The organism is Streptomyces sp. NPDC032472 (assembly GCF_040636955.1).
In the GTDB taxonomy this organism is placed as follows: domain Bacteria; phylum Actinomycetota; class Actinomycetes; order Streptomycetales; family Streptomycetaceae; genus Streptomyces.
This window is the reverse complement of sequence record NZ_JBEZVK010000001.1, coordinates 1-57,671: the sequence shown is the minus strand read 5'-3', so window position 1 is coordinate 57,671 and position 57,671 is coordinate 1. Positions and strand designations below refer to the sequence as shown.

The following is a 57,671-nucleotide window of genomic DNA, read 5'->3' as shown; positions in this document are numbered from 1 at the left end:
CATCAGCGTGAGCCGCTTGTACGAGGGCACGCGGCGGGCGAAGCCGATGGTGAGGACGTCCGGGTCGAGGACGTCGTCCACCCAGCCGAGTTCGGCTTCGGCGGCCCCGCGCTGGCGCCAGGAGGCCCGCAGCCGCTCCCGTACCTCCAGCACCAACTGCTCGCGCAGGCCCCGGCGCAGGTCCCAGATGTCCTGGTCGCCGATGTCCGCGACGGCGTCCCAGCGCTGGGAGCCGCCCACGGAGAGGGCGTCCTCGGTCCGGCCCGCGCCGATCTGGCGCGCCCCGAGCCGGACGACCTCGGGTGCCACCCAGGTCGGCGCGTGGACGCCGTTGGTGATGGAGGTGATGGGGACGTCGGCCGGGTCGAATCCCGGCCACAGCCCGGCGAACATGCCGCGGCTGACGGCGCCGTGCAGGGTGGAGACGCCGTTGGCGCGCTGGGCCAGGCGCAGTCCCATCACGGCCATGTTGAACACGCCCGGGTCGCCCCCGGGGTAGGTCTCGGCGCCCAGTTCGAGGATCCGGTCGACGGGTACGCCGGCCAGCTCGGCGCCGGTGCCGAAGTGGCGGGCGACCAGGGCCCGGTCGAAGCGGTCGATGCCGGCGGGGACGGGGGTGTGGGTGGTGAAGACGGTGCCGGCCCGGACGGCCTCGACGGCCGCGTCGAAGCCGAGGCCGTGCTCCCCGTCGAGTTCCCTTATGCGCTCGAGCCCGAGGAAGCCGGCGTGTCCCTCGTTGGTGTGGAACACCTCGGGGGCGGGGTGCCCCGTCAGGGTGCAGTACGTGCGCACCGCGCGCACACCTCCGATGCCGAGCAGCATCTCCTGGAGCAGGCGGTGGTCGCTGCCGCCGCCGTAGAGCCGGTCGGTCACCTCGCGGGCGGCGGCGTCGTTGTCCTCGACGTCCGAGTCGAGCAGGAGCAGCGGGACGCGGCCGACGCGGGCCTGCCAGACGTGGGCGTGCAGGGCCCGGCCGCCGGGCAGGCTCAGGGACACCCGGGCGGGTGTGCCCTCGGCGTCGCGCAGCAGGGACAGGGGGAGCTCGTTGGGGTCGAGGACGGGGTAGTGCTCCTGCTGCCAGCCGTCGCGGGACAGGGACTGGCGGAAGTAGCCGTGCCGGTACAGCAGTCCGACGCCGATGAGGGGGACGCCGAGGTCGCTGGCGGCCTTGAGGTGGTCGCCGGCCAGGATGCCGAGGCCGCCGGAGTACTGGGGCAGGGCGGCGGTGATCCCGAACTCGGGCGAGAAGTAGGCGATGGCGGCGGGCAGGCCGGCGGCGTCCTGGTGGGTCTGGTACCAGCGGGCGCCGTGGACGTAGTCGTCGAGGTCGGCGGCGGCGACGGCGAGGCGGCGCAGGAACCGCCGGTCGCCGGCCAGCTCGTCGAGCCGGGCGGCGGATGCGGAGCCGAGCAGCCGGACGGGGTCGCCGCCCGCTGCGTGCCAGCCCTCGGGGTCGACGGATTGGAAGAGTTCGCGGGTCTCCGTGTGCCACGACCAGCGCAGGTTGCGCGCGAGGTCGGCGAGCGGCAGCAGGGGTTCGGGGAGTACGGGGCGTACGGTGAATCGACGGATAGCCTTCACGCGTTCCACCTTCGCAGGCAATGGCGGACAGGAGCGGTCGCACCACGCTGTGCGCCCGCGCAACAACACCCCCGGAAGGCTAGCCGCGGCCCCCGTACTGCTGCCACGGCGCCTCGGGCCGCCCTTGACCGCCTTACGAGGCTCGCTCCTTCGTGTGGTTCCGGTGGCCCCTGTGACGGGGTGTGTTCCCCGGCGGATGCGGGGGCTTTCCCGGTGTACCTCCGGTAGTCCCGACGGACTTGACGGAGCCTGGGCGGAAGTCGGCCAGGGCCTTGGTGGAGGCCGCGCGACTACGTACGAGTAGTTAACCAAGTGCGCGGATTGGGCGCCGCGAGAGTGGGAAGGGCTCCCCGCGTACCTGCACGGCACACCCCGCCCAACCCTCTCCCGCCACCCGAGTGAACGCGGACAGGAGCGGCCATGCCCGCAGCCCAGCCGTCCTCCGAGCGGCTAGAAACAGAGCGAACAGAGCGTGCACTACCGGCCGGTGTCCCGGCCGGCCTGCTGACACCGAGCCCTGCGAACTGCCCCCAGGTGATCCCATCATGATCGGTCGCATTCCCGTCCTGGACGTCCGCCCCGCCGTCGACTGCGGTGCCAGACCCGCCAAGGCGGTGGTGGACGAGGTCTTCGAGATCTCCGCCACCGTGTTCCGCGAGGGCCACGACGCCGTCGCCGCCCACGTCGTGCTCCGGGACCCGAGCGGCAAGCTGCGGCCGCCGGTGCCGATGCGCGAGCTCGCGCCCGGCACCGACCGGTGGGGGGCCCGGGTCTCCGCCGACACCGAGGGGAGGTGGACGTACACCGTCGAGGCCTGGAGCGATCCGCTGGCCACCTGGCGGGCACACGCCGCGGTGAAGATCCCCGCCGGGATCGACCCGGGACTGACGCTGCTGGAGGGGGCCGAGCTGTACGAGCGGGCCGCCGCGAGGATCACCAAGCGGGACGGGCGGGCGCACGTGCGGGCCGCCGCCGAGGCGATGCGCGACGAGGACCGGCCGGTCTCCGAGCGGTACGCGGCCGCCCTCGACCCCCTGGCCGAGGAGGCGCTCGCCCGGCGCCCGTACCGGGAGCTGGTCACGGCCGCCAAGGGGCTGCCGCTGCTCGTGGAGCGCAAGCGGGCGCTGTTCGGCTCCTGGTACGAGATGTTCCCTCGGTCCGAGGGGGCCGTCGTCGAGCCCGGCGCCGCACCGGTGAGCGGAACGTTCGCCACCGCGGCCGAGCGCCTTCCGGCCATCGCCGCCATGGGCTTCGACGTGGTGTACCTGCCGCCGATCCACCCGATCGGGAGCACCTTCCGCAAGGGGCCGAACAACACGCTCTCGGCGGGCAGTTGGGACCCGGGGGTGCCGTGGGCCATCGGCTCCACGGAGGGCGGCCACGACGCCGTCCACCCGGAGCTGGGCACCCTGGAGGACTTCGACGCCTTCGTCGCCCGGGCCCGCGAGCTCCGGCTGGAAGTCGCGCTGGACTTCGCGCTCCAGTGCTCGCCCGACCACCCGTGGGTGGAGAAGCACCCGGAGTGGTTCCGCCACCGCGCCGACGGCACGATCGCGTACGCCGAGAACCCGCCGAAGAAGTACCAGGACATCTACCCGATCCACTTCGACACCGACATGGCCGGCATCGTCGAGGAGACGGTCCGCATCCTGCGGCACTGGATGAACCACGGCGTCCGCATCTTCCGGGTGGACAATCCGCACACCAAGCCGGTCGTCTTCTGGCAGAAGGTGATCGCGGACATCAACAAGTCGGACCCGGACGTGATCTTCCTGGCCGAGGCCTTCACCCGGCCCGCCATGATGCGCGCACTGGCCGCGATCGGCTTCCAGCAGTCCTACACGTACTTCACCTGGCGCAACACCAAGGCCGAGCTGACCGAGTACCTGACCGAGCTCTCCGACGACCGTTCGGCATCCGTCATGCGGCCGAACTTCTTCGTCAACACCCCGGACATCCTGCACGCCTACCTCCAGCACGGCGGTCGCCCGGCCTTCGAGGTCCGCGCCGTCCTCGCCGCCACCCTCTCCCCCACCTGGGGCGTCTACGCCGGCTACGAGCTGTGCGAGAACACGCCGGTCCGCGAGGGCAGCGAGGAGTACCTGCACTCCGAGAAGTACGAGCTGCGGCCGCGCGACTGGGCCGCCGCCGACCGCGACGGCACGACCATCGCCCCGCTGATCACCACGCTGAACCGGGTCCGCCGGCGCAACCCCGCCCTGCAGCAGCTGCGCGACATCCATTTCCACTCGACCGACAACGACCAGGTGATCGCCTATTCGAAGCGGGCGGGCGCCAATTCCGTACTGGTGGTCGTCAACCTCGATCCGCACCACACCCAGGAGGCGACCGTCTCGTTGGACATGCCGGCACTCGGCCTCGACTGGCACGGGTCCCTCGCGGTGCGCGACGAGCTCACCGGCGAGACCTATCACTGGGGCAGGGCGAACTACGTGCGCCTAGAGCCGGGCCGCACACCCGCGCACGTACTGGCCGCTCTGCGACCGTCCCCGCCCACCGGAGGGTCACCCACCACATGATGATCAACGATCCCGTCCACGACACCTTCGAGGACACCCCCGCCAAGGACCGCGACCCCGACTGGTTCAAGCGGGCCGTCTTCTACGAGGTCCTGGTCCGCTCCTTCCACGACAGCAACGGCGACGGCGTCGGGGACCTCAAGGGGCTCACGCAGAAGCTGGACTACCTGCAGTGGCTGGGCGTCGACTGCCTCTGGCTGCCGCCGTTCTTCGCCTCGCCCCTGCGGGACGGGGGCTACGACGTCTCCGACTACACCTCCGTACTCCCCGAGTTCGGCGACCTCGCCGACTTCGTGGAGTTCGTGGACGCCGCGCACCAGCGGGGCATGCGTGTGATCATCGACTTCGTCATGAACCACACGAGCGACCAGCACGAGTGGTTCCAGCAGTCCCGCAAGGACCCGGACGGCCCGTACGGCGACTACTACATGTGGGCGGACAACGACAAGCAGTACCAGGACGCCCGGATCATCTTCATCGACACCGAGACGTCGAACTGGACCTACGACCCGGTTCGCAAGCAGTACTACTGGCACCGGTTCTTCTCACACCAGCCCGACCTCAACTACGAGAACCCGGCCGTGCAGGAGGAGATCATCTCCGCCCTGCGCTTCTGGCTGGACCTCGGCATCGACGGCTTCCGGCTCGACGCCGTGCCGTACCTCTTCGCCGAGGAGGGCACCAACTGCGAGAACCTGCCCCGCACCCACGAGTTCCTCAAGAGAGTGCGCACCGAGATCGACGCGCACTACCCCGACACCGTCCTGCTCGCCGAGGCCAACCAGTGGCCGGAGGACGTCGTCGACTACTTCGGGAGCTACGCCGCCGGCGGGGACGAATGCCACATGGCGTTCCACTTCCCCGTCATGCCGCGCATCTTCATGGCCGTCCGAAGAGAGTCCCGCTACCCGGTCTCCGAGATCCTGGCCAAGACCCCGCAGATCCCGGACCGCTGCCAGTGGGGCATCTTCCTGCGCAACCACGACGAGCTCACGCTCGAGATGGTCACGGACGAAGAGCGCGACTACATGTACGCCGAGTACGCCAAGGACCCGCGCATGCGGGCCAACATCGGCATCCGGCGCCGGCTCGCCCCGCTCCTCGACAACGACCGGCACCAGATCGAGCTGTTCACCGCCCTGCTGCTGTCCCTGCCCGGCTCGCCGATCCTCTACTACGGCGACGAGATCGGCATGGGCGACAACATCTGGCTCGGCGACCGCGACGGGGTCCGCACCCCGATGCAGTGGACCCCCGACCGCAACGCGGGTTTCTCGTCCTGCGATCCGGGCAGGCTGAACCTGCCCATCATCATGGACCCGGTCTACGGGTACACGGTCACCAACGTAGAGGCGGCGATGTCCTCGCCGTCCTCGCTGCTGCACTGGACCCGCAGGCTCATCGAGGTCCGCAAGGCGAACCCGGCCTTCGGCCTCGGCTCGTACACCGAACTGCCGTCGTCCAACCCGGCGGTGCTGGCGTTCCTGCGCGAGTACGGCGACGACCTCGTGCTGTGCGTGCACAACTTCTCCCGCTTCGCCCAGCCCACCGAGCTGGACCTGCGGTCGTTCAACGGGCGGGTCCCGGTGGAGCTCACGGGCGACGTGCGCTTCCCGCCGATCGGCGAGTGGCCGTACCTGCTCACCCTCGCGGGGCACGGCTTCTACTGGTTCCGCCTGCGGGGCGAGTAGGCGCGGGCGCCGGCCGGGACGCGCACCCTCGCGGGAACGAACCGGCGCCGCACGCCCCAGGGGGCGGGCAACACGAACGGGTCAACGGCCCGCCCCTGTACGGATCATCCTGACCCGACACTCACCCACCACCGGACAGCAACCCTCGCCATCCGGGACACTCTGCGCATTCTGTGACGGCCCGGGGAAAGGACGCGACGCCATGTCGGAGGCTGCATCCGCCCGGAGCCGCCAGGGCAGCCTGGCCGCCGTCCCGCTCAAACCGCTGGAGGCCATGCTGCGGGCCTGGCTGCCCGGGCAGCGCTGGTTCGCCGGCAAGGGGCGCGCGATCACCCGCCTCCGCCTGGTCAGCGCCGTCGAGCTGCTGCCGCCCGGGACAACCCCCGGGCTGCTGCACCTGCTCGTCGGCGTGGACTGCGCCGACGGGGCCGCGGACTGCTACCAGCTGCTGCTCGGGGTGCGCCCCGCGCCGCTCCCGCCGGCCCTGGCGCCCGCCCTCATCGGCCATGCCGAGCAGGGCCCGTACGCCGGCCACGCCGTCTACGAGGGGCTCGGCGACCCGCGGCTCGCCACGCTGCTGCTGGAACGGTTGCGCACCCCCGGCAGCCACGGCCCGCTCCGCTTCGACCGGGACCCGGCCGCCCTGATCCCCGACGGGAGCACCCCGCGGCCGCTGTCCGGAGAGCAGACCAACTCCTCCCTGATCTACGGGGATTCGCACATCCTGAAGGTCTTCCGCCGGGTCGGGCCCGGCGTCAACCCGGACCTGGAGCTGCCCAGAGCGCTCGCCGCCGCCGGCTGCACCCGCGTCCCCGCGCCGGTCGCCTGGTACGAGGCCGAGTTGGCCGGCGCCGAGCCGCTGACCCTGGGCGTGCTCCAGCCCTACCTGCGCGGGTCCGACGACGGCTGGCAGCTGGCGCTGCGCCGGCTCGGCACGGGCGCCGACTTCACCGCCGAGGCGCACGCCCTGGGCCGGGCCACCGCCGAGGTGCACAGCGCGCTCGCCACCGCCCTGCCCACCCTCGCGCTGGACCCCGAGCAGACCGCCCGGCTCGCCGCCGGGATGACGGCCCGGCTCGCGGCCACCGTCCGCGAGGTGCCCGCGCTGCGGCCGTACGAGGACGGGCTGCGCGGCGCCTTCGACGCCCTGGCCGCCTCCCGCGGGAGCGGGGTGCCCGCCCAGCGGATCCACGGCGACCTGCACCTGGGCCAGACCCTGCGCACCGCCGACGGCAGCTGGGCCCTGATCGACTTCGAGGGCGAGCCGGCCCGGCCGCTCGCGGACCGCCGCCGGCCCGAACCCGCCGTGCGCGACATCGCCGGGATACTGCGCTCGTTCGACTACGCGGCCCGCTCCCACCGCCCCTTCGCCCCCGCCTGGGCGGACGCCTGCCGGGCCGCGTTCTGCGAGGGCTACGCCCGCACCACCGGCCGCGACCCGCGCGAGGACCCGGTCCTGCTGCGCGCGTACGAGACCGACAAGGCGGTCTACGAGGCCCGCTACGAGTCCCGGCACCGCCCCGACTGGCTGCACGTCCCGATGGCGGCCATCCGCCGCCTCGCCGAACGGGAGCGCCCGGCCCACCGCGTGCCGCCGTCCCCGCCGCCCGGCAGTCCCGCCCCCCACCCCCGCCCGAAGCCCCCGAGGAGGCCGCTCGCGTGAGCGCCGCACGACGACCGTCACCGACCGTCCGCGCCGAGGCCGCACCCGCGGCCGCGCCCCCGGCCGCAGCCGGGTCCGCCCCCGCGCCCGCGCGCAGCGCCCGTACGCCCAGGGCCCGCCGGTCCCCCGCGCCGCCGCACGGGGTGCGGCCGGCGCCCGCGCTCGGCGCCGAGGAACGGGCCCGGCTGCTGGAGGGCCGCCACCACGATCCGCACGCGGTGCTCGGGGCCCGGGCCCGGCGGGGCGGAGTGGCCATCCGGGTGCTGCGCCCGTACGCCAAGGCCGTCACCGTCATCGCCAAGGGCCTGCGGGCCGGGCTCCACGACGACGGCGACGGGCTGTTCTCGGGGCTGCTGCCGCTGGCCGAGGTGCCGGACTACCGGCTGCTCGTGGCGTACGACGGCGACGAGATCGAGGTGCACGACCCGTACCGCTTCCTGCCCGCGCTCGGCGAGCTGGACCTGCACCTGATCGGCGAGGGCCGGCACGAGGAGCTGTGGACGGCGCTCGGCGCCCGGCCGATGGAGCACCAGGGGGTGGCCGGCACCCGCTTCACGGTGTGGGCGCCGAACGCACAGGGCGTCCGGGTCACCGGGGATTTCTCCCACTGGGACCCGGTGGGCCAGCCGATGCGCTCGCTCGGCTCCTCGGGGGTGTGGGAGCTGTTCCTGCCGGGGGTGGGCGAGGGCACGCTGTACAAGTACGACATCACGCGCCCGGACGGCAGCCACACCGTGCGGGCCGACCCGATGGCGCAGCGCGCGGAGGTCCCGCCGGCCACCGCCTCGATCGTCACGGCCTCGCACCACCGCTGGCGCGACGAACGGTGGATGGCGACCCGCGGCGCCCGCCCGGTGCACCAGGCCCCGTTCTCGGTGTACGAGGTGCACCTGGGCTCCTGGCGGCCGGGGCTGTCCTACCGGGAGCTGGCCGAGCAGCTGCCCGCGTACGTCAAGGAGCTCGGCTTCACGCACGTGGAGCTGATGCCGGTCGCCGAGCACCCCTTCGGCGGCTCCTGGGGCTACCAGGTCACCGGCTACTACGCGCCGACCTCGCGGATGGGCAGCCCGGACGACTTCCGGGCGCTGGTGGACGCGCTGCACCTGGCGGGGATCGGGGTGATCGTCGACTGGGTGCCGGCGCACTTCCCGCGCGACGACTGGGCGCTGGCCGAGTTCGACGGGCGGCCGCTGTACGAGCACCAGGACCCGCGGCGGGCGGCGCACCCCGACTGGGGGACGCTGGAGTTCGACTACGGCCGCAAGGAGGTCCGCAACTTCCTCGTCGCCAACGCCGTGTACTGGTGCCAGGAGTTCCACGTGGACGGGCTGCGGGTGGACGCGGTGGCCTCCATGCTCTACCTGGACTACTCCCGGGGCGAGGGCGAGTGGGCGCCCAACGAGCACGGCGGGCGGGAGAACCTGGACGCCGTGGCGCTGCTGAAGGAGATGAACGCGGTCGTCTACCGGCGCTGCCCGGGCGTGGTGACCATCGCGGAGGAGTCCACGGCGTGGGAGGGCGTGACCCGCCCGACGGACGTGGGCGGGCTCGGCTTCGGGCTGAAGTGGAACATGGGCTGGATGCACGACACGCTGCGGTACGTGTCGAAGGACTCGGTGCACCGCAAGTACCACCACCACGACATGACCTTCGGGATGGTGTACGCGTACAGCGAGAACTACGTGCTGCCGATCTCCCACGACGAGGTGGTGCACGGCAAGGGCTCGCTGGTGTCGAGGATGCCCGGGGACTGGTGGCAGCAGCGGGCCTCGCACCGGGCGTACCTGGGCTTCATGTGGGCCCACCCGGGCAAGCAGCTGCTGTTCATGGGGCAGGAGTTCGCCCAGGGCAGCGAGTGGTCGGAGTCGAGCGGGCCGGACTGGTGGCTGCTGGACCCTGCCTATTCGGCGGCCGGGGACCACCAGGGCGTGCGGACCCTGGTGCGCGACCTGAACCGGACCTACGCGGCGGCGCCCGCCCTGTGGGAGCGGGACACCGTGCCGGAGGGCTTCGCGTGGGTCGACGCGGACGCGGCGGACGACAACGTCTTCGCCTTCCTGCGGTACGCGCACGACGGTTCGCAGCTGCTGTGCGTGTCGAACTTCTCGCCGGTGGTGCGGCACGGCTACCGGGTCGGCGTCCCGGAGGAGGTGCCGCTGTGGCGGGAGGTCCTCAACACGGACCTGGAGCTCTACGGCGGCAGCGGTGTGCGCCATGCGCAGCCGCTGCGGCCCGAGCCCGTGCCGGCGCAGGGCCGCCCGGCGAGCCTGCGCCTGACGCTCCCGCCGCTGGCCACGGTCTGGTTCAGGCCGTAGCCGCCACGGCCGGGCCCGGCGCCGCCGTCACCGCTTCGAGCTCCTGGAGCAGGCGGCGCTTGGGCCGGGCCCCGACCATCTGCTGCACGGGCTCGCCGTCGCGGAAGACGATCAGGGTCGGCATGGACAGCACCCCGTAGCGGGTGACGGTGGCGGGGTTGGTGTCCGCGTCGATCTGGACGACCTTGAGCCGGTCGGCCTGCTCGGCGGCGACGGCGGAGAGCACGGGGGCGAGCTGCCGGCAGGGCCCGCACCAGTCCGCGGTGAACTCGACGAGGACGGGCCGGCCGCGCTCGCCGAGCACCTCCGCCTCGAAGTCGGCGTCGGTCACTTCCGCAACACCAGCGGCGTGGATCATCTCTTCCCTCTTCCCTCGGGCATGTGGACGGTCATTTCGCAGCGCGGCACGGCGGCCTCCCCGACGGCCTGCTCGGCCTCCGCGAGCTGGTGCGCCACCTGCTCGCGCACATCGGCCAGCCGGCCGATCAGCGCGTCGAGCTCGGCGAGCTTGCGCCGGTAGACGGCCAGGGACGCCGGACAGGAGTCCCCGGCGGGGTGGCCGGCGCGCAGGCAGTCGACGAACGGACGGGTCTCCTCCAGGTCGAAGCCGAAGTCCTGGAGGATGCGGATCTGCCGCAGCAGGCGCAGGTCCTGCTCGTCGTAGCTGCGGTAGCCGTTCGCGGCCCGCCGCGCGGGCAGCAGGCCGCGCGACTCGTAGTACCGCAGGGTCCGGGTGCTGGTCCCGGCCCGCTCTGCCAGTTCGCCGATGCGCATGCAGCGACCGTAATCCTTGACGCGGACGTCAAGGCAAGGGAGAGGGGGGCGGGGGCGGGGCGGGGCCCTCGCCACCCCCGTATGCGAGGGCCCCGGTATGGATCACGTAGGGGATGGGCCATGGGTTCACGGGGAGTGTGCGCGGAATCCGTGAAGATCGCGTACAGGGGTATCGCAGCGGCTGGCCGGAACCGTACGCTCGGAAGTGGATCTAGGTAGGGCACCGATTACCGGACAGTCGCCAGAAAACCGGACGAATGCACGGAACTCCATAGGAGTTTCCTACGAGTTCTGGCCTTGTTTGAACGGTCTGTAGTCGCCACCCCTTGGCCACTTCTACGGTGTGGCGTGTGCAATCCAGCCCACCCTTCAATGCCCCCGCCGCCCGCCGACTGCGCGCGGCCCTGGGCATGGCACCCGGCCACGTCGCCTACGGCCTGCGTGCGCAGTACGGCCTGGTCGTCGATCCCGAGACCGTGATGGCCTGGGAGCGCGGCGAGGTATCGCCGAGTTCCGCAGAGCTGACCGCACTCGCCGGCGTGCTGTGGTGCGCGCCCGGGGAACTGCTCGCCGAGCCGGTGAGCCTGCGGGAGCACCGGATGGCCCGGGGGCTCGCCGCGGACGAACTGGCCCGGCGGATCGGGCTGGACACGGGCTCCTACCAGAAGATGGAGGACAGCGGACGCTGGAAGGGCAACGAGCGGCAGTCCGTCGCCCTGGCCCAGGCCCTCGGCCTGACGCTGGCGCAGTTCGTGGCGGCCACCGGCAAGCAGGACGAGCTCGCCGAGATCCTGCGCAGCGCGGCCACCACGCGCTGGCAGGCGTACGTCAAGCCGCTCGCCAAACTGCTGCCGGTGCCCAAGCAGCACCTGGAGCCGGTGCTGGAGCGGCTGCACGCCGAGTACCAGTCCACGATGGTGGCCACCCTCAGCTGGGGCGGGGCCGCCGGCGAGGCCGCCACGGGCGACGCGGGCCGCGAGTTCCTCGCGGACATCGTGCCCCGCTTCTGGTCCTTCGCCTCGGGCACGGAGTAGACCGCGCGCCTCCCGCCCCGTAGCCGCGCCCGCGCTTCCCGCGCCGTGCGCTAGCCCAGCGGCGCGTACACGACCGGCCCGGCACGCGTGCCGGCGAGGTCGCGCCCGAGCCGCTCGGCCGTCTTCCGGTCGCCGACCAGGATCCTCGGCGGGGCGGGGCACGCGGCGATCGCCTCCTTGAGACGGGCCAGCGAGGCCTGGTACTCCTTCTCGTCGACGGCCGGGCCGCCGATCTTCACGCCGTAGACCTCGTACAGCCCCACCATGACGCCCGCGCGGTGGGTGAGGAGCTGGGCGAGGAAGGTCGCCCTCAGGTTCAGGTACGGGTCGTTGCCGTAGAGGGCGATCACGGGCGTATCGGCGTCCACCAGGTCTCGTCCGGTCAGCGCCTCCGCCGCCGGGCCGATGTCGCTCCTGCCCTGACCCTTGGCCCACGCGAGCATCGGGGTTCCGTACCAGGCGGAGGGGTGGCCCCACCCCGACGGCACGCCCCACTGGACGTGGCCGAACAGGGCGAGGGCGGCGGCCGTGGCCACGCCGGAGCGCAGCAGCAGGCCGGCGTGCCGGCGCGGCCCGCGCGGCGCCTTCGCCACGACGGGCTGGAGCATCAGGCCGGTCAGGCCGAGGGAGATCACCCCGATGACCAGGCCCGCCGCGGCCAACTTCTCGAAGTAGTACGAGATGCGGCCGATGGTGTACTCCTGCCAGGCACCGAACCCGCCGACGACCGCGATGCCGCCCAGGGCCACGGCGAGCACCATCCGGCCGGTGCCGGTGCGGCGGTTCACCGGCAGCGAGGCAGCCACCAGGGCCAGCAGGCCGCAGCCGATGAGGACGGGCCGGTCGGGGATGGCCATCGGGCCCGCCAGGTTCGAGGTCTTGGCCACGTCCAGCTTCGACAGAACGGAGGCGACGGTGGGCAGCCCGGCGACGAAGCCGCCGGCCGCCAGCACGCCGAGGAGCAGGCGGCGGCACGGGGCGAACCGCTGCCGGTGCACGATCAGGACCGCGGCCAGGGCGATGCCGACGAGGACGCCGTACAGGTTGTAGACGTACGTGACGGTGACCAGGCCGGCGACGGCCGCCAGCGCGAACTCCGCCCGGCCCATCGCGGGCCGCACCAGCAGGGCAAGGGCGACGGCCAGGAACAGCAGACCGATGGTCTCGGAGTCGAAGCCGCGCCCGACGAGGTCGGCCATCGAGCCGGACATCGCCACGGCCGCGACGGTCGCGCACACCGCGGCGGAGCGCCAGCCGCGCAGCCGCGGGCCGCCGATCCAGCGGGCGGCCCACACCAGCGCGCCGCAGAACAGGGCGTAGGCGGCGAGGACGTAGAGCAGGTAGCGGTACGTCATGTCGAGGGCGGAGCCGCCGTCGGTGGAGGACTTCACCAGGACGTCGAGCCAGACGAGCAGGAAGTGGGAGCCCTGCGGGTAGACCGCCTCGGCCGGCGTCATCATGTACGCGCGGGCGGCTTCCTGATGGAGGAAGGCGTAGCCGCCGACGTGGTGGATGGCGTCGAAGTACGAGAAGTGGCCGAAGCGGTCCTCGGAGGTGGCGAAGTACGCCAGCCGGTCGACGGCCGGCCTGCCGGCCACGGGGCGGTGGAGGTAGTACCACACCACGGCGACGGTGCCGAGCACGAGGGAGTCGGAACCGCGCAGCCGCAGCGGCAGCCGCGGCCGGCGGCGGGCCAGCCAGCCGGACGCGGACACGGCGCTCAGGAGCAGCCCGGCGGTGGGCACCGGGGCCGGCCCCCACGGCCAGACGGAGAAGAGCAGGCCGAAGGCCATCACCGCGCCGCACAGCAGGAACGCGGCGACCACGAGCCGGTCGAGGAGGACCCCGCCCACCCGGACCAGGCTCGCGATCACGAGCACGAGGACGGGGATCAGCACCCAGTCGAGGGCGAGAAGGTGGAGCAGCAGCGGCAGGGCCCAGGACGCGGCGAGGGCGGCGCCGAGGACGGGCCACCGGCGCCCGGCGGGTGGCGGGGCGCCGGGACCGGGGACCGGGCGGCTCGTGGCCCCGTGGGGCGACAGAACGGCAGAACGGGTGGCCACGAAATCGGGCACCTTCCCCTCGGGGCACGGCTCTTGCTGATGACGGGGACCCGGCATCACGGCACGGTCCCTCAACACCCGACTCGCCCCCCGGCCGACCCCCGGAGCGGATCATAACGGTCGGTGTACGAGGCACACGGAAGCCCCCCGGAGAAGGGGGCTCTCCGGGGGCTCTGCAGGGGCTCTGCAGGGGCTCTGTGGGGGCTCTGCAGGGCAGTGCGACAGGGCCCGGCGGTGCGTCAGAAGACCGATTCGGCCTCGTACATGCGGTTCTCCGGGACCCGCTTCAGCTCGGTGACGGCCGCGGCCAGCGGGGCCATGACGATGTCGGTGCCGCGCAGGGCCGTCATGTTGCCGAAGTCGCCGCGGTGGACGGCCTCCACGGCGTGCCAGCCGAAGCGGGTGGCGAGGACGCGGTCGTACGCGGTGGGGACGCCGCCGCGCTGGACGTGGCCGAGGATGACCGGGCGGGCCTCCTTGCCGAGGCGGTGCTCCAGCTCGACGGCGAGCCGGTTGCCGATGCCGGCGAAGCGCTCGTGTCCGTACGCGTCGATCTCGCCCTTCTCGTACGGCATGGAGCCCTCGGCCGGGTGCGCGCCCTCGGCGACGCAGACGACCGCGAACTTCTTGCCGCGGGCGAAGCGTTCCTCCACCATCTTCACCAGCGAGTCCACCTCGAAGGGGCGCTCCGGCAGGCAGATCCCGTGGGCGCCGCCGGCCATGCCGGACTCCAGGGCGATCCAGCCCGCGTGCCGGCCCATGACCTCGACGACCATCACGCGCTGGTGCGACTCGGCGGTGGTCTTCAGACGGTCTATGGCCTCGGTGGCCACGGTGACGGCGGTGTCGAAGCCGAAGGTGCGGTCGGTGGCGGAGATGTCGTTGTCGATGGTCTTCGGGACGCCGACCACCGGCATCCCGGCGTCGGACAGCATCCGGGAGGCGGTCAGGGTGCCCTCGCCGCCGATCGGGATGAGGGCGTCCAGGCCGTACCGCGTGGCCAGCTCCTGTGCGTTCTCGGCGGCTTCGTGCAGGCGGGCGCGCTCCATGCGGGCCGAGCCGAGGATGGTGCCGCCGCGGGCCAGGATCCCGCTGACCGCGTTGATGTCGAGGGGGCGGTAGTGGCCGTCCAGGAGGCCCTTGAAGCCGTCCTCGAAGCCGATGACCTCGTCGCCGTGCCCGACCAGGGCACGGTGCACGACCGACCGGATGACAGCGTTCAGGCCGGGGCAGTCGCCGCCTGCTGTGAGAACTCCGATGCGCATCGTCCTGTGTCTCCTGCTCCTGGTTGGTGAAGCGTGTCTGATTCTTCCACTTGTTTCCACTTGTCCACTTGTCCACGTGCCCCGCGGCGCCACGCGCCCCCGTACCGGGCCTTTCGTCCCGCCCTGAAAGGCCCTTTCCCGGGGGGCGCCCTATCCATCGGCGGAGGTATTGTCAAGAGGGAAAGACCACCCTATCGGGGAAAATCGACGAGGACGACGGACGGAGAGCCCGCGTGACGCGCAGCGTGTACGTGACCGGTATCGAGCGGGGGGACGGCCGGCAGGTCGTCGAGCTGGGGATCATGGAGCTGCTGACCCGCCAGACGGCGCGCGTCGGCGTCTACCGGCCGCTGCTGCACGACGCACCCGACCGGCTCTTCGAGCTGCTGCGGTCCCGCTACCGCCTCGAACAGGACGCCTCGACGGCCTACGGCATGGAGTACCAGGAGGCCTCGGCCATCCTGGCCGAGAAGGGCACGGACGAGCTCGTCTCCCGGCTCGTCGACCGCTACCACCGCGCGGCCCGCGACTACGAGGTCATGCTCGTCCTCGGCACCGACTACGCCGACACCAACCTCCCCGACGAGCTGGCGCTCAACGCCCGCCTCGCCAACGAGCTGGGGGCCGTCGTCGTGCCCGTCGTCGGCGGCGCCAAGGCGCCGGCAGAGGCGGTGGGCGCCGAGGCCCGCAGCGCCTACCGGGCCTTCGAGAGCCTGGGCTGCCACGTCGTGGCGATGGTGGTCAACCGGGTGGCCGCCGAGGACCGGGACCCCATAGCCGAGCGGCTTGCCGCCCGGCTGCCCGTGCCCTGCTACGTGCTGCCGGAGGACAAGTCGCTCTCCGCCCCGACCGTCGCCCAGATCACCCGGGCGCTCGGCGGCGAGGTGCTCCTCGGCGACGACGCCGGACTGGCGCGCGACGCCCTCGACTTCGTCTTCGGCGGGGCCATGCTGCCGAACTTCCTGGGCGCCCTGACCCCGGGCTGTCTGGTCGTCACCCCCGGCGACCGCTCCGACCTGGTCGTCGGCGCGCTCGCCGCGCACACCTCGGGCACGCCGCCGATCGCGGGCGTGCTGCTGACCCTGAACGAGCGGCCGAGCCCGGACATCCTGACCCTGGCCTCGAAGCTGGCGCCGGGCACGCCCGTGGTGTCGGTGGCCGGCAACAGCTTCCCGACCGCCGCCGAGCTCTTCTCGCTGCAGAGCCGGCTGAACACCGCCACCCCGCGCAAGCTCGAGACCGCGCTCGGCCTGTTCGAGCGGCACGTGGACACCGCCGAGCTGCGCCGGGTGCTGTCGGTGGCCCGCTCCGAGCGGGTGACCCCGATGATGTTCGAGCACGAGCTGCTGGAGCGGGCCCGCTCCGACCGGCGCCGCGTCGTGCTGCCCGAGGGCACCGAGGAGCGCGTGCTGCGTGCCGCGGACGTGGTGCTGCGCCGCGGGGTGTGCGAGCTGACCCTGCTGGGCGAGGAGCAGGCGATCCTGAAGAAGGCCGCGGACCTGGGCGTCGACATCTCTGGGGCGCAGCTGATCGACCCGGCGACCTCGCCGCTGCGCGAGCGGTTCGCCGAGTTCTACACCCGGGCCCGCGCCCACAAGGGCATGACGGTCGACCTGGCGGCCGACGTGGTCACCGACGTCAACTACTTCGGCACCCTGATGGTCCAGGAGGGGCTGGCCGACGGCATGGTCTCCGGCTCGGTGCACTCCACCGCGGCCACGATCCGGCCCGCCTTCGAGATCATCAAGACCAAGCCGGAGGCCTCGATCGTCTCCTCCGTCTTCTTCATGTGCCTGGCCGACCAGGTGCTCGTGTACGGCGACTGCGCGGTCAACCCGGACCCCAACGCCGAGCAACTCGCCGACATCGCCGTGCAGTCGGCGGCGACCGCGGCCGCCTTCGGCGTCGAGCCGCGGATCGCGATGCTCTCGTACTCCACCGGCACCTCGGGCAGCGGCGCGGACGTGGACAAGGTCCGCAAGGCCACCGAGATCGTCCGCGCACAGCGGCCCGACCTGCTGATCGAGGGCCCGATCCAGTACGACGCCGCCGTCGAGCCGTCGGTCGCCGCGACCAAGCTCCCCGGGTCCGACGTGGCCGGCCGGGCGACCGTGCTGATCTTCCCCGACCTCAACACGGGCAACAACACCTACAAGGCCGTGCAGCGCTCGGCGGGCGCCGTAGCGGTCGGCCCGGTGCTCCAGGGCCTGCGCAAGCCGGTCAACGACCTCTCGCGCGGCGCTCTGGTGCAGGACATCGTCACCACCGTGGCGATCACCGCGATCCAGGCGCAGGGCGGGGGCGCCCCGGCGCCGGCCGCGTCCCCCACCGCCTGACCGCACCCCGTCCCGCAGCCCCGCCCCTCCCCTCACGTCACCCCACCCGAAGGAAAGACCTCCCACCGTGACCACCGCATCGCGCGTCCTCGTCCTCAACTCCGGCTCCTCGTCGGTGAAGTACCAGCTGCTCGACATGACGGACTCCTCCCGTCTGGCCGTCGGCCTGGTGGAGCGGATCGGCGAGGCGGCCTCGCGGCTGGTGCACGAACCGCTGGCCGGGCCGGGCGCCGCGGGCGGCCGGCGGGAGCGGGTGGGCGCGATCGCCGACCACGGGGCCGCGCTGCAGGCGGTCGCCGAGGAGCTCGCCGCCGACGGGATGGGCCTGGACTCCCCCGAGCTGGCCGCCGTCGGGCACCGCGTCGTGCACGGCGGGACCCGGTTCACCGCCCCGACGGTCATCGACGACGAGGTGCTGGCGGAGATCCGCAGCCTGATCCCGCTGGCCCCGCTGCACAACCCGGCGAACGTCACCGGCATCGAGGTGGCCCGCTCGCTGCGCCCCGACGTCCCGCAGGTGGCGGTCTTCGACACGGCCTTCCACTCGACGATGCCCGAGCACGTGGCCCGGTACGCGATCGACGCCGCGACCGCGGAGAAGTACGCGATCCGGCGCTACGGCTTCCACGGCACCTCGCACGCCTACGTCTCGCGGGCCACGGCCGCGCTGCTGGGCAGGCCGGTCGAAGAGGTGAACGTGATCGTGCTGCACCTGGGCAACGGGGCCTCGGCCTCGGCCGTGCGGGGCGGGGTGTGCGTGGAGACCTCGATGGGCCTGACCCCGCTGGAGGGCCTGGTCATGGGCACCCGTTCGGGCGACCTGGACCCGGCGGTCGTCTTCCACCTGGCGCGGGTGGGCGGCTTCTCGGTGGATGAGATCGATTCGCTCCTGAACAAGAAGAGCGGTCTGCTGGGGCTGTGCGGCGACAACGACATGCGCGAGGTGCTGCGGCGCGCGGGCGAGGGCGACGAGGCGGCGCGGCTCGCCTTCGCGGCGTACGTCCACCGTCTGAAGAAGTACATCGGCGCGTACGCGGCGGTGCTGGGCCGGGTGGACGCGGTGGCCTTCACGGCCGGGGTCGGCGAGAACGCCCACCCGGTGCGCGAGGCCGCGATCGACGGCCTGGCGGAGCTGGGCCTCGTGCTGGACCCCGAGGCCAATGCCGTGCGCTCGCCGCAGGCCCGGCTGGTCTCCGCGGAACACTCGCGGGTGGCCGTGGCCGTGGTCCCGACCGATGAGGAGCTGGAGATCGCTGCTCAGGCGTACGCGCTGGTTACCCAGTAGTCACTTGTGGTTTCCACCAGACGGAATATTCCGCTTCGAAACAAACCCGATAGGATCCGCTCCATGCGCCGTTCCAAAATCGTCTGCACGCTGGGCCCCGCCGTCGACTCGTATGAGCAGCTGAAAGCACTCATCGAGGCAGGTATGAACGTGGCCCGTTTCAACTTCAGCCACGGATCCCAGGCAGAACACCAGGAGCGGTACGACCGCGTCCGGAAGGTCTCCGCGGACACCGGGCGCGCGGTCGGCGTCCTCGCCGACCTCCAGGGTCCGAAGATCCGTCTGGAGACCTTCGCCGAGGGCCCGGTCGAGCTGGTGCGCGGTGACGAGTTCACCATCACCACCGAGGACGTCCCGGGCGACAAGTCCGTCTGCGGCACCACCTACAAGGGGCTGCCGGGCGACGTCGCCAAGGGCGACCAGATCCTGATCAACGACGGCAACGTCGAGCTGCGGGTGACCGAGGTCGAAGGCCCGCGGGTCAAGACCATCGTCATCGAGGGCGGGGTCATCTCCGACCACAAGGGCATCAACCTGCCCGGTGCCGCCGTGAACGTCCCCGCCCTGTCGGAGAAGGACGTCGACGACCTCCGCTTCGCCCTGCGGATGGGCTGCGACATGGTCGCGCTGTCCTTCGTCCGCGACGCCAACGACGTCAAGGACGTCCACCGCGTCATGGACGAGGAGGGCCGCCGGGTCCCGGTCATCGCCAAGGTCGAGAAGCCCCAGGCCGTGGAGAACATGGAGGCCGTGGTCGCGGCCTTCGACGCGGTCATGGTGGCCCGCGGCGACCTGGCCGTCGAGTACCCGCTCGAGAAGGTCCCGATGGTGCAGAAGCGCCTCATCGAGATGTGCCGCCGCAACGCCAAGCCGGTCATCGTCGCCACCCAGATGATGGAGTCGATGATCACCAACTCCCGCCCGACCCGCGCGGAGGCCTCCGACGTCGCCAACGCCATCCTCGACGGCGCGGACGCGGTCATGCTGTCGGCCGAGTCCTCGGTCGGCGCCTATCCGATCGAGGCCGTCAAGACGATGTCGAAGATCGTCGCCGCGGCCGAGGAGGAGCTGCTCTCCAAGGGCCTGCAGCCGCTGGTCCCGGGCAAGAAGCCCCGCACCCAGGGCGGCTCCGTAGCCCGTGCGGCCTGCGAGATCGCCGACTTCCTCGACGGCAAGGCGCTGGTCGCCTTCACCCAGTCCGGCGACACGGCCCGCCGGCTCTCGCGCTACCGCGCGGCGCAGCCGATCGTGGCGTACACCACCGACGTCAACACCCGCAACCAGCTCACCCTGAGCTGGGGCGTCGAGTCGTACGTCGTCCCGCACGTGGACAACACCGACGCGATGGTCGAGCTGGTGGACTCCGAGATGGTGAAGCTGAACGCCTACAACGCCGGCGACACCCTGGTCATCACGGCCGGCTCGCCCCCCGGCGTCCCCGGCACGACCAACATGGTCCGGGTGCACCACCTGGGCGGGACCGCGGGTTCCTGACCCGACTCTGCCGCACAGAGACCGAGGGCGGCACCCCGGATCCGCGAAGGATCAGGGGTGCCGCCCTCGGTGTTCTCCGGCTGCTCAGCCGAGATCGGGCCGGACGTTGAAATCGCCGTCCCCGACGACCGCCCCCTCCAGACCCAGCGGCTCCGCCAGCGCGTGGTACGCCGCCACGCGCGTGGGGCCGACCGGCACGAAGTAGGACTTGAGCACGCGCAGCAACAGCCGGAACCCGAGATCCGGATCTACGTCGACGACGACCCGTCGCAGCGCCGGAACCACACCGGGCACCGCGGCGTAGGAGTGCCCGGCCGTGGCCGACTCCAGATCCTGGGCCACTGAGGCGATCTCGCCCAGCACCGCTTCTGCCAGCCCGCGAGCGGGCGGCGGATCCAGCGGGACGGGTGCCTCACCGATGTTCCAGGTGATGCGGTACTCGGCGACCTCCTCGATCCAGGTGAGCCACTGGCGTCCCTCGATCCCGCAGGCTTCGAGATCGAAGTCCCGGAACGTCCCCGCCTGCCACAGCGCGGACAGCTCCGGGCCGGACAGGTCCGAAGCCAGTAGCCGCTTGGTGTCATCCAGCAGCTGATGGGCGAACGCGCCGTCCTCGCGCTCCGCGAACCACCCCACGTGGGCCAGAGCGATGGACATCCTGTTCGTCCGTGGGTAGTGGAACGTTTTCATCAAGCCGCTGAGCCCGATGTCCGAACCGAGTCGGCGAGGAACCTGCTTCACCAGTGCGTCCTTTACTTCGGGTAGGTCGTGTACACGACGTACCCGTCCTGATGTTTGCCGTCGACCTTCTTCTTCACCTGTTTGATCTGGATGATCACCGTGTTCCCTACCGGCGTCGAAACGATGGTGGGATTGCCTTGGGCATCCGGCGGGCCGGACCGCCACACCTTGCCCAGGGAGCCTTGGCCACGCAACTCCCATTGGATCTGGAAGAGGTCGGTGCGCGGATCGAAGCTCGTCTTCTTCTGCTGCGCCTTCAGCCACGCGAGCAGTTTGTCCTGGTTGCCAGGGACCTGGCTCCACTCATCGAAGGCCTGTCGCACGGAGGAAACCGCGGTGGCCTCATCAGTCCACTCAGTGACGTCCGCGCTCTTCTTCAGCTTCTCCAGAATCTTCGCCCGGTCTAGACCGACATGGTCCGACATGGTGTGGGCACCCGAAACACCCTCGTCACCGACGATGTCCAGGCAGTTGTGGACGAGCACGTCCACCGGCGCTGCGCCGCCGGCCTGAACGAAGAAGGTGTGCAGGCCGTCGACGGTGAGGTCGAACACGTCCACGGGAGTGATGTTCCCGCGATCACCCAGAGTTGCGATCACCTGCTCCCGGCCGGCCGGATCCCGCAGCCGGTCATTCACCACCAGGTCCGAGGCATAGGTCCAGCCGCGGCCCGCGACGAAAAGCCGATGGCCCGCCGTGGTGCTCAGGCGGCTGCCGTCAGCCAGGGTGATGTCGATCAGCCGGCTCGTGTCGTGCCGGAAGGCGGCAGTCACCTGTTCCGGCCTGGCCGTACCCGAAGCGGTATCGCCTGCCATCACCACGTCGCCGACCCGCACCGACCCGATCGGCTTGTGCGAACCGTCCGCCATGAGTACGGGTACCGACGCGGGGAAGCTGTTCCGCTTGCAGGAGCCGAACAGCCGCTGGGACAGATCGACCTCGCGCTCGATAGCGGCGACCGTGCTGGGGTCCATCTCGGCCTTCTTGGCCAGCGCCCTGGCCTCCTCCAGGCTGGCGCCGGTCTTCATCACGACGCGGTATGCCTGCATTGCCTCCATGAGGAGTTCCATCCGCTTGCTTGCGGTGCCCATGGCCAGGTCGATGCCCGCCGACACGCACGCCTTGAGATCACCCTTGGCGCAATTGAAGAAGTCGTCCGTGAGCATCTGCCAGAGGGTCTTCAGGAACACCTTGTCGAAGATCAGGGCGATCTCCAGCCGGCTGAAGTACACATCCTTGAAGTACGTCTGTACACCCATGTTCTGGGCATCGATCCAGGTCACGTACTCGGCCGGGCAGTTCGCCTCGGTCACGTGCTCCGAGGCTGCCGGGTCCGTGCACTGGTAGAAGTCGATGGTGAGGTTGTAGGTCAGTTTGAACTTCACCGTGCAACCGTCGAACCCGATGTCCAGGACGCACTTGTTCTGGTCGACCGGGTCTCCAATCGGTTCGATCTTGGGGCGGATGAACACACCCTTGAAGCCGGTCACACCACCCGTGGTGATGGCATCGCGGCTCTTCTGGTTCTCCGCGCGGGTCGCCGCGTCCTGTGCCTCCTTCGCTGCTTCCTGGGCCCGGGTCGCCGCCGCCTCCGCCGTGGTGGCGTCGTTCTCGGCCTTGGTCGCGACCGTGTTAGCGGTCGCCGCGTCGGTCTCCGCCGCCGTGGCCGCCTTGCGGGCGGAAGCGGCGTCGCGCTCCGCGTCCGTGGCCGCGGCGTCCGCGGCGGAGGCATAGGTACCTGCCGTGGTGGCCGCGGTCTTGGCCGCAGCGGCGTCCGCCGTGGCCTGCCGGTTGTACTCGACGGTCCTGGTCTCGGCCGCCTTTGCTGCCTTCGCCGCCGTCGCCGCCTCGTTGGCCGAGGCCTGCGTGGCCTGCGCCGACTTGGCTGCCTTGGCAGCCCAGTCGGCCGCCTGCAGCGCAGCCTCCGCCGCCGCCTTGGCGTCGGAGTCCGCCTGCTCGGCGAGCTTCTTCGCTTCGGCCGCAGCCTTGCCGGCCTGGTCCGCCTTGGCCTGGGCCAGGGCCGCCTGCTGCTCCGCCGCCGTCTTCGAGGCCTGGCCTGTCAGCACGGCCAGACCCGCCGAGGAATCGGTCTCCTTGTACGGAGAGCCCAGCTCGATGGCGTCGTTGGCCGGCTTGACCACCTGCATCGCCGACTCACTGGCGGCCACGGCCGCCTGCGCGGTGGCGAAGGCGAATCCGGCCGTACGGATGGATTCGGCTCCGGCCGCCACCGCTTCGCTGCGGGCCACCGTGGCGTCCGTCTTGGCCTTCTCCGCCTTCTGATGGGCCGTCTCTGCCTGCGACTTCGCGGTGATCGCGTTCCACTTGGCCGCGTCCGACGCATCGATGGCGTCGGCCGCCGCCGCATGCGCCTTCTGGACGGCGGCCTCAGTCACCGCGACGTCCCTCTTGGCCGCGTCGGCCGCCGCCTGGGCGCGCTTTGCCGCCCCCTGGGCACGGGTAGCCGCCGCTCTCGCGTTGGTCGCGGCCTCGGTCGCGGTGTTTGCCTCGGCCCGTGCGGCCGTCGCTGCCGTGGCCGCGTTGTCGGCAGCGGTGCGTGCGGCGGTGGCCGCGGTACGGGACGCTTCGGCCGCGTCCGTGCCCTCGTCCGCGGCGGCCTTCGACTCCTTGGCGTAGGCCTTGGCCTCCAGGGCGTCACGCTGCTGTTCCGCGTCGACCGCTTTGTTCCGGGCCGTTACGGCCTTCTTCTCGGCGTCGACCGCTTCCTTCATCTTGTTCTCGGCCGTGGTTCCCGCGGTCTGCGCCGCGGCCAGTTTGTTCCCCGCCTCGGTCCGCTGGGTCTGGGCCCTGGCCTCCGCCGTCGCGGCTTTCGCCCGCTCCGCTTCGGCAAGCTCCTTCTGCGACTTGGCGTAGTCCCGCTCCGCCTCGGCCTTCTCCCGTTTGGCCTTCGCGTCCGCCGCCGCGGTCTTGGCCTCCTTTTCGGCGTTCTCCGCCTTGACCTGCGCTGCCTTGGCCTTCGTAGCGTTCTCCGCGGCCTTCACCGCCTGCGCCGCGGCGCCCTCCGCCGAGGCCTTCGCCTGGGCTGCAGCCTCCTCGGCGGCCTTACGGCGGAACTCCGCCTTCGAGGCATGCGCCTGCGTCATCGCCAGCGAGTTCAGGGTCTTGCTGTCGGCAGCCGAGGCCCGCGTCGCGTTCAGCGCGGTCTCGGTGGCCTTGGCCGCCGCCTGGGCGGCAGCCGCCGATGCCTTGGTGACCTGCGCCGCCTGCTGGCCGTAGAGGAGACCGCGGCCGCGGGGCAGGCCTGCCTTGTCGGCTATCGCGTACGCCGCGTTCTGCGCGGTGGTCACCTTGGCAGCCTGTGTTTCGGCATCCTGGGCCGCGCGCGAGGCCACGTACAGCCGCCCGGTCGCGCGGGCCTGAGCCTGCTCGATCCCGGTCCGGGCCTTGGTGAACTCGCTCGCCAGCGGCCGTCCGCTGCCTTCCGGAACCTTGAGGAAGTGTGCCTCCCAGTCGATCAGCCGGCTCGCGATCATGGACTGGCCGAGTGCCTCGGCCATGGCCTGGGCGGCGATCTGGAGGTCCTTCGAAGCGGCCTGCTCGGCCCCGAGGATCGAGTCCCGCTGACTGCGCTGCCCGGCTACTTCGGACTGCCACTCCTGGGACGCGACCGCCAATTCGTTGTTCAGGACCTTGTGCGGGTCTGGCGGGTTACTGGTCGCGCAGGACGCGAAGCGCGCTTTGAGCTGCTCCACATCAATGCGGAATTCCATCGAGTCCGGGGCGGGAGCACTGGTGGGGAAGCCGCCGTTCTGCAGGAAGATACGGGCGTCGTCGGCATACATGGGGGTAGATCCCACCATGTGCCATTCCCACTCCTTGCGGTCCTCGTAGTTTTCGCCGGTCGCCGGGTAGTACAGTGATTGCGCGATCTTCTTGGCCGCGTCAACGGACTCCTTGCTCGCCAACGGGTGCGGATCTGCATAGAAGTCGCTTTCATCCTGCCAATGCCGTCCGGCAATCCATTCGGCATAGCCAGTGGCCATGAAGATGGTGGGATCCTTCGGCGGCCATTGGAATCCGGCTTGCGAGTAGCCGGGCGGAATGTCGTACATGTACAGGGAGGCTTGCCAAGCCTTGCTCCTGGCGTCCAGCTCGTCGAACTTGGCGTTTGCAGCGGCATGGTCTGCTTTGTACGCAGTCGAGAGAGGCGTGGTCTCCCAGTAGTTGCGCGCCGCGGCGGCGAGCAGTTCGGAATCTGTGCCGTTCAACCCTGTACGGGCGACGGCTTTCATTTCTGACCCACCCTTGCGTAGCACGTTGCCGAGCAGGCATTGAGCCTCGCGGACTTTCTGTGCCGCAGCAGGGTCGAAAGGCGTGGCCTCGTCGGCCAGAGCCGCGGCGTGCATCGCACCTGCCGATGGCTGGAGGCCACTTCCAGTGAAAGTGACCGCCGCGGCCGTGGCCATGGCGGTGGTGGTCAACAGGCGGGTCCAGGAGCCGAAACGACGACTTCTGGGCAGCTGAGCGTTCTGAGCATTCTTGCGCATACGCGTATCAGCCTTTCTACTCAGAAGAGGAGGTCGAAGTCGGCCCAGCCCGAAGCGCCGATCTGCACCCGCGGAGCGAAGGGAGCGGCAGGATTTCCTGTTCCCTTGAAGAGCCAGAGGGCGCCGGTCGGATCGCTGGCGATCAGATCGGCCTTGCCGTCTCCGTCGTTGTCACCAGTAGACACAAGCGCCTTGTAGCCGCCCCAGCCCGTGCCCACTGTGATCCGGGCGCCTACCACGCTGTCCACGGTGGCGTTGCCTGTGCCGACGTATATGAGGAGCGTGCCATCGGGGGTCCGTGCCAGGAGATCCGCTTTGCCGTCGCCCGTGTAGTCACCGCGTCCTGCGAGCGCGTTCAGACCATTCCAGCCCGTGCCGATCCGGATGCGGCCGCTCAGAGTGCCATCAGGCTCGCCTCGATAGAGCCAGAGGTCGCCGGCCGCGTCCCGGCCGATCAGGTCCACATCTGCAGAACCGCCCAGGTTCCCCACCGAGACGAGCAGGTTGTAAACGTCCCAACCGCCGCCGATTACCTTGGTGTCGTTGCCGTGCTCCGCCGTGTAGTAGAGCACCCCATTCATCCGGTGGTAGATATCGTTACCTCTACCGGCCTCAGAGACGTTGGCCTGAACGATCGCAGTCGCATCGCCGAAGCCTCCGCCCAATTCACGGGCGGCCTCGAATCCTCCGGTTCCCTTCGGCTCATTGGAGCGGAGCTTGCCGCTCGGATGACGCGCATACAAGGGGAACATGGTCGGCGGCGCCGACGGGGCCGCCGCACTGGCGGTCCGGCCCGTAAAAATGCGGGCCGCCACATCGGACACCCCCAGGGATATCGCAACAAAAGCCAAGCCGACGCAGCAGATCACCGTCCGACGCAGCGCACGCTTCATTAAGGTCGACATCGAGAAAAGCCCCCACAGGAAGTCACGAGCGCAGGCATGCCAAGGCCATGCCGAAGACGACTCGGAATCCCCCCATGAGACAGCCGGCGCACCGGGCACACTACCGCGGTCCCATTACCCTAGCGACAAGTACACCCGCACCAAAAGATCAAATCAGCCAAGCATGTTGCCGGAAAACACCGTGGCCCGCTCCCCGGAGGGAACGGGCCACAGTTGATGAATGTTATTCCGGCGGGCCGATGTAGTTCTTCAGGCCGGGGACGGTGAGCGTGCCTCCGAACTGGCCGGCCTGGACGACCTTGACGTTCGTGAAGAACGCGAACGGGACGTTCAGGGGCGGCGGGCTGTTCGGGGAGAACTCGATCGGGATGATCCCGAACAGGTTGCCCTTGAGGCTCTCGGTGTACATCGTCACCTCGCCGCCGCGGATCTTCGAGGTGGAGCCCGGGCGGGACTTCAGGTGGGCGACGTTCCCGCTCTTGCCGACCGTCTGGTACAGGTCCTTGATGTCCAGCGAGTCCGCGGTGAACTTCAGGACCTTCTTGGTCTTCCCGCCCGCCGTCTTCACCTCGACTATGCCCTTGTAGTCCAGGCCGTAGAGGGTCAGCAGCGAGCTGTCGAGGTACCAGGGCTCGTCCGGCAGGAGCGGGATGCCCGGCTCCAGCTGGGCGTCGGCCAGCGCCTTGGCGTCGTACGTCGGGCACGGGAAGGGCTGCTTGCCGCTGGGGTCCTTGGACTCCTCGGGCTTCGCCCCGTCCTCGGCCTTGTCGTCGCCGGGCTTCTTGCCGGTCTCGTCCTTGGGCGTGACCGCCGTGTCCTTGACGTCCTGGGGCAGCTCGGAGACGTCGACGCCGGCCTTCTTGGCGGCCTCGCGGATCGCATCGGCCTTGGGGTCCGGGGCAGGCGTGGACGGGGCCTTGGTCGGCGCCGTGGCCGTGGCCGAGGGCGTCGGGGTGGCCGACGGGGTGCCCTGCAGCGGCCTGCCGAGCGAGTCGAGGAGCCCCTTGACCGTGTCGCCGACGCCCAGCGGGTCCAGCGGGTTCGGGGCCTTGGACACGGTGGGGGCGGGGGTGGCCGGGGCCGCGGACGTCGCCTTGTTCGGCTGCTTGGCGGTGGCCGAGCTGCTCGCCGACGGCTTCGGGGCCGAGGCGGTGGCCCCGGGCTTCGGCGTCGCGGAGGCGCCGGGCGAGGGGCTCGCGCCGGTCGAGGCGCCGGGCGAGGGCGAGGCCGAGGGGGACGTCGAGGGGCTCGGGGAGGCCGACTCCGCGGGTGCGTCGGACCGTGTCACGCACGGGCCGGGCGCGAAGGGGATCTCCTGGTCGTCGGCCATGGCCAGCTTGGGGGCCATGCCCATCCCGACGAACACCGCGGTCGGCATGGCCGCCAGCGCCATCGTCTTGCCGACGGGTATCTGGATCTTGTTCAGCAGCGACTTCCGGGGGGCGGCGTGCCGCGGACCCCTTCTTTCACGGGACTCTGCGCTCGGGGCCGCGCCCCGCTGCGTCTCGTCACCCCGCACTGTTCCTCCCGCCGTCGGCGTGGGCAGTCTTCTCGCTCGCGTAGGCCGCCTCCGTGTCGCGGGGGGCCGGGATGCCCGGGGCGCCGCCCGCCATCGCCTCGGCCCTGCCCGCTCCGCCGGCCGCCGCGGCCGTCTCGTCCACCGGGGCGCCGGGAGCCCACGCCAGGGCGAGGGCGCCGCCGACCATGGCGAGGATGAAGCCCATGAAGAAGCCGCCGAGGTTGGACACCGGCAGGGACACCAGGGCCAGCAGGATCGCGGCGACGCCGGCGAAGGTGCGGATGGCCTGCTGGAACCACATGGCCCCGCCCAGCGTGATGAGCAGGACACCGATGATCAGCGAGCCGGATCCGGCGGTCGTGGCCATGGCGAGGGTGATGTTGCCGACGCGCAGGTCCGCGTACGGGAAGTACGCGATCGGGACACCACCGAGGAGCGTGAACAGCCCGGCCCAGAACGGACGGCGACCGCTCCAGGCGTGGAAGCGGTAGTACAGCACGGTGAGCCAAGCGTCGTCTGCGGCGCGTTCGTAAACCGGGGCCTGGGGGTTCATGATCAACAGCTCCCTGGAAACGGTGGTACGGAGAACTCTGTGGAGCCCGGACGGGCGGGCGGCGACATCTTTCGTCACCCGCCCGGCCGGTCACGCATCAGGACTGTCAGTCCTTGATGTCCTGGTAGCACGGCTGGTCGCCGCCCATGAGGCGCAGCTTGAGGTCGGGGAGCTTGAAGGTGCCCGCCGTCGTCGCCCACGCCTTCTGGCGCACGTTCGTCAGCACGGCCTTGTCGGCGCGCTGCGAGAACGCGTACGGGCTCGCGACCGTGCCGGCCTGCGGCTTGGTCTTGTGGCTCGCGTCGCCCACGGCGACACCGATGTCCAGGTTGGTGAACGTGGCGTCGGTGTCGAGCTCCGCGACATCCAGGTAGATGTTGTCGGCGACGGCCGGCTTGCCCTTGTGGCCCGTGCGCAGCTGGAGCGTGATGTTGCCCAGCGGGGTCGGGGTGACCAGCGACTGGCACATGTTGGTGATCTCGGCGTGGCTGAACCCGGAGATGGTGACCGGGTGGTGCGCCGCGTTGCCCTTGAGGTCGTGACCCTCGGCGATGCCGCCGTACTGGATGAGGTTGTCACCGTCGAGCTTGTCGGCCGTGACCTTGAAGTCCTGACCCGAGACGCTGAAGGACGCCGCGAGGGCACCCTGCGCCAGACCCACACCGACCGCGGCGGTGGCCGCGATGCTCGGCACCATGACGAGCGCGAAGCGCTTCCATCTGGTCCCGCCACGAACCTGAGAACTCATTTCGTTCCTCCTTCTCGGACGTACATCTCCGGTCCGGGCAGAGCCCGTCCTGGGATGGGAGAAGTGCTACGTCCTCGGGAAGGAGAGCGCAGGCGGCCGTGGCGCGGCCGGGCCGCGTCCGATACACCGGCGTTCACCCCCGAGCGACAACCACTGGGTCACGCGTTCGCGCAACCAGGAGGACAGGCTCCGCCGGTGTGGCGAAGACCCCCCTGTCCCACAGCCGGTGCCACGGGCACCGGCCGGCCCGGTGGGGACCCTCCACCGCGGCTCCGGACGAGCGGCTCTGCGGGAAGGACCGAGCGTCGCCGATCGTGGTCCATTCCCGGCCGGGGCACAAGGGGGTTCGTTACTGGCGGGTAACGGCAAGATAACCGCAGCTCGACCCGCCGCCGTCGGGCAGCAACACAGGGTGTCACCCAGGGCCACGACAGAGCGGGGTAAATACAGACACCCCGGACAGATCACGAGGTTCCACTTACTGCGAGTAACAGCGGCCGCAATTGCCAAGTTTTGGCAAAGTGCGGCCGCTGTTTATCGCCGTGTCAACAAATCGCCGGTGTCCGGAGCGATCGCTAGAACAGCACCCGGGCGAGGGCCGTGCGTGCCGCCGCCACCCGCGGGTCCTCGGGCCCGATGACCTCGAACAGCTCCAGCAGCCGAAGCCGTACGGCGTCCCGGTCGGCGCCCGCCGTCACCCGGACGGTGTCCACCAGGCGCCCGAAGGCGTCCTCCACGTGGCCGCCGACCAGGTCCAGGTCCGCGGCCGCGATCTGGGCCTGCGGGTCCTTGGGGTTCTCGGCCGCGGCGGTGCGCACCGCCTGCGGGTTCATGTCCTGCACCCGGGCGAGGAGCTGGGCCTGGGCCAGGCCCAGTTTCGCCTCCGTGTTCGCCGGGTCGTCCGCGAGGACGTTCTTGTATGCCTGCACCGCGCCGGCCAGGTCACCGGCGTCGAGCGCGGACACGGCCGCCTCCAGCAGCGCGTCGTGCGGGCCGGCCGGAGGCTCGGCGGCGGCCGCACCGGCGGCGCCGGCCTCGGCGCTCGGGTCGACCTGGATGCCGATGATCCCGAAGCGCTCCTCGGCGACCTGGACCAGCTGGGCCAGGGTGGCGCGGATCTCCTGCTCGGGGGCCACGCCCTGGAACAGCGGGAGCACCTGGCCGGCGACCACCGCGAAGACGGCCGGGATGCCCTGGATGCCGAACTGCTGCATCAGCATCTGGTTGGCGTCGACGTCGACCTTGGCCATGACGAGGCGGCCGTTCGCCTCCGTGACCAGGCGCTCCAGCAGCGGGCTCAGCTGCTTGCACGGCTGGCACCACTCGGCCCAGAAGTCCAGGACGACCGGGACCTCGGAGGAGAGCTGGAGGACGTCGCGCTCGAAGCCGGCCTCGTCGACGTCGATGACGAGCGCCGACGGCGGCACCGCACCGGCGGGGGCGGGTGCCCCACCGCCCCGGGCTGCCTGCCGGGCCGCCTCGGCACGTGCCTGCTCGGCCTTCGCCTTGGCCTCGGCGGCCGCCTTCACCGCGGCGAGGTCGACGACGCCGCTCATGGACATGTTTCTGGGCTGCATGCGTACATCCTCCCCCGTGTGCGCGCGCCGACGAAAAAGATCGGCCGAATTGCGTTCTTGCCCGCAGGCCGGTCCGGTCCCTGGTGCTGTGCGGTTGTGGTGCTGTGGTGCCCTGGTGCGTGTTGGGTGGCGCCGGGTCCCCACCTGGCGCCGGTAGCTCTTCGCGTGGTTGCCGCTCTTACGCTACGAGCCGTAGCGTAACTCCCCGCGGCGCCCTGCGCCCCCTCGCCTCGCGTGATCTGAAGCACACGCTCAGGGGGCCAGACGGTTCCACTACTGGCGGGTATGGTCTGCGCCATGCACAACCCCAGCCCCCCGGCCGGCCGCACGGGCCGCCCCCGCAATGCCGCCGCGGACGCCGCGATCCTCGCCGCGACGCGGGACGCGCTGGTGGATCTGGGCTGGTCGAAGCTGACGATGGGCGACGTCTCGGCCCGGGCCGGCGTCGCGAAGACCACCCTCTACCGCCGCTGGGCGGGCAAGAACGAGCTGGTCGTGGATGCGGTCGCCGAGCTCTTCGACTGCCTCGAACTGCCCGACCGCGGCTCCCTCGAAGCCGACATCGAGGACGTGGTGCTCCAGTTCGCGGCGCTGCTGCGGCGACCGGAGGCCCGTACCGCCCTGATGGCGGTCGTCGCCGAGTCCACCCGGGACGAGGCCCTGCGCGACCGGATCCGCTCGGCGATCGTGGACCGGCAGAAACGTCTCGTCGTTCTGGGGCGCGAGCGGGCCCAGGCCCGCGGGGAGCTGCCGTACGAGGAGGACGCGTGCCTCGCCGCCCGGACCACGGACCTGATCTTCGACGTGATCGCGGGCACCGTGGTGCACCGGGCCCTGGTCAGCTCGGAGCCGGTGGACGAGCTCTGGGTGGCCACGTTCACGGCCCTGCTGATGCACGGCCTGCGCGGCACCGAAGCGGCCTGAGCCGAGCCCGCACGGCACGGCACGTACGGAACGGGGCCGGCCGCACCCGCCGCGTGGCGGTGCGACCGGCCCGCGAGGAACCGCTCCGTCCGTCCGGTCGCCCGGACGGACGCACAGACCCTAGAAGCCCGGCGGCTCGGTGTACGTGCCCCACTCGTCGCGCAGGGCGTTGCAGATCTCCCCGAGCGTGGCCTCGGCGCGCACCGCGTCCAGCATCGCCGGGATCATGTTCGACCCGTCGCGGGCGGCGTCCAGCATGGCCTTGAGCGCGGCCGACACCTTCGCGTCGTCCCGGCGCTCCTTGCGGGCGGCGAGCACCCGCACCTGCTCGCGCTCCACCTCGTGGCTGACGCGGAGGATCTCCAGGTCGCCGGTGACGGAGCCGTGGTGGACGTTGACGCCGACGACCCGCTTGTCGCCCTTCTCCAGCGCACGCTGGTAGACGAAGGCCGACTCGGCGATCTCCCCGGTGAACCAGCCGTCCTCGATGCCGCGCAGGATGCCGGAGGTGATCGGACCGATCGGGTGCTGCCCGTCCGGGTGGGCGCGCAGGCCGCGCTCCTTGATCTGCTCGAAGATCTTCTCGGCGTCGGCCTCGATGCGGTCGGTGAGCTGCTCCACGTACCAGGAACCGCCCAGCGGGTCGGCCACGTTGGCCACGCCCGTCTCCTCCATCAGCACCTGCTGGGTGCGCAGGGCGATCTCGGCCGCCTGCTCGCTCGGCAGGGCGAGGGTCTCGTCGAGGGCGTTGGTGTGGAGGGAGTTGGTGCCGCCGAGGACGGCCGCGAGGGCCTCGACGGCGGTGCGCACGACGTTGTTGTACGGCTGCTGCGCCGTCAGAGAGACGCCGGCGGTCTGCGTGTGGAAGCGCAGCCACATCGACTTCTCGTTCTTCGCGCCGTACACCTCCTTCATCCAGCGCGCCCAGATCCGGCGGGCGGCGCGGAACTTGGCGATCTCCTCGAAGAAGTCGAGGTGGGCGTCGAAGAAGAAGGACAGGCCGGGCGCGAAGGTGTCGACGTCCATGCCGCGCGAGAGGCCGAGCTCCACGTAGCCGAAGCCGTCGGCGAGGGTGTACGCGAGCTCCTGCGCGGCCGTCGCCCCGGCCTCGCGGATGTGGTAGCCGGAGACGGACAGCGGCTTGTAGGCGGGGATGCCCTTGGCGCAGTACTCCATGAGGTCGCCGATGAGGCGCAGGTGCGGCTCGGGTTCGAAGAGCCACTCCTTCTGGGCGATGTACTCCTTGAAGATGTCCGTCTGCAGGGTGCCGTTGAGGACGCCCGGGTCGACGCCCTGGCGCTCGGCGGCGACCAGGTACATGCAGAAGGCGGGCACGGCCGGGCCCGAGATCGTCATGGAGGTGGTCACGTCGCCGAGCGGGATGTCCTTGAAGAGGACCTCCATGTCGGCGGCGGAGTCTATGGCGACGCCGCAGTGTCCGACCTCGCCGAGGGAGCGGGGGTCGTCGGAGTCGCGGCCCATGAGGGTGGGCATGTCGAAGGCGACCGAGAGCCCGCCGCCGCCGGCGGCCAGGATCATCTTGTAGCGCTCGTTGGTCTGCTCGGCGTTGCCGAAGCCGGCGAACTGGCGGATGGTCCAGGTCCGCCCGCGGTAGCCGGTGGCGTGCAGGCCGCGCGTGTACGGGTACTCGCCCGGCCAGCCGATGCGCTCGAATCCCTCGTACGAGTCGCCGGGCCGCGGGCCGTAGACCGGATCGACGGCATCGCCGGAGAGCGTGGTGAAGTCGGCCTCGCGCTTGCGGGCCTTGTCGTAACGGGCCTGCCAGCGGCGGCGGCCCTCCTCGATGGCGTCAGCGTCCATGCTTCGAATTTACTAGGACGTCCTAGTAAATGTCGATGGGAAACCCCGGGGAGATCCCCGGGGTTCCACCCGCGCTCCAGGGGCGGCGGGCCTTCGGGCTCAGGCCTCGGCGGTGGCCAGACCGTCCACGACCAGCGGCTCGACCTCGGCGCGGACCTGGCGCTCGACGAAGAAGGCGGCCAGCGGGATCGTTCCGGAGAGCATCACCCACAGCATCCGGCCGAAGGACCACTTGGCCTTGGAGCTCAGGTCGAAGGCGAAGACCAGGTAGACCATGAAGAGCACGCCGTGGACCTGGGAGACCACGAGGGTCAGGTCGGCGCCGGTGTCGAACCCGTACTTGGCCACCATGCAGGTGCACAGGACCAGCAGCATCACGGCAGTCGCAAAGGCCATCACCCGGTAGCGGGTCAGCACGCTTCTCTTCATGGCACCGAGCCTAGCCGTCCGTTTTGCTCGATCTTGACGGGGGCGGGTGCGCACGGGTGTGAGCCCCGCTACTGCGGGGCCGCCGAGGGGGTCCTACTCCTCGAAGTCGGCGGCGGCCACCCGCAGCGGGCGCAGCAGCGCGAAGATCTCCTGGCACTCCTCGGCGTCGTACGCGCCCAGGCCGAAGTCGATCGCCATCAGGTCCTTCGTCGCCGCCTCGACGACCTCGCGGCCCTTGTCGGTGATGGAGGCGAGCGTGCCGCGGCCGTCGTTCGGGTTGGGGCGCTTGGCCACCAGCCCGGACCTCACCAGACGGTCCACCGTGTTCGTCACCGAGGTGGGGTGGACCATCAGCCGCTCGCCGATCTTCGACATCGGCAGCTCGCCGGCCTTGGAGAAGGTCAGCAGCACCAGCGCCTCGTACCGGGCGAAGGTGAGCCCGTACGGCTTGACCACGGCGTCGACCTCGCCGAGCAGGATCTGGTGCGCCCGCATGATCGAGGTGATGGCGGCCATCGAGGGCACCGGCCCCCAGCGCCGCTGCCAGAGCTCGTCGGCGCGGGCGATGGGGTCGAAGGGAAGGCTGAGCGGCTTGGACACGCCTCCGACCCTACCGGGCGGTCATTTCCGTATGTGCCCCGTCTCACTCCTCGGTCCCCGGGCGCAGCACGGGAAACGGGGAAGGGCGGGACGGGGAAAACGGGGAAGGGCGGGGCGGGGAAGGCTCCGCTCAGCGGCCGTACCCGCCGACGGTGACCGCCGTGGAGCGGAGCTGCGCGAGGAGGAGCAGGGTGACCGCCGTGCCGAGGAGGGCGGCGGCCGTGACGACCTCGTGGGCCGGGAGGAACTCGGCGACGAGGCCGGCCAGGGCCATCCCGACGCCCTGGGAGGTCATCAGCCCGGTGCCCAGCAGGGTCATGGCCCGGCCGCGCAGCTCTTCCGGAACCGCGTCCACGAACCACTGGTCGAGGCCGAGGGTGTACGCGTGCGCCAGCCCGGCGGCCAGCAGCGCGGCGAGCGCGGCCGGCACGCCCGGCCGGAGCGCGAACACCAGCAGCGGCAGCAGCCCGCCCGCGCACAGCGGGACGACCAGCCGCGCACGGGCGTCGGGGCCGAGGCGGGAGCCGGCCCACAGCTCACCCGCGATCGTGCCGACGGGCAGCGCGCACATCATCGCCCCGAGGGCGGCGGTGCCGGCGCCGATCCCGTCCGCGTACGGCGCGAGCAGCGCCTCGGGGACGATGCCGAACACCGGCGGCACCCAGAACAGCAGGACCAGGGCCCGCAGCCGGCGGTCGCCGAGGACGGCGCGCAGCCCGGCGAGCGGAGAGGTGCGGGCGGCGCCGCCGCGGGCCGGCCGGGCCCGCGTCCCGAAGCGCAGCAGCAGGGCGGAGCCCAGGAACCCGGCGGCGGTCAGCGCGATCGCGGCGCGCGGCGCGAGCACGGTCAGCAGGAGCCCGCCGAGGCCGAAGCCGATCAGCTGGGCGCTCTGGGCCACCATCCGCATCAGGGACCGGCCCAGGACGAAGGCGTCGCCGGACCCGAGCACATCGGCGAGGGAGGCGTTGCGGGTGCCCTGGAACAGCGGCGCGGTGAAGGCCATGGCGCTTCGCAGGACGAGCAGCCCGGCGACGGGCGTGCCCGGCCAGACCATGGCGGCCGCGCAGCCGGCGCAGAGCAGGTCGCAGGCGACGAGGACCCGGCGGGCGGGGTGGCGGTCGGCGAGCGGGGCGAGCAGCGTGCCGCCGAGGGCGTACGGGAGGAAGCCGAGGGCGAAGGTGAGCGCGCTCAGCAGGGGCGAGCCGGTGGCGCGGAAGACGAGGACGGTGAGGGCGATCTCGGCGACGACGAGGCCGAGGACGGACATCAGGTGGGCGGCGAACACGAACCGGAACTCCCGGACCCGGAAAACGGGCCGGTAGCCGGCCGGAGCCTGCTGAAGGGTGGACACCCACCCACCCTGCGGGCCCGGCCGAAGCCGGAGCAGTGATTCGCCCTGAACCGAATCACTCATGTCCGCCGCGGACCCGCGGCGCGTAACGTCGACCCGGACAGCGCAACATGAGCGGGAGGGGGGAGCGTGGCGTTTCACTTCCGGTTCGGGCCGGAGGACCTCCTGCGGTGCCGGTTCTCGCTCTCGCCGCGCTGGGAGACCCAGGAGGCCGTACGCACGCTGATGCGGCCGCACCGGCAGGCGTACCACCTGCCCTGGCTCCGGCAGATCCGGGCGGCCGCCGACGGGCTGGACCTGCGGCCGCTGTGGCTGCTGATGCCGCGCCGCGGCCACAACCCGGACTTCCTCAGCCCGCCCCCGCTCGGCCCGTCGGTCACCTTCGACGAGGAGCTGGCCCAGGTGCGGGCCGCCGCCGAGGCCGATCCGCAGGCACTGCACGAGGACCTGCGGCGGGCCCTGGTGTGCACCCCGGGCGCGGCCGAGGGAGACCTCGGCCGGCGGATGCTCGCGGACCCGGCGCGCGCCGTACGGGGGTTGGCCGATCTGTACGAGCAGGCCTGGGCAGCGCTGGTCGCCCCGCACTGGCCGCGGCTGCGGGCCCTGCTGGAGGCGGACATCCTCTTCCACTCCCGCCGGCTGGCGGCGGGCGGGCTCCGGGCGCTGTTCGACGGCCTCCACCCCGACCTCGTGTGGTCCGGGGACACCCTGTCCATCCGCCGTCCCGCCCATCACGACCGCCGCCTGGACGGGCAGGGCCTGCTGCTGATGCCGAGCGCGTTCGTCTGGCCGGAGGTGGTCGGCGGCTACGACCCGCCCTGGCAGCCGACGCTGGTCTACCCGGCCCGCGGCATCGGCGCCCTGTGGACGGCGCCGGCGGGCCCGGCCCCGCAGGCGCTGGCCCGGCTGCTGGGCCGCGGCCGGGCGGAGGTGCTGTGCGCGCTGCACGAACCGGCCTCCACCGGCGACCTGGCGGTCCGGCTGGGCCTGGCGCCCGCCACCGTCTCCGCACACCTGAAGGCGCTGTACGGAGCGGGGCTGCTGCTCTCGGCCCGGCACGGCCACCGGGTCCTGTACGAGCGCACGCCGCTGGCCATAGCCCTGACCACCGCGGCGGACTCCTCGCCGCACTGACCCGGGGAACCCGCCAGTGTTGCAGGCCTGCCCTGAATGCCCGTCATGCAACGTTGGGCCCGGGACGGCAACGGCGACGGACGGGGACCCCCGGCCCGGCGATCCGGAGAGCCCGCTACAGCAAAGCCTGGGCTCTTTCGCCAGATGACCGGTCCGTGCCGGTTACAAACCGTGCCCCTCAGAGCAGGTCTTGCCCCCTGGATGCCGGCCGTCCACCCAAAACAGCAGCCACTGGCCACAAACGAGGGCGACCTACGCTTCGCCGAGCACCTCAGCGTGATATCCGAGCAGCATCCGCTCGAAGGCTCCCGGGAGCTGTCCGTAAGTGACGGCGATGCCACTGGTCCGATGCTTCCTTGCACATCGTCCAAGCGTATGGCGCCATCCCCTGCCCGCATACGGACGTGGGTTGGCTTTGCTTTGGCCGTACCCCGGGGCTGGGGTGGGTCGGTCGGGTGGGTGGGGTGTGGACACTGCGGTGGTGAGTCGAGGATGAGCGGTCACCGCCGGGGGCGTACCGGATGCGGCCAGGATCCGCGAGCCGAGACGAACCTCCGGAGTGGCCGCGCCCCACCCGCCCCACCAACCGACCCCGCCCCAGGGCACCACCCCCAGCCCCGCCGGCGCTTGAGGCGCCGCGGAGCCCCGGGCGGCAGCCCAACCCCGGGCCAGGGGGCCACCGTCAGCCCCGCCGGCGATTGAGGCGAACCGGAGCCGCGGGCGGCAGGCCCGAACCCCGGGCCAGGGGGCGCCGTCAGCCGCGCCGGCGGTTGAGGCGGGTTCGACCCCCGGTCAGGACAGGTGGCGTTCCACCGTCGCCACCTTCGACGTCAGCCCGTCCACAACCCCCGGCCGGATGTCCGCCTTCAGGACCAGCGAGACCCGTGGCGCCCGCTCCTCCACCGCGGCCACGGCCCGCCGGACGACGTCCATCACCTCGTTCCACTCGCCCTCGATCGAGGTGAACATCGCGTCGGTGCGGTTCGGCAGCCCCGACTCCCGCACCACCCGCACCGCGTCGGCGACGTACTCGCCGACCTCTTCACCGACCCCGAGCGGGGTCACCGAGAACGCGACGATCATGCCCCGGCCGCCTCACGGGCCTCACGCGCCTCGCGCGCCTCGCGGGCCGCCCGCGCCGCGACCACGCTGTCGGCCTCCTCGGCCTTGAGCAGCCGGTCGCCGTACAGCCCGCCGAAGGGGATCAGGGCCAGGACGAAGAACTTCGCGGCCTTCTTCCAGTGCCACTTCGCCGTGTTCCACACGTCCAGCAGGAACACCACGTAGATGAGGAACAGGATCCCGTGCAGGCCGCCCAGCGGCATCATCAGGTAGTCGACGTCCGAGATCCGGCTCAGCAGCGAGCCGAAGATCAGCAGGGCCGGGAACGACAGCGCCTCGGGTACGGAGACGAGGCGCAGCCGGTGCAGGGCGGAGGCGGTCTTGATGTCCATCAGCAACCTTCAGCAACCGTCGGGGGGAGGCCCGGGAAGGGGCCCGGGTGGGTCCGTCCCAGTGTCTCAGCCGCTTTGCCGGATCTTGACCGGGGGTCGGCGGCCCCGTCGGCGGCCCCGTCGGCGGCCCCGTCGCCAACCCACCCGCCGCCCACCGCCGCCCCACCCGCGCGCCCGCCCCACCGCACACCCCAGAGCGGAACAACCGCCCCAACCCCGCCCCACCCCACCGAGCCGTACATATCGGCCAAGGGCCCCTGTTCGCCTCCGCCCGCTGCCGATAACGTCTCCCCGTGGCTCAGTTCCGACTCCAAGGCAGCAAGGTGCTCGCCGTCGACCTGACCGGGGATGCCGTGAAAGCGAAGAACGGCTCCATGGTTGCGTACGACGGCCAGATGGCCTTCAAGAAGATGACCGGCGGCGGCGAAGGCCTGCGCGGCATGGTGACGCGCCGTCTGACCGGCGAACAGATGACCGTGATGGAGGTCCAGGGGCACGGCACCTGCTTCTTCGCCGACCGCGCGAGCGAGATCAACCTCGTCAACCTGCGCGGCGAGAAGCTGTACGTCGAGTCCAGCAACCTCCTGTGCACCGACGCCGGCCTGCGCACCGGCACCACGTTCACGGGCCTGCGCGGCGGGGCGACGGGCAACGGCCTGTTCACCACGACCGTGGAGGGGACCGGCCAGGCGGCGATCATGTCCGACGGCCCGGCCGTGGTCCTGCGCGTCAGCGCCCAGTACCCGCTCTCCGTCGACCCGGGGGCGTACATCGCGCACACCGGCGAGCTGCGCCAGTCCTTCCAGTCGGGGATCACCTTCCGCACCCTGATCGGCGAGGGCTCCGGCGAGGCGTTCCAGATCCGTTTCGAGGGCGAGGGCCTGGTGTACGTGCAGCCGAGCGAGCGCAACACCATCGGGGGCGACATCTGATGCCGTTCCGGGAGATCAACTCCAAAATGGTCGAGGCCCAGGTCGTCCCCGGGCAGACCCTGTACAGCCAGCGCGGCGCGATGCTCGCGTACCGCGGCGACGTGTCGTTCACGCCGAGTCTGGCCGGCGGCCAGGGCGGGGTCCTGGGCATGATCGGGCGCCGCGTGGCGAACGAGCAGACCCCGCTGATGACGGTCGAGGGCAGCGGCACCGTGATGTTCGGCCACGGCGGCCACCACGTGCAGGTGATCAACCTGACGGGCGAGACGCTGTACGTGGAGGCGGACCGGCTGCTGGCCTTCGACGGGACCCTGCAGCAGGGCACGATGTTCATGGGCTCGCAGGGCGGTGTCATGGGCATGGTGCGCGGCCAGGTGACGGGCCAGGGCCTGTTCACCACCACCCTCAAGGGGCACGGCTCGGTGGCCGTGATGGCCCACGGCGGGGTCATCCAGCTCCCCATCACCCCGAACCGTCCGGTCCACGTCGACCCGCAGGCGTACGTGGCCCACTTCGGGGACGTCAGGAACAAGCTCTCCACCGCGCTCGGCTGGCGCGACATGGTGGGGCGCGGCTCGGGCGAGGCCTTCCAGCTGGAGCTGTCGGGCCAGGGCGCCGTATTTGTGCAGGCCTCGGAGGAGAAACTGTGAACTTTGGTCCCGTGACCGGCGGACCCGGCGCCCCGACGGTCTTCGACCCTCACACCCTGCCCTCCGACGACAATGTGAACGCGTACACCTTCTGCGTGGAGCTCAAGGGGAGCCAGTGGTTCCTGCAGAAGGGCAAGATGGTCGCCTACTACGGGCGGATCGAGTTCAACGGCATCGGCCACGGCCGCTTCGACCGGCTGCTGCGCACGAGCTTCCACTCGCCGCTGCACGCGAGCGACTGGGTGGTGGCGGAGGGCCAGGGCAAGATGCTGCTGGCCGACCGCGCCTTCGACGTGAACTCCTACGACCTGGACGACGGCAACCTGACCATCCGGTCGGGCAACCTGCTGGCGTACCAGCCCTCCCTCGCGCTGAAGCAGTCGATCGTGCCGGGTTTCCTCACGCTGATCGGAACCGGGAAGTTCGTCGCGGCGTCCAACGGTCCGGTGGTCTTCATGGAGCCGCCGCTGCGCGTGGACCCGCAGGCGCTCGTCGGCTGGGCGGACTGCCCGTCACCCTGCCACCATTACGACCACGGGTACATGTCCGGCGTGATCGGCGGCCTGCGCTCGCTGACCGGCATCGGCGGCACCTCGGGCGAGGAGCACCAGTTCGAGTTCGTGGGGGCCGGGACGGTGCTGATGCAGTCCTCGGAGGCGCTGATGGCCGAGCAGTCGGTCGGGGTGGTCGGCACCGAGCCGGGCATCCCGGGGGCCATGCCGGGGCACGGCGGCGGGCACGGGCAGCAGGGACCGCTGGGGCAGCTGGGCGTCCGGATGCCGGGGCAGCTGGGTGACATCCAGCGGCGCCTCGGATTGTGATCTTCGGCTTTCCCTACTTTGTACGTCATTCAACTTCTTAGGTAGAGTTCACTCATGGAGACCATGGAGACCGAGACGGCCGTACGCTGGCTCACCGATGCCGAGCAGTGCACCTGGCGGATCCACCTGGACGTCAGCAGACTCCTGATGCACCAGCTGGAAAAGGATCTCCAGCCCTTCGGGCTCACCAACAACGACTACGAGATCCTCGTGAACCTCTCGGAGTCGGCGGACCACCGGATGCGGATGAGCGACCTCGCGACGTCGACGTTGCAGTCCAAGAGCCGGCTGTCCCACCAGATCACCCGGATGGAAACGGCCGGCCTGGTCGTCCGCGTGAACTGCGAGTCCGACCGACGGGGGCTGTACGCCGTCCTGACCGACGAGGGCATGGAGCTCATGCGGAAGGTCGCCCCGCACCACGTGGCGTCCGTCCGCCGGCACTTCATCGACCTGCTGCCGCCGGAGGCCCTGGCGGCGCTGCGGACCTCGCTGGAGCCGGTCGCGGACCACCTGCGCGGCCAGCGCGGCAAGGGCTGACTCACCGGCGCCTCCCCACCCCTTCCCCAAGGGTCGCAAGGGCCGCTTCCGGCCCTCGCGCATCGCGCGTAGACCCGCCGCCCAAGGCACGAACGCGACGGAGCCCCGCCCCCGGCAGGGGGTGGGGCTCCGTCGCGTTCGGCTCGGCCCGCGGTCAGGCGTTGGGGCGCTTTCCGTGGTTGGCCTTCTTCTTCTTGCGTGCTCGCTTCTTGTTGCCGCGCTTCGCCATGACGCCACTCCCTTTACCGGGGCTCGAATAGGGGCATTCCGGGCGTTCGCCAGTCTACGGTCGGCCCGCCCGGCCCGCATCGGCCCCGGCCCGGGTCTCAGCCCTCCGTCAGCGTCGCCAGCAGCGCGTCCGCGGCGGCGTACGGGTCCAGCTCACCCTGGGCCACCCGGGTGGCGAGGGCCCCCAGGTGGGCGTCCCCGTGCACGTCCGCCATCCGCGTCCGCAGCGAGGTCACCGCGATGGTCTCCACCTCGCGCGCGGCCCGGGCCGTACGGCGCTCGGCCAGCACCCCGCGCTCGTCCATCCAGGCGCGGTGCTTCTCCAGGGCCTCGACCAGCTCGTCGATGCCCTGGCCGCGGGCCGCGACCGTCTTGACGATCGGCGGCCGCCAGTCCCCGGCGCCCCGCGCCTCCCCCAGGCCCAGCATGTGGTTGAGCTCCCGGGCGGTGGCGTCGGCGCCGTCCCGGTCGGCCTTGTTGACCACGTACACGTCGCCGATCTCCAGGATGCCCGCCTTCGCGGCCTGGATGCCGTCGCCCATGCCCGGGGCCAGCAGCACCACCGAGGTGTCGGCCTGCGAGGCGATCTCCACCTCCGACTGCCCGACGCCGACCGTCTCGACGAGGATCACGTCGCAGCCGGCCGCGTCCAGCACCCGGATGGCCTGCGGGGCGGCCCAGGCGAGGCCGCCCAGGTGCCCGCGGGTGGCCATGGAGCGGATGTAGACGCCCGGGTCGGAGGCGTGCTCCGACATCCGCACCCGGTCGCCGAGCAGCGCACCGCCGGAGAACGGCGAGGACGGGTCGACGGCGAGCACGCCGACCCGCTTGCCGGCCTTGCGGTACGCGCTGACCAGCGCCGAGGTCGAGGTGGACTTGCCGACGCCCGGGGAGCCGGTCAGGCCCACCACGTACGCCCCGCCCGTCAGCGGGGCCAGGGCCGCCATCACCTCGCGCAGCTGCGGGGACGCCCCCTCGACCAGCGAGATCAGCCGGGCCACCGCTCTCGGCCGGCCTTCACGCGCCTGGGCCACCAGCTGGGGGACGTCCACCGTCATGAGTGCTGCGCTCCTGGGTTCTCGCTGTGGGTGCGGATGCGGGGTGCCGGCGGCTCAGGCCTTGGGGACCCGGACGATCAGGGCGTCGCCCTGGCCGCCGCCGCCGCACAGGGCGGCCGCGCCGACGCCGCCGCCGCGGCGCTTGAGCTCCAGCGCCAGGTGCAGGACCACGCGGGCGCCGGACATGCCGATCGGGTGGCCCAGGGCAATGGCGCCACCGTTGACGTTCACCCTTTCCGGGGTCACGCCGAGGTCCTTCATTGACTGGACGGCGACCGCGGCGAAGGCCTCGTTGATCTCGATGAGGTCCAGGTCGGAGACCTCCAGGCCCTCCTTCTTCAAGGCGTGCAGGATCGCGTTCGACGGCTGGGACTGCAGGGAGTTGTCCGGGCCGGCCACGTTGCCGTGGGCGCCGATCTCGGCGATCCACTCCAGGCCCAGCTCCTCGGCCTTGGCCTTGCTCATCACGACGACGGCGGCGGCGCCGTCGGAGATCTGCGAGGAGGTGCCCGCGGTGATCGTGCCGTCCTTGGCGAAGGCGGGGCGCAGCTTGCCCAGGGACTCGACCGTGGTCTCGGGGCGGACGCCCTCGTCGACGGAGAAGACGACCGGCTCGCCCTTGCGCTGCGGGATCTCGATCGGGGTGATCTCGGCCTCGAAGATGCCGTTCTTCTGGGCGGCGGCGGCGCGCTGGTGGGAGCCGGCGGCGAACTCGTCCTGCGGGGCGCGCTCGATGCCCAGGCGGGTGTTGTGCTTCTCGGTGGACTCGCCCATGGCGATGTTCTCGAAGGCGTCGGTCAGGCCGTCGTAGGCCATGGCGTCGAGCATCTCGATGGCGCCGTACCTGTAGCCCTCGCGGGACTTCGGCAGCAGGTGCGGGGCGTTGGTCATCGACTCCTGGCCGCCCGCGACCACGATCTCGAACTCCCCGGCGCGGATGAGCTGGTCCGCCAGGGCGATCGCGTCGAGGCCGGAGAGGCAGACCTTGTTGATGGTCAGCGCGGGCACGTTCATGGGGATGCCGGCCTTGACGGCGGCCTGGCGGGCGGGGATCTGGCCCGCGCCGGCCTGGAGCACCTGGCCCATGATCACGTACTGCACCTGGTCGCCGGAGATGCCGGCGCGCTCCAGGGCGGACTTGATGGCGAAGCCGCCGAGGTCGGCGCCCGAGAAGGACTTCAGCGAGCCGAGCAGCCGCCCCATGGGCGTGCGGGCCCCGGCGACGATCACGGACGTGGTGTTGTTCGTTCCGGACATGGAGCACAGCCCCTTGAGGATGAGGAGTGAACGAGGGTTTACCCGAATGTACTGAGCGGTACCCGCGTCGTCACCGGGCAGTGGGTGTGATCGCTGGCACGTTGCGTGACCGGCCTCCTCGGCGGTGCACTGGTCCCATGCTGACAAGAATCGACCACATCGGGATCGCCTGCTTCGACCTGGACAAGACCGTCGAGTTCTACCGTGCCACGTACGGGTTCGAGGTGTTCCACACCGAGGTCAACGAGGAGCAGGGCGTCCGCGAGGCCATGCTCAAGATCAACGAGACCTCCGACGGCGGCGCCTCCTACCTCCAGCTCCTCGAGCCCACCCGCGAGGACTCCGCGGTCGGCAAGTGGCTGGCCAAGAACGGCGAGGGCGTGCACCACATCGCCTTCGGCACCGAGGACGTCCGCGGCGACTCCGAGGCCATCCGCGGCAAGGGCGTCCGGGTCCTGTACGACGAGCCCCGCACCGGCTCGATGGGCTCCTCGATCACCTTCCTGCACCCCAAGGACTGCCACGGCGTCCTCACCGAACTGGTCACCTCCAACCCGCAGCACTGATGTCCCGATTCCCCGGCCGGTAGAGTGGCCATGGCTCGGCCGGGGTTCGGTGCTTCAGACGGGGTCGGGGCCTGTGACCCCTGCCCCGGCATCTGACACCATTCCCCCGGGGGCGCCGTTCAGCGGGCGGACGGTGCTCATTGGGAGTGAGCTTGCGACCAGGGGACGGATGGGACCGCGCTGTGCGGGGCTACGAAAGCCAGGAGAGCCTTCAGGCTGAGGCCGATCATCTCTCGCTCTTCGAAGCGGAGATGGAGCGGCTGAAGAAGGAGCGCGGCAAAGCCGTCCAGCACGCCGAGGACCTCGGCTACCAGGTCGAGGTGTTGCGCGCCAAGCTGCACGAGGTGCGGCGCGCGCTCGCGTCCCGCCCCGCCTACGACAGCCAGGACCTCGGCTACCAGGCCGAGCGGCTGCTGCGCGACGCCCAGGTCCAGGCCGACCAGATGCGTTCGGACGCCGAGCGCGAGCTGCGCGACGCCCGGGCGCAGACCCAGCGCATCCTGCAGGAGCACGCCGAGCACCAGGCGCGCCTGCAGGCCGAGCTGCACGCCGAGGCCGTCAACCGCCGCCAGCGGCTGGACCAGGAGCTCAACGAGCGCCGCCAGACCGTCGAGGCGCACGTCAACGAGAACGTCGCCTGGGCCGAGCAGCTGCGCGCCCGTACCGAGTCCCAGGCCCGCCGGCTCATGGACGAGTCCCGCGCCGAGGCCGAGCAGTCCCTGAACGCCGCCCGCGCCGAGGCCGCCCGGGTCGCCGAGGAGACCCGGCGCCGGCTGGCCGCGGACGCCGAGGCCGCCCGCGCCGAGGCCGAGGCCACGCTGCTGCGTGCCCGCAAGGAGGCGGAGCGGCTGCTGACCGCCGCGTCCTCGCAGGCCCAGGAGGCCACCGAGCACGCGGAGCGGCTGCGTTCGACGACGACCGCCGAGGCCGAGCAGACCCGGCAGCAGACCCTGGACCTCGGCCGGGTGGCCGAGCAGCGCGTGCAGGAGGCCGACGGGGCCCTGCGCGAGGCCCGCGCCGAGGCCGAGCGGCTCCTCGCGGACGCCAAGGAGAGCGCCGCCCGGCAGCTCGCCTCGGCCGAGTCCGTCAACGAGCAGCGCACCCGCACCGCGAAGGAGCAGGTGGCCCGGCTCGTCGGAGAGGCGACCAAGGAGGCCGAGGCCCTCAAGGCGGAGGCCGAGCAGGTCCTCGCCGACGCCCGCGCCGACGTCGAGCGCCAGCGCGCCGAGGCCGCCGAGCAGGCCCGCGCCGCGGCGGCCGAGGACACGGCCGCCCAGATGGCCAAGGCCGCCCGCACGGCCGAGGAGATGCTCACCAAGGCCACGCAGAACGCGCAGGCCACCACCCGCGCCGCCTCGGAGGAGGCCGAGCGGATCCGCCGCGAGGCGGAGGCCGAGGCCGAGCGGCTGCGCGCCCAGGCGGCGAACGCAGCCGCCGAGCTCAAGGGCGCCGCGAAGGACGACACCGAGGAGTACCGGGCCCGTACGGTCGAACTCCAGGAGGAGGCGCGGCGGCTGCGCGGCGAGGCCGAGCAGCTGCGCGCGGAGGCCGTCGCCGAGGGCGAGCGGATCCGCGGCGAGGCCCGCCGCGAGGCGGTCCAGCAGATCGAGGAGGCGGCCAAGACCGCCGAGGAGCTCCTGGGCAAGGCCAAGGCGGACGCCGACGAGCTGCGCTCCGGCGCGACCGCCGAGAGCGAGCGGGTCCGCGCCGAGGCCGTGGAGCGGGCCACCACCCTGCGCCGGCAGGCCGAGGAGACCCTTGAGCGGACCCGCGCCGAGGCCGAGCGGCTGCGCGCCGAGGCCGACGAGCAGGCCGAGGCCGTACGCGCCGAGGCCGAGGCCGCGGCCCGCGCCCGCCGCGAGGAGACCGAGCAGGCGCTGTCGGCGAAGCGGACCGAGGCCGAGGAGGAGCTCTCCCGCCTGCACGCGGAGGCCGAGACCCGGCTGGCGACGGCCGAGCAGACGCTGCGCGACGCCCGCGGGGCGGCGGAGAACATCCGCCGGGAGACCACCGAGGAGGCCGACCGCCTGCGCGCCGAGTCGGCGGAGCGGATCCGCGCCCTGCAGGCCCAGTCGGAGGCGGAGGCCGACCAGCTGCGCACCGACGCGGCGCAGGACGCCGGCCGGGTCCGCGCCGAGGCCGAGCAGGTGGCCGTACGGCTGCGCAGCGAGGCCGAGACCGAGGCCGAGCGGGTGCGCTCGGAGGCCCAGGAGACCGCGGACCGGCTGCGCGCGGAGGCGAAGGCCGCCGCCGAGCGGGTCGCCGAGGAGGCCGCCGAGGCGCTGGCCGCTGCGCAGGAGGAGGCCGCCCGGCGCCGCCGCGAGGCCGAGGAGACCCTCGCGTCGGCCCGGACCGACGCGGACAGCGAGCGCGCGCAGGCCCGCGAGCAGAGCGAGGAACTGCTGGCCGCGGCCCGCAAGCGCTCGGAGGAGGCGCAGGCCGAGGCGGCCCGCCTGACCGAGGAGGCGGAGGCCCGCGCGGCGGAGCTGGTGTCGGCGGCCGAGGCCACCGCCCAGCAGGTGCGCGAGTCGGTGGCCGGGCTGCACGAGCAGGCCGAGGAGGAGATCGCCGGGCTGCGCAGCGCCGCCGAGCACGCGGCGGAGCGTACCCGGACCGAGGCGGAGGAGGAGGCCGCGCGCGTCCGCTCCGACGCCTACGACGAGCGCGAGCGGGCCACCGAGGACGCCAACCGCATCCGCAGCGAGGCCCGTACGGAGACCGACGCGGCCAAGGCGCTGGCCGAGCGCACCGTCGCCGACGCGATCGCCGAGGCGGAGCAGCTGCGCAGCGACACGGCCGAGTACGCCCAGCGGGTGCGTACGGAGGCAACGGACGCGCTGGCGGCGGCCGAGCGGGACGCCGCCCGTACCCGGGCCGACGCCCGCGAGGACGCGAACCGGATCCGCGGCGAGGCCGGGGAGTCCCTGGAGGCCTCGCGCGCCGAGGGCGCCCGGATCGTCGCCGACGCCACGGCGGAGGCCGAGCGGATCACCGAGGAGACCCGCGCGGCCAACGAGGCGACCGTCGCCGAGGCCACCGCCGAGGCGGAGCGGCTCACCACGGAGGCCGCGGAGGCGGCGGAGGCGGCCCGCGCCGAGGCGGCGGACACGCTGGACGAGGCGCGTGCGGAGGCCAACCGGCTGCGCACGGAGGCCGCGGAGCAGGCGGACCGGCTCATCACCGAGGCCGCGTCCGAGGCGGAGCGGCTCACCGAGGAGACCCGCGCCGAGACCGAGGCCACGCTGGAGGCGGCCGAGGCGAAGGCGGACAAGCTCACCCGGCAGGCCGCGGACACGATGGCCGCGGCGGAGCGGGATGCCGCCCGGGTGCTGGTCGACGCCCGCAACGAGGGCGACCGACTGGTCGACGAGGTGCGTGCGGCCAACGAGCTGACGGTCGGCGAGGCGGCCGAGGAGGCCGAGCGGCTGCGCGCCGAGGCGGCGCAGGTCCTGGACGACGCCCGCGCGGAGGGCGGCCGGATCATCGGCGAGGCCACCGCGGAGGCGGACCGGGTCACGGCCGCGGCGGCCGAGACGCTGGAGAGCGCCGAGCGGGAGTCCGAGCAGACGCTGGACGAGGCGCGCGCGGAGGCCAACCGGCTGCGCACGGAGGCCGCGGAGCAGGCGGACCGGCTCATCACCGAGGCCGCGTCCGAGGCGGACAAGCTCACGGCGCAGACGCGCCGGGACAACGAGCGCACGGTCGGCGAGGCCGCAGCGGAGGCGGAGCGGCTGCGCGCGGAGGCGTCGGAGGCGCTGTCCTCGGCGCAGGAGCACGCCGCCCGCACGCGCTCGGAGGCCGAGCGGGTCAAGGCGGAGGCCGAGGCCGAGGCCGAGCGCACCCGTACGGAGGCGCGCGAGGAGTCCGAGCGGCTGCTGGACGAGGCGCGCGAGGAGGCCGGCAAGCGGCGTACCGAGGCGGCGGAGCAGGTGGACCTGCTGATCACCGAGGCCGCGGCCGAGGCCGACAAGCTGACCTCCGACGCGCAGGCGAAGGCGCTCGCCGCGACGACGGCCGCCGAGGAGCAGGCCGACCAGATGGTCGACGCCGCCCGCAGGGAGGCGGCGCGGATCGCCACCGAGGCGACGGTCGAGGGCAACTCCCTGGTGGAGAAGGCCCGTACGGACGCCGACGAGCTGCTGGTCGGCGCGCGCACGGACGCCGCCGCCATAAGGGAGCGGGCGGAGGAGCTGCGCTCCCGCGTCGAGAGCGAGATCGAGGAGCTGCACGAGCGCGCCCGCCGAGAGACGGCCGAGCAGATGAAGTCGGCCGGTGAGCGCGTGGACAAGCTCGTGCGGGCGGCGACCGAGCAGAGCGTGGAGGCCGAGAACAAGGCCAAGACCCTGGTGTCGGACGCGAGCAGTGAGGCGAGCAAGGTGCGCATCGCGGCGGTCCGCAAGGCGGAGACGCTGCTGAAGGAGGCGGAGCAGAAGAAGGCCGAGCTGTCGCGGCAGGCGGAGGCCGTGCTGGAGCAGGCGAAGGCCGAGGCGGAGCGGCTCGTGGAGGAGGGCCGGCGCGAGCTGGAGGTGCTGGTGCGTCGCCGCGAGGACATCCAGGCGGAGATCTCCCGTGTCCAGGACGTGCTTGAGGCGTTGGAATCATTCGAGGCGCCCTCGGGCGGAAAGTCCTCGGTCGGCAGTCAGGGCGCTGGGGGCGTGAAGGCCGGAGCTGCTGCGGGGTCCACTCGTTCGGGTGGCAAGTCGTCGGACGGCTAGTCGGTCCTCGGATTGTGTGCACCTGATGAAGGTTCATCCGAACGAGTGACATGCATTCTGTCGCCTTGCCACTCAAATGGGGTGTCATTGTCCAGATCAAACGCGGATTGACTCGATGACACGCCGCTCGGGCGCCTAGGATTCCCCTAACACCTCACGTAGCACCTCATCGGTCTCACTTCGACAGGAACCCCATGAGCGACACTTCCTCCCCCTTCGGCTTCGAGCTCGTGCGGCGTGGTTACGACCGCGGTCAGGTGGACGACCGCATTACCAAGCTGGTCTCCGACCGCGACAGCGCCCTCGGACGTATCAACGCCCTGGAAAAGCGGATCGAGGAACTGCACCTCGAGACGCAGAATGCCCAGGCCCAGGTGAGCGACGCCGAGCCGTCGTACGCGGGCCTCGGCGCCCGGGTCGAGAAGATCCTGCGGCTCGCGGAGGAGGAGGCGAAGGACCTGCGCGAGGAGGCCCGTCGCGCGGCCGAGCAGCACCGCGAGCTGGCCGAGTCGGCCGCCCAGCAGGTGCGCAACGACGCCGAGTCGTTCGCGGCGGACCGCAAGTCGAAGGCGGAAGACGAGGGCGTCCGCATCGTCGAGAAGGCCAAGGGCGACGCGGCCACCCTGCGCGCCGAGGCCCAGAAGGACGCGCAGTCGAAGCGCGAGGAGGCCGACGCCCTCTTCGAGGAGACCCGCGCCAAGGCCGCCCAGGCCGCCGCGGACTTCGAGACCAACCTGGCCAAGCGCCGCGAGCAGTCCGAGCGCGACCTGGCCTCGCGTCAGGCCAAGGCGGAGAAGCGCCTCGCCGAGATCGAGCACCGCGCCGAGCAGCTGCGCCTGGAGGCCGAGAAGCTGCGTACGGACGCCGAGCGCCGGGCCCGCCAGACGGTGGAGACCGCGCAGCGCCAGGCCGAGGACATCGTGGCCGACGCCAACGCCAAGGCGGACCGCATCCGCAGCGAGTCCGAGCGCGAGCTCGCGGCGCTGACCAACCGCCGCGACTCCATCAACGCCCAGCTGACCAACGTCCGCGAGATGCTGGCGACGCTGACCGGTGCGGCCGTGGCCGCCGCCGGCTCCCCGATGGACGACGAGCCGGTCTCCCGCGGGGTCCCGGCCCAGCAGAGCCGCTGACGCGAGGGGTACGACGCCCGCCGCGGCCCGCGTCTACTACAGCGCGCCGTCCACCGGCGGTTGACCCGCCGTCTACTCGCCGGTAGCGAAACGTCATGCCCGAGGGCCTTATGTCACCTTTTCGAGGTGGCGTGGGGCCCTCGGGCGTTCTAGCGTGAGCCCATGATCGAGCTTGAGGGCCTTACGAAACGATTCGGCGCGAAGACCGCCGTGGACCACCTCAGCTTCCAGGTCAGACCGGGGGTGGTGACCGGCTTCCTCGGCCCCAACGGGGCGGGCAAGTCGACGACCATGCGCATGATGCTCGACCTCGACAACCCCACCAGCGGGACGGTCAGGATCGACGGCAAGCACTACCGGGACCTGTCGGAGCCGTTGAAGCACATCGGTGCGCTGCTGGACGCGAAGGCCATGCACGGCGGCCGGAGCGCCTACAACAACCTTCTCTGCCTCGCCCATTCGAACCGGATCCCGAAGAGCCGCGTCGACCAGGTCCTTGATCTTGTCGGCCTGACGCCGGTGGCGAAGAAGAAGGCGAAAGGATTTTCGCTGGGCATGGGGCAGCGGCTGGGAATCGCCGCCGCGCTCCTCGGCGACCCGGAGATCCTGATGTTCGACGAGCCCGTCAATGGTCTGGACCCGGAGGGAATTCTCTGGATCCGCAATCTGATGAAGGGCCTCGCGTCGGAGGGGCGGACGATCTTCGTCTCGTCGCACCTCATGAGTGAAATGTCGCTGACCGCGGACCATTTGATCGTGATCGGCCAAGGAAAGCTTCTGGCCGACATGCCGATGGCCGAATTCATTCACCAGAACTCGCGCAGTTTCGTCCGGCTGCGCTCGCCCCAGCAGGAGCGGCTCAAGGACGTCCTGCACGACGCCGGCATCCACGCCGTCAGCGTTCCGGCCACCGGCACTCTGGAGATCGACGGGGTGTCCCCCGAAACCCTCGGCGAACTGGCCGCCGAACACCGGATCGTGCTGCACGAACTCAGCCCGCAGCGGGCTTCACTGGAGGAAGCGTTCATGCGCATGACGGCGGACTCGGTCGAGTACCACGCCCACGCGCCGGGAGCCCCGGGCCAGGTGCCCGCCCCCGGCATGGCCGCCGACAACCCGGGCCGGCCGGCCGACGTCCCCGCGTGGGGCGCCGGCTTCGAAGCGGACCGGAAGGGCGGGAAGTGACCATGGCCTTCTCCGCCGTCCTCCGGTCCGAGTGGACCAAGATCCGTACGGTCGCCTCGACCAGCTGGACCCTCGGCACCGCGCTCGCGGTCACCGTCGCCATGGGCGCCGGGCTGTGCGCCGCGGTCAACGCCACCTTCGAGAACATGCCCGCGGCCCAGCAGGCCACCTTCGACTCCACCCAGATGAGCTTCTCCGGGATGATGCTGGGCCAGCTGGCGATCCTCGTCTTCGGTGCGATGGTCGTCGGCTCCGAATACGGCTCGGGCATGATCCGCACCTCGCTCGCCGCCGTGCCCCGCCGCGAGAGCCTGCTGCTCGGCAAGGTCACCGTGGCCACCGGCCTGGCCCTGGTGGTCGGCCTGGCCACCGCCTTCCTGTCCTTCTTCCTCGGGCAGGCGCTCCTCGGCGACCACGGCATCGGGCTCGGCGAGGAGAACGTGATGCGGGCCGTGGTCGGCGCCGGGCTGTACATGGCGCTGCTCGCCCTGTTCTCCATCGGCGTCTCGATGATGCTGCGGAACTCGGCGGCCTCGATCTGCATCCTGATCGCGTTCGTCCTGATCGTGCCCATCGTCCTCAGCGTGATCGACGCGACCCGGAAGGTCGCCTACTACCTGCCCAGTCAGGCGGGCTCCGCGATCATGCAGACCATGCCCGACGCGGATGCCCCGTACAGCCCGTGGGGCGGCTTCGGGATCATGTGCCTGTGGGCACTCGCCGCGGTCCTCGGCGGCTACCTGGTACTGAAGAAGCGCGACGCCTGACGCGGTCGCGGCCACGCTGCGGCCGCGACCGCGCCGCGGGATCGCTGCGGGATCGCTGCGGGACCGGCTGTGGGATCGGCTGTGGGATCCGTCTCAGGACGGACCCGCCGCGAGGATCCGCCGCAGGACGGACGCCGCCCGTACTACGGGGGATCCCCGGGTCGGTATCAGGGGCAGCTCAGGGATCCGGCCCGGGGTGGAACCGGCGGCTCCTCGATATCCTCTTAACCCTTACTCGGACGAAAGCCGTCCGTCGGGCAAGGGGCAGAGGAATGATCGAGGCAGTCGGCCTGACCAAGCGCTTCGGCGCCAAGACCGCGGTCGACCAGCTGTCCTTCCAGGTCAGGCCGGGTCACGTGACCGGGTTCCTGGGGCCCAACGGCTCCGGCAAGTCCACCACCATGCGCATGATCCTCGGCCTGGACCGGCCCACCTCCGGGCAGGTCACGATCAACGGCCTGCCCTTCCGGGAGCTGCCGAACGCCCAGCGGCACGTCGGCGCCCTGCTCGACGCCAAGGCCGTGCACGGCGGCCGCCGCGCCCGCACCCACCTGCTCTCCCTCGCCCAGCTCTCCGGCATCCCGGAGAAGCGGGTCGACGAGGTGCTGGCCGTGGTGGGCCTGCAGGACGTGGCCCGGCAGCGCGCCAAGGGCTTCTCGCTCGGCATGGGCCAGCGGCTCGGCATCGCCGCCGCCCTGCTCGGCGACCCCCAGGTGCTGCTGTTCGACGAGCCGGTCAACGGGCTCGACCCCGAGGGCATCCTCTGGGTCCGCAACCTCATGCGCCGGCTCGCCGCCGAGGGCCGCACCGTCTTCGTCTCCTCGCACCTGATGAGCGAGATGGCCCTGACCGCCGACCACCTGATCGTGATCGGCCGCGGCCGACTCCTCGCCGACATGGGCACCCAGGAGTTCATCGCGCACAACTCGGCCGGTTTCGCCCGGGTGCGCGCGGCCGACACGACGCGGGATGGCCTGAAGACGCTGGCCACGGCCCTGACCGGGGCGGGCGGCCGGGTCCTGCAGGAGCCCGACGGGGCCCTGCGGGTGACCGGCCTGGAGCTGCCGCGCATCTCCGACCTGGCCCACGGGGCCGGCGTACGGCTGTGGGAGCTCTCCCCGCACCGGGCCTCGCTGGAGGAGGCGTACATGCGGCTGACCCAGTCCGCCGTCGAGTACACCTCCACCGAGGACCCGCGGGCCGAGCTGTGGGAGCCGGACCCGCTGGCCCTGCCCGCCTGGGAGGACGAGCCCACCGTGCCGCAGGTCCCGCAGGACGGTTTCTTCGCTCCCCCGCCGCCCGGCGCGGGCGGCAAGCCCTTCCTGATGCCCGGCAGCCCCGGCGAGCTCGCCGGCACCGCCACGAACGCCCCCACGGACACCTGCAAGGACCCCCGATGACCGGCCCCACGACCGCCGCGGACCAGCCGAAGGCCTACAGCTCCCCGCTGCCCACGCCCCGGCCGCACCTCGGGCACGCCTTCGCCTCGGAGTGGACCAAGCTGGTCTCCGTGCGCTCCACCGTGTGGACGCTCGGCGCGCTCGTCCTGCTCGTCGTCGGCATCGGGCTGCTCGCGGTCGGCGAGACCAGCGCGGCCGACTACCGGGACGTGCCGCTCACCGCGCCGGCCCTGTTCGGGCTGCTGGTCGGCCTGGTCCCGGTGATGGTGCTCGGCGTCCTGACGATCACCTCGGAGTACGGCACGGGGTTGATCCGCACCACCTTCACCGCCGCCCCCGGCCGCTCCCGCGTGCTGACCGCGAAGTACCTCGTCTTCGCCGCCGCCGCCTTCGCGGCCGTCGCCGGCTCGGTCTCGGTGGTCGTCTTCGCCTCGTTCATCCTGCACGGCGACTGGGCCGAGCGGCAGAGCGCCGCCCAGTGGGCCCACGCCCTCGCCGGCTGCCTGTACGTCACCCTGCTCGGGGTGCTGGGCCTCGCGGTCGGCGCCATGCTGCGCCACTCCGCCGGGGCGATCGCCGTGATGCTGGGGCTGGTCACGCTGCCGCCGGTGACGGGCGGGATGCTGAGCATGTGGGAGACCATGGCCCCGGTCGGCCGCACGGTCCTGCAGTACAACGCACCGGTCGCCCTCATCCAGCTGTTCGGCATGCCCAACGGCGACACCTCGAACGTGCCGAGCAGCTGGTCCCAGATGCTGCTGCTCGTGCTGGTGACGAGCGCCGCGGTGGCCGGCTCGTACGTACTCGTGGAACGCCGCGACGTATAAGCGCCCGGGCCTAGTACCTGGGGGCGTTCCTGGACCGCTGCACCCGCGAGGTGCGGCGGTCCTTCGCGTTCCAGCAGGCCTTGTGCCAGTGCCGGCGGTCGTCCACGCCGCCGTACTCCGGCCAGGCCACGACGTGCGGGGTGCCGGAGGGGATCTCCTGGTCGCAGCCCGGGCAGCGGTAGCGCTTGCCCGCCGCGCTCGCGCCCGCGACGTGCCGGACCCTCCACTCCTCGCCCTGGTACTCCTCGGTGCGCTCCAGCCCGAACCGGTCGGTGCCCGACGCAGCAGAGCCCGCGGCCGGACGGTCGGCCGGATTCCCGCCGCCCCTGGGGCGGTTGTGGCGCGGTGACACGTATACCTCACGAAGGGGCGAACGGCAGTGGCTTTCCCCCAGACTACGCGCAGCGGGACCGGCAGCACGCAGGGTGTCCGGGGGGAGGACACGCGCGGATGACGACTGGCCTGACTATCCCAATAACTTTCCTGTCAGGCCGTGCCTTTGGCACGTGTCAAACGTTGTTGCCATCAGAAGAAGAACCGGTCCGCCTGGGGAGGCCGCGTCAGCCAACGAGGAGGCTAAGGCGATGCGCGTAGGAGCGTTTGTAGTGGCGGCCCAGTTCCCGGGGCAGGGGCAGGGGGAGGCACTGCACCGCGCGGTGCGGACGGCCGAGGTGGCGGAGGGGGCCGGGCTCGACTCCGTCTGGCTCGCCGAGCACCACTTCGTCCCGTACGGGGTGTGCCCCTCGGCGGTGACCCTGGCGGCCCTGGTGCTGGGCCGGACCCGGCGCCTTCGCGTGGGCACGGCCGTCAGCGTGCTGCCGAACACGCACCCGGTGGCCCTCGGCGAGCAGGCGGCGCTGCTGCACCTGACCTCCGGCGGCCGGTTCACCCTCGGGGTGGGCCGGGGCGGGCCCTGGGTCGACCTGGAGGTCTTCGGCGGCGGGCTGGACGCGTACGAGGCCGGCTTCCCGGAGGGACTGGACCTGCTGCGGCGCTGGCTGGCCGAGCCGCGGGTCGGGGCGGCCGGCGAGCGGTACGCCTTCCCCGAGGTGGCCGTCGTACCCCGCCCGTCGGAGGCGCTGGACGGGGACGGATCGGGGCCGGAAGTGATCGTCGCCTGCACCTCCCCCGCGTCCGTACGGCTGGCCGCGGAGCGGGGGCTGCCGATGCTGCTGGGCATGCACTGCGGGGACGAGGAGAAGGCGGAGATGGTCGCCCTGTACCGCCGCACCGCCGCGGCCGCCCGGCAGAACCCGTACGCCCCCCACGTGTCGGCCGGCGTCTGCCAGCTGGCGGACCGCACGGCCGACGCCCGCGAGACGCTGATGAAGGCACTGCCGGGCTGGCTGAAGCAGGGGCTGGACGCCCATGTCACGGTGGACGGGCGCGTCCGCTCGATGCGCGACCCCCACGCCTACACCGAGCTGCTGTGTGATCTGCACCCCGTGGGAACCCCGCGGCTGGCGGCGGACCGGCTGGCCGCCACCGCCGAGCGGACGGGGATCACCCGGTTCGCACTGCTCGCGGAAGGCTCCGGCGACCTCGCCGCGACCGAGGAGAACGTCCGGCGCCTGGGCGCCGAGGTGCTGCCGCGGCTCGGCTGAGCCTGGGCTGCCGCTCCGGTACCAGTGGCACCTCCCGCGATACGGGAGCGGCAGCGAAATACGGTCTTGCCTGCTTCTCGCCTGCTTCCTTGCTGCCCTGCCACGCCGGCGGGGCTAGCAGTCCCGCAGCTCCGGCGACTGGTTGAGCAGTTGGCCGCGGATCGAGGTGAACTTGGCCAGCCGGTCGTCCGCCGAGGCGTCCAGCGGGAACACCGCGACCCGGTGGCAGTTCTGGAAGGCCAGGCGCACCCCGAAGTGCCGCTGCAGCGCACCCCGTATCGCGTCACTCGCAAGAGCGCGCAGCAGCTGGCCGCGCGCCTGCTCGTCGGGCGGCGGCGTCTGGTTGTCGGCGAACTCGCCGCCGTCCACCTTCAGCTGTGCCACGAGCGAGCTGATCATCTCCCATGCGTAGGGCAGGGAGGTCCGGACGCAGTCGACGAAGGCGGCTTCGTCGACCTCGCCTCGCTCGGCCTGTTCGAGTAGGGCCGGTGAGACGTCGAGCGACATGGGTTCTCCTCTCGCGACCCCGGCCGTTTTGGGTTGCCGGAGTCTTACGGGCAGGGAAGGAGGCCGCGACGCTGCGTGCACGCTCGGCAACCTCCCGCTCACCACGGTAGGCGCCCGCTGGGTGCCGCACCAGGAGAATGCGCATACAACGCGCCATCGGCGAACGGGGCTTTCGGGGGCGAATCGCGTGGAGGGCCGTCGGTCGAGTAGCGTTGCCGACCATGCGTCTCGTCATTGCCCGCTGCTCCGTCGACTACGCGGGTCGGCTCACCGCCCATCTGCCCTCGGCACCCCGTCTGATCCTCGTGAAGGCCGACGGCAGTGTCTCGATCCACGCGGACGACCGGGCGTACAAACCGCTCAACTGGATGTCGCCTCCGTGCACCCTCAAGGAGGGTACGGGCGACCAGGAGGGCATCTGGACGGTCGTCAACAAGGCGGGCGAGAAGCTCATCATCACCATGGAGGAGGTCCTCCACGACTCCTCCCACGAGCTGGGCGTCGACCCCGGGCTGATCAAGGACGGTGTCGAGGCGCACCTCCAGGAGCTGCTGGCCGACCGCATCGACACCCTGGGCGAGGGCTACACGCTGATCCGGCGCGAGTACATGACGGCGATCGGCCCGGTGGACATCCTGTGCCGGGACGCCGGCGGCGCAACGGTGGCGGTGGAGATCAAGCGGCGGGGCGAGATCGACGGCGTGGAGCAGCTGACCCGCTACCTGGAGCTCCTGAACCGCGACCCGCACCTGGCGCCGGTCCGGGGCGTCTTCGCGGCCCAGGAGATCAAGCCGCAGGCCCGCGTCCTGGCCACCGACCGCGGCATGGAATGCGTGGTCCTGGACTACGACGCCCTCCGAGGCATCGAGGACGACAAACTCCGCCTCTTCTGACCCCCGCGCCCCGCCCGCGCCCGGAGCCGCGAGCCCGGCACCTCCAGCCCCGCCTAGGCCTGGGGGCCGGGGTCCGGCATTTCCAGCGCCCGCGCCTGAGGACGAGGGTCCGGCATTTCCAGCCTCACTCGCGCCTGAGGACGAGGGTCCGGCATTTCCAGCCACGCCGGCGTTTGAGGCGCGGGGTCCGGCATTTCCAGCCTCACTCGCGCCTGAGGACGAGGGTCCGGCATTTCCAGCCACGCCGGCGTTTGAGGCGCGGGGTCTGGGGCGGAGCCCCAGG

Annotated in this window: 45 protein-coding genes (1 of these 45 running past the window's edge); 23 read left to right on the top strand and 22 right to left on the bottom strand. The window is 71.7% G+C overall.

Translation table 11 applies throughout. The annotated features are described in order from the left end of the window. Window positions 1-1,581 carry the 5' portion of an alpha-glucan family phosphorylase gene (gene glgP / locus AB0F11_RS00225; protein ID WP_362166499.1) on the bottom strand. 1,074 nt of this gene lie to the left of the window's left edge, so 1,581 of the gene's 2,655 nt are visible here — the first part of the coding sequence; its start codon is at window positions 1,579-1,581; its stop codon lies off the left edge, out of view. 545 nt (window positions 1,582-2,126) lie between these two features. Here glgP and AB0F11_RS00220 point away from each other — a divergent pair. The 4 genes from AB0F11_RS00220 to glgB all read left to right on the top strand — a co-directional run bounded on the left by AB0F11_RS00220 (window position 2,127) and on the right by glgB (window position 9,790). Further along, on the top strand, window positions 2,127-4,121 hold the full coding sequence (locus tag AB0F11_RS00220; protein ID WP_362166498.1) for an alpha-1,4-glucan--maltose-1-phosphate maltosyltransferase: 1,995 nt from the start codon (window positions 2,127-2,129) through the stop codon (window positions 4,119-4,121). Continuing rightward, window positions 4,118-5,812 (top strand): maltose alpha-D-glucosyltransferase, encoded by a 1,695-nt coding sequence (gene treS, locus AB0F11_RS00215; protein ID WP_362166495.1) that lies wholly within the window; start codon window positions 4,118-4,120, stop codon window positions 5,810-5,812. Before AB0F11_RS00220 ends, treS begins: the two co-directional genes overlap by 4 nt. Window positions 5,813-6,014: 202 nt before the next feature. Further along, window positions 6,015-7,475 carry a maltokinase gene (locus tag AB0F11_RS00210; RefSeq protein WP_362166493.1) on the top strand — a complete coding sequence of 487 codons (1,461 nt, stop codon included), beginning with the start codon at window positions 6,015-6,017 and terminating at the stop codon, window positions 7,473-7,475. Beyond that, window positions 7,472-9,790, top strand: coding sequence for a 1,4-alpha-glucan branching enzyme (glgB, locus tag AB0F11_RS00205; protein WP_362166491.1), 2,319 nt, complete (start codon window positions 7,472-7,474; stop codon window positions 9,788-9,790). The genes AB0F11_RS00210 and glgB overlap by 4 nt, the downstream gene beginning before the upstream one ends. On the opposite strand, the gene trxA is transcribed toward glgB, so the two are convergent. Next, the gene (trxA, locus tag AB0F11_RS00200; protein WP_362166488.1) at window positions 9,780-10,148 is read right to left on the bottom strand and encodes a thioredoxin; all 369 of its coding nucleotides are present in this window, start codon (window positions 10,146-10,148) and stop codon (window positions 9,780-9,782) included. The genes glgB and trxA overlap by 11 nt on opposite strands. Continuing rightward, window positions 10,145-10,564 (bottom strand): MerR family transcriptional regulator, encoded by a 420-nt coding sequence (locus AB0F11_RS00195; protein ID WP_362166486.1) that lies wholly within the window; start codon window positions 10,562-10,564, stop codon window positions 10,145-10,147. Before AB0F11_RS00195 ends, trxA begins: the two co-directional genes overlap by 4 nt. A gap of 410 nt (window positions 10,565-10,974) precedes the next feature. Between AB0F11_RS00195 and AB0F11_RS00190 the strand changes: the two genes are divergently transcribed. Further along, the gene (locus AB0F11_RS00190) at window positions 10,975-11,598 is read left to right on the top strand and encodes a helix-turn-helix transcriptional regulator (protein ID WP_362166769.1); all 624 of its coding nucleotides are present in this window, start codon (window positions 10,975-10,977) and stop codon (window positions 11,596-11,598) included. A gap of 50 nt (window positions 11,599-11,648) precedes the next feature. Here AB0F11_RS00190 and AB0F11_RS00185 read toward each other — a convergent pair whose 3' ends face one another. Further along, on the bottom strand, window positions 11,649-13,661 hold the full coding sequence (locus AB0F11_RS00185) for a hypothetical protein (RefSeq protein WP_362166485.1): 2,013 nt from the start codon (window positions 13,659-13,661) through the stop codon (window positions 11,649-11,651). Between the two features lie 239 nt (window positions 13,662-13,900). Beyond that, window positions 13,901-14,926 (bottom strand): ATP-dependent 6-phosphofructokinase, encoded by a 1,026-nt coding sequence (locus tag AB0F11_RS00180; protein WP_362166482.1) that lies wholly within the window; start codon window positions 14,924-14,926, stop codon window positions 13,901-13,903. Between the two features lie 233 nt (window positions 14,927-15,159). Between AB0F11_RS00180 and pta the strand changes: the two genes are divergently transcribed. The 3 genes from pta (at window position 15,160) to pyk (ending at window position 20,041) form a co-directional block, all read left to right on the top strand. Next, a complete protein-coding gene (gene pta, locus AB0F11_RS00175) occupies window positions 15,160-17,262 on the top strand; it encodes a phosphate acetyltransferase (RefSeq protein ID WP_362166480.1) in 2,103 nt (700 codons plus the stop codon). A 67-nt stretch (window positions 17,263-17,329) separates the two neighbouring features. Continuing rightward, a complete protein-coding gene (locus AB0F11_RS00170; protein ID WP_362166478.1) occupies window positions 17,330-18,547 on the top strand; it encodes an acetate kinase in 1,218 nt (405 codons plus the stop codon). A 63-nt stretch (window positions 18,548-18,610) separates the two neighbouring features. Continuing rightward, the gene (pyk, locus tag AB0F11_RS00165; RefSeq protein ID WP_362166476.1) at window positions 18,611-20,041 is read left to right on the top strand and encodes a pyruvate kinase; all 1,431 of its coding nucleotides are present in this window, start codon (window positions 18,611-18,613) and stop codon (window positions 20,039-20,041) included. An 84-nt stretch (window positions 20,042-20,125) separates the two neighbouring features. Here the strand turns inward: pyk and AB0F11_RS00160 are convergent, their stop codons facing one another. The 7 genes from AB0F11_RS00160 to AB0F11_RS00130 all read right to left on the bottom strand — a co-directional run bounded on the left by AB0F11_RS00160 (window position 20,126) and on the right by AB0F11_RS00130 (window position 30,592). Continuing rightward, window positions 20,126-20,782 carry a hypothetical protein gene (locus AB0F11_RS00160; protein WP_362166473.1) on the bottom strand — a complete coding sequence of 219 codons (657 nt, stop codon included), beginning with the start codon at window positions 20,780-20,782 and terminating at the stop codon, window positions 20,126-20,128. Window positions 20,783-20,793: 11 nt separating this feature from the next. Further along, window positions 20,794-25,224, bottom strand: a complete 4,431-nt coding sequence (locus AB0F11_RS00155; protein ID WP_362166471.1) for a polymorphic toxin-type HINT domain-containing protein — start codon at window positions 25,222-25,224, stop codon at window positions 20,794-20,796. An 86-nt stretch (window positions 25,225-25,310) separates the two neighbouring features. After that, window positions 25,311-26,183 carry a VCBS repeat-containing protein gene (locus tag AB0F11_RS00150; RefSeq protein ID WP_362166468.1) on the bottom strand — a complete coding sequence of 291 codons (873 nt, stop codon included), beginning with the start codon at window positions 26,181-26,183 and terminating at the stop codon, window positions 25,311-25,313. Between the two features lie 235 nt (window positions 26,184-26,418). After that, entirely contained in the window at window positions 26,419-27,714 is a 1,296-nt protein-coding gene (locus AB0F11_RS00145) for a hypothetical protein (RefSeq protein ID WP_362166467.1), read from the bottom strand. Next, window positions 27,704-28,267, bottom strand: coding sequence for a DUF6114 domain-containing protein (locus AB0F11_RS00140; RefSeq protein WP_362166465.1), 564 nt, complete (start codon window positions 28,265-28,267; stop codon window positions 27,704-27,706). The genes AB0F11_RS00145 and AB0F11_RS00140 overlap by 11 nt, the downstream gene beginning before the upstream one ends. 106 nt (window positions 28,268-28,373) lie before the next feature. Then, a complete protein-coding gene (locus tag AB0F11_RS00135; RefSeq protein WP_362166463.1) occupies window positions 28,374-29,015 on the bottom strand; it encodes a DUF6230 family protein in 642 nt (213 codons plus the stop codon). Between the two features lie 575 nt (window positions 29,016-29,590). After that, window positions 29,591-30,592, bottom strand: a complete 1,002-nt coding sequence (locus AB0F11_RS00130; RefSeq protein ID WP_362166460.1) for a tetratricopeptide repeat protein — start codon at window positions 30,590-30,592, stop codon at window positions 29,591-29,593. A 297-nt stretch (window positions 30,593-30,889) separates the two neighbouring features. Here AB0F11_RS00130 and AB0F11_RS00125 point away from each other — a divergent pair, with 297 nt between their 5' ends. Beyond that, entirely contained in the window at window positions 30,890-31,516 is a 627-nt protein-coding gene (locus tag AB0F11_RS00125; RefSeq protein ID WP_362166457.1) for a TetR/AcrR family transcriptional regulator, read from the top strand. Between the two features lie 120 nt (window positions 31,517-31,636). Here the strand turns inward: AB0F11_RS00125 and AB0F11_RS00120 are convergent, their stop codons facing one another. From AB0F11_RS00120 to AB0F11_RS00105, 4 genes are all read right to left on the bottom strand, one after another. Beyond that, a complete protein-coding gene (locus AB0F11_RS00120) occupies window positions 31,637-33,337 on the bottom strand; it encodes a methylmalonyl-CoA mutase family protein (RefSeq protein WP_362166455.1) in 1,701 nt (566 codons plus the stop codon). Between the two features lie 99 nt (window positions 33,338-33,436). Continuing rightward, window positions 33,437-33,766, bottom strand: coding sequence for a DUF3817 domain-containing protein (locus AB0F11_RS00115; protein ID WP_362166452.1), 330 nt, complete (start codon window positions 33,764-33,766; stop codon window positions 33,437-33,439). Window positions 33,767-33,859: 93 nt separating this feature from the next. Continuing rightward, on the bottom strand, window positions 33,860-34,366 hold the full coding sequence (locus tag AB0F11_RS00110) for a MarR family transcriptional regulator (RefSeq protein WP_362166450.1): 507 nt from the start codon (window positions 34,364-34,366) through the stop codon (window positions 33,860-33,862). A 130-nt stretch (window positions 34,367-34,496) separates the two neighbouring features. Then, window positions 34,497-35,717, bottom strand: a complete 1,221-nt coding sequence (locus AB0F11_RS00105) for an MFS transporter (RefSeq protein WP_362166448.1) — start codon at window positions 35,715-35,717, stop codon at window positions 34,497-34,499. Between the two features lie 129 nt (window positions 35,718-35,846). Here AB0F11_RS00105 and AB0F11_RS00100 point away from each other — a divergent pair, with 129 nt between their 5' ends. Beyond that, window positions 35,847-36,851: a DUF5937 family protein gene (locus tag AB0F11_RS00100; RefSeq protein ID WP_362166446.1), complete on the top strand. Its 1,005-nt coding sequence runs from the start codon at window positions 35,847-35,849 to the stop codon at window positions 36,849-36,851. A gap of 792 nt (window positions 36,852-37,643) precedes the next feature. Here AB0F11_RS00100 and AB0F11_RS00095 read toward each other — a convergent pair. Together AB0F11_RS00095 and AB0F11_RS00090 are read right to left on the bottom strand one after the other, a co-directional pair. Continuing rightward, on the bottom strand, window positions 37,644-37,934 hold the full coding sequence (locus AB0F11_RS00095; protein ID WP_362166444.1) for an MTH1187 family thiamine-binding protein: 291 nt from the start codon (window positions 37,932-37,934) through the stop codon (window positions 37,644-37,646). After that, window positions 37,931-38,305 carry a DUF3817 domain-containing protein gene (locus AB0F11_RS00090; protein ID WP_362166441.1) on the bottom strand — a complete coding sequence of 125 codons (375 nt, stop codon included), beginning with the start codon at window positions 38,303-38,305 and terminating at the stop codon, window positions 37,931-37,933. The genes AB0F11_RS00095 and AB0F11_RS00090 overlap by 4 nt, the downstream gene beginning before the upstream one ends. A gap of 293 nt (window positions 38,306-38,598) precedes the next feature. Between AB0F11_RS00090 and AB0F11_RS00085 the strand changes: the two genes are divergently transcribed. The 4 genes from AB0F11_RS00085 to AB0F11_RS00070 all read left to right on the top strand — a co-directional run bounded on the left by AB0F11_RS00085 (window position 38,599) and on the right by AB0F11_RS00070 (window position 41,248). After that, on the top strand, window positions 38,599-39,237 hold the full coding sequence (locus AB0F11_RS00085; protein WP_361914966.1) for an AIM24 family protein: 639 nt from the start codon (window positions 38,599-38,601) through the stop codon (window positions 39,235-39,237). After that, entirely contained in the window at window positions 39,237-39,887 is a 651-nt protein-coding gene (locus AB0F11_RS00080) for an AIM24 family protein (RefSeq protein ID WP_362166438.1), read from the top strand. Before AB0F11_RS00085 ends, AB0F11_RS00080 begins: the two co-directional genes overlap by 1 nt. A gap of 11 nt (window positions 39,888-39,898) precedes the next feature. Beyond that, window positions 39,899-40,708: an AIM24 family protein gene (locus tag AB0F11_RS00075; protein ID WP_362166766.1), complete on the top strand. Its 810-nt coding sequence runs from the start codon at window positions 39,899-39,901 to the stop codon at window positions 40,706-40,708. 63 nt (window positions 40,709-40,771) lie between these two features. Continuing rightward, window positions 40,772-41,248, top strand: coding sequence for a MarR family transcriptional regulator (locus AB0F11_RS00070; RefSeq protein ID WP_362166764.1), 477 nt, complete (start codon window positions 40,772-40,774; stop codon window positions 41,246-41,248). Window positions 41,249-41,574: 326 nt separating this feature from the next. Here AB0F11_RS00070 and meaB read toward each other — a convergent pair whose 3' ends face one another. Both meaB and AB0F11_RS00060 read right to left on the bottom strand, forming a co-directional pair. Continuing rightward, window positions 41,575-42,534: a methylmalonyl Co-A mutase-associated GTPase MeaB gene (gene meaB, locus AB0F11_RS00065; RefSeq protein WP_362166436.1), complete on the bottom strand. Its 960-nt coding sequence runs from the start codon at window positions 42,532-42,534 to the stop codon at window positions 41,575-41,577. A 54-nt stretch (window positions 42,535-42,588) separates the two neighbouring features. Then, window positions 42,589-43,791, bottom strand: coding sequence for an acetyl-CoA C-acetyltransferase (locus AB0F11_RS00060; RefSeq protein WP_362166434.1), 1,203 nt, complete (start codon window positions 43,789-43,791; stop codon window positions 42,589-42,591). A gap of 137 nt (window positions 43,792-43,928) precedes the next feature. Here AB0F11_RS00060 and mce point away from each other — a divergent pair, with 137 nt between their 5' ends. The 7 genes from mce to AB0F11_RS00025 all read left to right on the top strand — a co-directional run bounded on the left by mce (window position 43,929) and on the right by AB0F11_RS00025 (window position 54,384). Next, a complete protein-coding gene (gene mce, locus AB0F11_RS00055; RefSeq protein ID WP_361919186.1) occupies window positions 43,929-44,357 on the top strand; it encodes a methylmalonyl-CoA epimerase in 429 nt (142 codons plus the stop codon). A 182-nt stretch (window positions 44,358-44,539) separates the two neighbouring features. Continuing rightward, a complete protein-coding gene (scy, locus tag AB0F11_RS00050; RefSeq protein WP_362166432.1) occupies window positions 44,540-49,072 on the top strand; it encodes a polarized growth protein Scy in 4,533 nt (1,510 codons plus the stop codon). Window positions 49,073-49,266: 194 nt separating this feature from the next. Further along, window positions 49,267-50,205, top strand: coding sequence for a cellulose-binding protein (locus tag AB0F11_RS00045; RefSeq protein WP_361919182.1), 939 nt, complete (start codon window positions 49,267-49,269; stop codon window positions 50,203-50,205). Between the two features lie 162 nt (window positions 50,206-50,367). Beyond that, complete coding sequence (locus tag AB0F11_RS00040; protein WP_362166430.1) at window positions 50,368-51,390, top strand: ABC transporter ATP-binding protein; 1,023 nt, start codon at window positions 50,368-50,370, stop codon at window positions 51,388-51,390. Between the two features lie 2 nt (window positions 51,391-51,392). Further along, on the top strand, window positions 51,393-52,157 hold the full coding sequence (locus AB0F11_RS00035) for an ABC transporter permease subunit (RefSeq protein ID WP_362166427.1): 765 nt from the start codon (window positions 51,393-51,395) through the stop codon (window positions 52,155-52,157). Between the two features lie 272 nt (window positions 52,158-52,429). Next, a complete protein-coding gene (locus AB0F11_RS00030; protein ID WP_362166425.1) occupies window positions 52,430-53,557 on the top strand; it encodes an ABC transporter ATP-binding protein in 1,128 nt (375 codons plus the stop codon). Further along, window positions 53,554-54,384: an ABC transporter permease gene (locus tag AB0F11_RS00025; RefSeq protein ID WP_362166423.1), complete on the top strand. Its 831-nt coding sequence runs from the start codon at window positions 53,554-53,556 to the stop codon at window positions 54,382-54,384. The genes AB0F11_RS00030 and AB0F11_RS00025 overlap by 4 nt, the downstream gene beginning before the upstream one ends. A 10-nt stretch (window positions 54,385-54,394) precedes the next feature. Here the strand turns inward: AB0F11_RS00025 and AB0F11_RS00020 are convergent, their stop codons facing one another. After that, window positions 54,395-54,736: an ATP/GTP-binding protein gene (locus tag AB0F11_RS00020; RefSeq protein WP_362166421.1), complete on the bottom strand. Its 342-nt coding sequence runs from the start codon at window positions 54,734-54,736 to the stop codon at window positions 54,395-54,397. 232 nt (window positions 54,737-54,968) lie between these two features. Between AB0F11_RS00020 and AB0F11_RS00015 the strand changes: the two genes are divergently transcribed. Next, entirely contained in the window at window positions 54,969-55,988 is a 1,020-nt protein-coding gene (locus AB0F11_RS00015; RefSeq protein WP_362166418.1) for an LLM class flavin-dependent oxidoreductase, read from the top strand. 114 nt (window positions 55,989-56,102) lie between these two features. On the opposite strand, the gene AB0F11_RS00010 is transcribed toward AB0F11_RS00015, so the two are convergent. Continuing rightward, window positions 56,103-56,495, bottom strand: a complete 393-nt coding sequence (locus AB0F11_RS00010; protein ID WP_030685118.1) for an SCO5389 family protein — start codon at window positions 56,493-56,495, stop codon at window positions 56,103-56,105. A gap of 221 nt (window positions 56,496-56,716) precedes the next feature. On the opposite strand from AB0F11_RS00010, the gene nucS reads away from it, so the two are divergent. After that, window positions 56,717-57,388: an endonuclease NucS gene (gene nucS, locus AB0F11_RS00005; protein WP_362166415.1), complete on the top strand. Its 672-nt coding sequence runs from the start codon at window positions 56,717-56,719 to the stop codon at window positions 57,386-57,388. Window positions 57,389-57,671 lie beyond the last annotated feature (283 nt).

What these genes read in the sequence shown, in the direction of transcription:
- AB0F11_RS00220 (WP_362166498.1), top strand. Translation starts at nt 2,127, where the DNA reads ATGATCGGTCGCATTCCCGTCCTGGACGTCCGCCCCGCCGTCGACTGC.
- treS (WP_362166495.1), top strand. Translation starts at nt 4,118, where the DNA reads ATGATGATCAACGATCCCGTCCACGACACCTTCGAGGACACCCCCGCC.
- AB0F11_RS00210 (WP_362166493.1), top strand. Translation starts at nt 6,015, where the DNA reads ATGTCGGAGGCTGCATCCGCCCGGAGCCGCCAGGGCAGCCTGGCCGCC.
- trxA (WP_362166488.1), bottom strand. Translation starts at nt 10,148, where the DNA reads ATGATCCACGCCGCTGGTGTTGCGGAAGTGACCGACGCCGACTTCGAG.
- AB0F11_RS00195 (WP_362166486.1), bottom strand. Translation starts at nt 10,564, where the DNA reads ATGCGCATCGGCGAACTGGCAGAGCGGGCCGGGACCAGCACCCGGACC.
- AB0F11_RS00190 (WP_362166769.1), top strand. Translation starts at nt 10,975, where the DNA reads ATGGCACCCGGCCACGTCGCCTACGGCCTGCGTGCGCAGTACGGCCTG.
- AB0F11_RS00180 (WP_362166482.1), bottom strand. Translation starts at nt 14,926, where the DNA reads ATGCGCATCGGAGTTCTCACAGCAGGCGGCGACTGCCCCGGCCTGAAC.
- pyk (WP_362166476.1), top strand. Translation starts at nt 18,611, where the DNA reads ATGCGCCGTTCCAAAATCGTCTGCACGCTGGGCCCCGCCGTCGACTCG.
- AB0F11_RS00150 (WP_362166468.1), bottom strand. Translation starts at nt 26,183, where the DNA reads ATGAAGCGTGCGCTGCGTCGGACGGTGATCTGCTGCGTCGGCTTGGCT.
- AB0F11_RS00140 (WP_362166465.1), bottom strand. Translation starts at nt 28,267, where the DNA reads ATGAACCCCCAGGCCCCGGTTTACGAACGCGCCGCAGACGACGCTTGG.
- AB0F11_RS00135 (WP_362166463.1), bottom strand. Translation starts at nt 29,015, where the DNA reads ATGAGTTCTCAGGTTCGTGGCGGGACCAGATGGAAGCGCTTCGCGCTC.
- AB0F11_RS00130 (WP_362166460.1), bottom strand. Translation starts at nt 30,592, where the DNA reads ATGCAGCCCAGAAACATGTCCATGAGCGGCGTCGTCGACCTCGCCGCG.
- AB0F11_RS00125 (WP_362166457.1), top strand. Translation starts at nt 30,890, where the DNA reads ATGCACAACCCCAGCCCCCCGGCCGGCCGCACGGGCCGCCCCCGCAAT.
- AB0F11_RS00120 (WP_362166455.1), bottom strand. Translation starts at nt 33,337, where the DNA reads ATGGACGCTGACGCCATCGAGGAGGGCCGCCGCCGCTGGCAGGCCCGT.
- AB0F11_RS00115 (WP_362166452.1), bottom strand. Translation starts at nt 33,766, where the DNA reads ATGAAGAGAAGCGTGCTGACCCGCTACCGGGTGATGGCCTTTGCGACT.
- AB0F11_RS00095 (WP_362166444.1), bottom strand. Translation starts at nt 37,934, where the DNA reads ATGATCGTCGCGTTCTCGGTGACCCCGCTCGGGGTCGGTGAAGAGGTC.
- AB0F11_RS00090 (WP_362166441.1), bottom strand. Translation starts at nt 38,305, where the DNA reads ATGGACATCAAGACCGCCTCCGCCCTGCACCGGCTGCGCCTCGTCTCC.
- AB0F11_RS00080 (WP_362166438.1), top strand. Translation starts at nt 39,237, where the DNA reads ATGCCGTTCCGGGAGATCAACTCCAAAATGGTCGAGGCCCAGGTCGTC.
- AB0F11_RS00070 (WP_362166764.1), top strand. Translation starts at nt 40,772, where the DNA reads ATGGAGACCGAGACGGCCGTACGCTGGCTCACCGATGCCGAGCAGTGC.
- meaB (WP_362166436.1), bottom strand. Translation starts at nt 42,534, where the DNA reads ATGACGGTGGACGTCCCCCAGCTGGTGGCCCAGGCGCGTGAAGGCCGG.
- AB0F11_RS00060 (WP_362166434.1), bottom strand. Translation starts at nt 43,791, where the DNA reads ATGTCCGGAACGAACAACACCACGTCCGTGATCGTCGCCGGGGCCCGC.
- mce (WP_361919186.1), top strand. Translation starts at nt 43,929, where the DNA reads ATGCTGACAAGAATCGACCACATCGGGATCGCCTGCTTCGACCTGGAC.
- AB0F11_RS00045 (WP_361919182.1), top strand. Translation starts at nt 49,267, where the DNA reads ATGAGCGACACTTCCTCCCCCTTCGGCTTCGAGCTCGTGCGGCGTGGT.
- AB0F11_RS00040 (WP_362166430.1), top strand. Translation starts at nt 50,368, where the DNA reads ATGATCGAGCTTGAGGGCCTTACGAAACGATTCGGCGCGAAGACCGCC.
- AB0F11_RS00035 (WP_362166427.1), top strand. Translation starts at nt 51,393, where the DNA reads ATGGCCTTCTCCGCCGTCCTCCGGTCCGAGTGGACCAAGATCCGTACG.
- AB0F11_RS00030 (WP_362166425.1), top strand. Translation starts at nt 52,430, where the DNA reads ATGATCGAGGCAGTCGGCCTGACCAAGCGCTTCGGCGCCAAGACCGCG.
- AB0F11_RS00025 (WP_362166423.1), top strand. Translation starts at nt 53,554, where the DNA reads ATGACCGGCCCCACGACCGCCGCGGACCAGCCGAAGGCCTACAGCTCC.
- AB0F11_RS00015 (WP_362166418.1), top strand. Translation starts at nt 54,969, where the DNA reads ATGCGCGTAGGAGCGTTTGTAGTGGCGGCCCAGTTCCCGGGGCAGGGG.
- AB0F11_RS00010 (WP_030685118.1), bottom strand. Translation starts at nt 56,495, where the DNA reads ATGTCGCTCGACGTCTCACCGGCCCTACTCGAACAGGCCGAGCGAGGC.
- nucS (WP_362166415.1), top strand. Translation starts at nt 56,717, where the DNA reads ATGCGTCTCGTCATTGCCCGCTGCTCCGTCGACTACGCGGGTCGGCTC.